General features: G+C 69.3%; 56 protein-coding genes, 1 pseudogene and 1 riboswitch (1 of these 58 running past the window's edge). Of the genes and pseudogenes, 29 read left to right on the forward strand and 28 right to left on the reverse strand.

Features of this window, described 5'->3' with window-relative positions:
* The 3 genes in view from EPN98_RS18935 to EPN98_RS18945 are tightly spaced (at most 49 nt apart) and all read right to left on the reverse strand, a layout consistent with a single transcriptional unit that may run on beyond the window.
* Positions 1-800 carry the 5' portion of an NADP-dependent oxidoreductase gene (locus EPN98_RS18935; protein ID WP_293364484.1) on the reverse strand. Its footprint begins 184 nt before the window's first position, so only the first 800 of its 984 coding nucleotides appear in the window; it begins with the start codon at positions 798-800; the stop codon falls past the left edge of the window.
* A gap of 24 nt (positions 801-824) precedes the next feature.
* Positions 825-1,610, reverse strand: a complete 786-nt coding sequence (locus EPN98_RS18940) for a glutathione S-transferase (protein ID WP_293364485.1) — start codon at positions 1,608-1,610, stop codon at positions 825-827.
* A gap of 49 nt (positions 1,611-1,659) precedes the next feature.
* Positions 1,660-2,250, reverse strand: a complete 591-nt coding sequence (locus tag EPN98_RS18945) for a TetR/AcrR family transcriptional regulator (RefSeq protein ID WP_293364486.1) — start codon at positions 2,248-2,250, stop codon at positions 1,660-1,662.
* Between the two features lie 73 nt (positions 2,251-2,323).
* Between EPN98_RS18945 and EPN98_RS18950 the strand changes: the two genes are divergently transcribed.
* A complete protein-coding gene (locus EPN98_RS18950; RefSeq protein WP_293364487.1) occupies positions 2,324-2,791 on the forward strand; it encodes a GFA family protein in 468 nt (155 codons plus the stop codon).
* Here the strand turns inward: EPN98_RS18950 and EPN98_RS18955 are convergent.
* Positions 2,788-3,363: a GNAT family N-acetyltransferase gene (locus EPN98_RS18955; protein WP_293364488.1), complete on the reverse strand. Its 576-nt coding sequence runs from the start codon at positions 3,361-3,363 to the stop codon at positions 2,788-2,790. The genes EPN98_RS18950 and EPN98_RS18955 overlap by 4 nt on opposite strands.
* A 149-nt stretch (positions 3,364-3,512) precedes the next feature.
* On the opposite strand from EPN98_RS18955, the gene EPN98_RS18960 reads away from it, so the two are divergent.
* On the forward strand, positions 3,513-4,076 hold the full coding sequence (locus tag EPN98_RS18960) for a VOC family protein (RefSeq protein ID WP_293364489.1): 564 nt from the start codon (positions 3,513-3,515) through the stop codon (positions 4,074-4,076).
* Here the strand turns inward: EPN98_RS18960 and EPN98_RS18965 are convergent, their stop codons facing one another.
* Positions 4,077-5,291 carry a DUF6596 domain-containing protein gene (locus EPN98_RS18965; RefSeq protein WP_293364490.1) on the reverse strand — a complete coding sequence of 405 codons (1,215 nt, stop codon included), beginning with the start codon at positions 5,289-5,291 and terminating at the stop codon, positions 4,077-4,079. It lies immediately after the preceding gene.
* Positions 5,291-5,641, reverse strand: a complete 351-nt coding sequence (locus EPN98_RS18970; RefSeq protein WP_293364491.1) for a YciI family protein — start codon at positions 5,639-5,641, stop codon at positions 5,291-5,293. The genes EPN98_RS18965 and EPN98_RS18970 overlap by 1 nt, the downstream gene beginning before the upstream one ends.
* Before the next feature lie 98 nt (positions 5,642-5,739).
* Between EPN98_RS18970 and EPN98_RS18975 the strand changes: the two genes are divergently transcribed.
* Positions 5,740-7,095: a serine hydrolase gene (locus EPN98_RS18975; protein ID WP_293364492.1), complete on the forward strand. Its 1,356-nt coding sequence runs from the start codon at positions 5,740-5,742 to the stop codon at positions 7,093-7,095.
* On the opposite strand, the gene EPN98_RS18980 is transcribed toward EPN98_RS18975, so the two are convergent.
* Together EPN98_RS18980 and EPN98_RS18985 are read right to left on the reverse strand one after the other, a co-directional pair.
* Positions 7,092-8,426, reverse strand: a complete 1,335-nt coding sequence (locus tag EPN98_RS18980; protein WP_293364493.1) for a dihydroorotase — start codon at positions 8,424-8,426, stop codon at positions 7,092-7,094. The two genes, EPN98_RS18975 and EPN98_RS18980, sit on opposite strands and share 4 nt — an antisense overlap.
* Positions 8,419-9,390, reverse strand: a complete 972-nt coding sequence (locus tag EPN98_RS18985) for a glycosyltransferase family 9 protein (RefSeq protein WP_293364494.1) — start codon at positions 9,388-9,390, stop codon at positions 8,419-8,421. The genes EPN98_RS18980 and EPN98_RS18985 overlap by 8 nt, the downstream gene beginning before the upstream one ends.
* 62 nt (positions 9,391-9,452) lie before the next feature.
* Between EPN98_RS18985 and EPN98_RS18990 the strand changes: the two genes are divergently transcribed.
* Positions 9,453-10,298, forward strand: coding sequence for a folate-binding protein (locus tag EPN98_RS18990; protein ID WP_293364495.1), 846 nt, complete (start codon positions 9,453-9,455; stop codon positions 10,296-10,298).
* Here the strand turns inward: EPN98_RS18990 and EPN98_RS18995 are convergent.
* Entirely contained in the window at positions 10,269-11,162 is an 894-nt protein-coding gene (locus EPN98_RS18995; protein WP_293364496.1) for an alpha/beta hydrolase, read from the reverse strand. The genes EPN98_RS18990 and EPN98_RS18995 overlap by 30 nt on opposite strands.
* A gap of 50 nt (positions 11,163-11,212) precedes the next feature.
* Between EPN98_RS18995 and EPN98_RS19000 the strand changes: the two genes are divergently transcribed.
* From EPN98_RS19000 to EPN98_RS19020, 5 genes and pseudogenes are all read left to right on the forward strand, one after another.
* On the forward strand, positions 11,213-11,809 hold the full coding sequence (locus EPN98_RS19000) for a DNA-3-methyladenine glycosylase I (protein WP_293364497.1): 597 nt from the start codon (positions 11,213-11,215) through the stop codon (positions 11,807-11,809).
* A 116-nt stretch (positions 11,810-11,925) separates the two neighbouring features.
* Complete coding sequence (locus tag EPN98_RS19005; protein ID WP_293364498.1) at positions 11,926-12,585, forward strand: ribonuclease HII; 660 nt, start codon at positions 11,926-11,928, stop codon at positions 12,583-12,585.
* A 138-nt stretch (positions 12,586-12,723) separates the two neighbouring features.
* A pseudogene (locus EPN98_RS19010) lies at positions 12,724-13,697 on the forward strand (DUF2332 family protein).
* Between the two features lie 114 nt (positions 13,698-13,811).
* Positions 13,812-14,891 carry a site-specific DNA-methyltransferase gene (locus tag EPN98_RS19015; protein ID WP_293364499.1) on the forward strand — a complete coding sequence of 360 codons (1,080 nt, stop codon included), beginning with the start codon at positions 13,812-13,814 and terminating at the stop codon, positions 14,889-14,891.
* 115 nt (positions 14,892-15,006) lie between these two features.
* Entirely contained in the window at positions 15,007-16,161 is a 1,155-nt protein-coding gene (locus EPN98_RS19020) for an MFS transporter (RefSeq protein WP_293364500.1), read from the forward strand.
* A gap of 6 nt (positions 16,162-16,167) precedes the next feature.
* Here the strand turns inward: EPN98_RS19020 and mutY are convergent, their stop codons facing one another.
* A complete protein-coding gene (gene mutY, locus EPN98_RS19025; protein ID WP_293364616.1) occupies positions 16,168-17,217 on the reverse strand; it encodes an A/G-specific adenine glycosylase in 1,050 nt (349 codons plus the stop codon).
* Positions 17,218-17,308: 91 nt separating this feature from the next.
* On the opposite strand from mutY, the gene EPN98_RS19030 reads away from it, so the two are divergent.
* From EPN98_RS19030 to EPN98_RS19075, 10 genes are all read left to right on the forward strand, one after another.
* A complete protein-coding gene (locus tag EPN98_RS19030; RefSeq protein ID WP_293364501.1) occupies positions 17,309-18,439 on the forward strand; it encodes an aromatic ring-hydroxylating dioxygenase subunit alpha in 1,131 nt (376 codons plus the stop codon).
* Positions 18,440-18,443: 4 nt separating this feature from the next.
* Positions 18,444-18,992, forward strand: a complete 549-nt coding sequence (locus EPN98_RS19035; protein ID WP_293364502.1) for a DciA family protein — start codon at positions 18,444-18,446, stop codon at positions 18,990-18,992.
* A gap of 116 nt (positions 18,993-19,108) precedes the next feature.
* On the forward strand, positions 19,109-19,735 hold the full coding sequence (locus EPN98_RS19040; RefSeq protein WP_293364503.1) for a DsbA family protein: 627 nt from the start codon (positions 19,109-19,111) through the stop codon (positions 19,733-19,735).
* 5 nt (positions 19,736-19,740) lie between these two features.
* Entirely contained in the window at positions 19,741-20,379 is a 639-nt protein-coding gene (locus EPN98_RS19045) for a thioredoxin domain-containing protein (protein ID WP_293364504.1), read from the forward strand.
* Between the two features lie 6 nt (positions 20,380-20,385).
* Positions 20,386-23,829: an AAA family ATPase gene (locus EPN98_RS19050; RefSeq protein ID WP_293364505.1), complete on the forward strand. Its 3,444-nt coding sequence runs from the start codon at positions 20,386-20,388 to the stop codon at positions 23,827-23,829.
* Between the two features lie 169 nt (positions 23,830-23,998).
* The gene (locus EPN98_RS19055; RefSeq protein ID WP_293364506.1) at positions 23,999-24,343 is read left to right on the forward strand and encodes an AtpZ/AtpI family protein; all 345 of its coding nucleotides are present in this window, start codon (positions 23,999-24,001) and stop codon (positions 24,341-24,343) included.
* Between the two features lie 9 nt (positions 24,344-24,352).
* Positions 24,353-25,180, forward strand: a complete 828-nt coding sequence (locus EPN98_RS19060; protein ID WP_293364507.1) for a F0F1 ATP synthase subunit A — start codon at positions 24,353-24,355, stop codon at positions 25,178-25,180.
* Positions 25,181-25,214: 34 nt separating this feature from the next.
* Entirely contained in the window at positions 25,215-25,439 is a 225-nt protein-coding gene (locus tag EPN98_RS19065; protein WP_293364508.1) for a F0F1 ATP synthase subunit C, read from the forward strand.
* A 27-nt stretch (positions 25,440-25,466) separates the two neighbouring features.
* Positions 25,467-26,069 (forward strand): hypothetical protein, encoded by a 603-nt coding sequence (locus EPN98_RS19070; protein ID WP_293364509.1) that lies wholly within the window; start codon positions 25,467-25,469, stop codon positions 26,067-26,069.
* 3 nt (positions 26,070-26,072) lie between these two features.
* A complete protein-coding gene (locus tag EPN98_RS19075; RefSeq protein WP_293364510.1) occupies positions 26,073-26,564 on the forward strand; it encodes an ATP F0F1 synthase subunit B in 492 nt (163 codons plus the stop codon).
* Between the two features lie 333 nt (positions 26,565-26,897).
* Here the strand turns inward: EPN98_RS19075 and EPN98_RS19080 are convergent, their stop codons facing one another.
* From EPN98_RS19080 to EPN98_RS19110, 7 genes are all read right to left on the reverse strand, one after another.
* Positions 26,898-27,281 carry a PGPGW domain-containing protein gene (locus EPN98_RS19080; RefSeq protein ID WP_293364511.1) on the reverse strand — a complete coding sequence of 128 codons (384 nt, stop codon included), beginning with the start codon at positions 27,279-27,281 and terminating at the stop codon, positions 26,898-26,900.
* Positions 27,282-27,534: 253 nt separating this feature from the next.
* Positions 27,535-29,094, reverse strand: coding sequence for an aminomethyl-transferring glycine dehydrogenase subunit GcvPB (gcvPB, locus tag EPN98_RS19085; RefSeq protein WP_293364512.1), 1,560 nt, complete (start codon positions 29,092-29,094; stop codon positions 27,535-27,537).
* Between the two features lie 2 nt (positions 29,095-29,096).
* The gene (gene gcvPA, locus EPN98_RS19090; RefSeq protein WP_293364513.1) at positions 29,097-30,431 is read right to left on the reverse strand and encodes an aminomethyl-transferring glycine dehydrogenase subunit GcvPA; all 1,335 of its coding nucleotides are present in this window, start codon (positions 30,429-30,431) and stop codon (positions 29,097-29,099) included.
* Positions 30,432-30,587: 156 nt separating this feature from the next.
* Positions 30,588-30,953, reverse strand: a complete 366-nt coding sequence (gene gcvH / locus EPN98_RS19095; protein ID WP_293364514.1) for a glycine cleavage system protein GcvH — start codon at positions 30,951-30,953, stop codon at positions 30,588-30,590.
* Positions 30,954-31,128: 175 nt separating this feature from the next.
* Positions 31,129-32,265, reverse strand: a complete 1,137-nt coding sequence (gcvT, locus tag EPN98_RS19100; protein ID WP_293364515.1) for a glycine cleavage system aminomethyltransferase GcvT — start codon at positions 32,263-32,265, stop codon at positions 31,129-31,131.
* Between the two features lie 175 nt (positions 32,266-32,440).
* Positions 32,441-32,546: riboswitch (glycine riboswitch) on the reverse strand.
* Positions 32,547-33,329: 783 nt separating this feature from the next.
* Positions 33,330-34,502: a hypothetical protein gene (locus tag EPN98_RS19105; RefSeq protein ID WP_293364516.1), complete on the reverse strand. Its 1,173-nt coding sequence runs from the start codon at positions 34,500-34,502 to the stop codon at positions 33,330-33,332.
* Positions 34,502-35,035: a hypothetical protein gene (locus EPN98_RS19110; RefSeq protein ID WP_293364517.1), complete on the reverse strand. Its 534-nt coding sequence runs from the start codon at positions 35,033-35,035 to the stop codon at positions 34,502-34,504. The genes EPN98_RS19105 and EPN98_RS19110 overlap by 1 nt, the downstream gene beginning before the upstream one ends.
* A gap of 388 nt (positions 35,036-35,423) precedes the next feature.
* Between EPN98_RS19110 and EPN98_RS19115 the strand changes: the two genes are divergently transcribed.
* On the forward strand, positions 35,424-35,984 hold the full coding sequence (locus EPN98_RS19115; RefSeq protein WP_293364518.1) for a hypothetical protein: 561 nt from the start codon (positions 35,424-35,426) through the stop codon (positions 35,982-35,984).
* A 125-nt stretch (positions 35,985-36,109) separates the two neighbouring features.
* On the forward strand, positions 36,110-36,439 hold the full coding sequence (locus EPN98_RS19120) for a hypothetical protein (protein ID WP_293364519.1): 330 nt from the start codon (positions 36,110-36,112) through the stop codon (positions 36,437-36,439).
* Between the two features lie 84 nt (positions 36,440-36,523).
* Here the strand turns inward: EPN98_RS19120 and EPN98_RS19125 are convergent, their stop codons facing one another.
* Entirely contained in the window at positions 36,524-36,928 is a 405-nt protein-coding gene (locus EPN98_RS19125) for a host attachment protein (RefSeq protein ID WP_293364520.1), read from the reverse strand.
* 349 nt (positions 36,929-37,277) lie between these two features.
* On the opposite strand from EPN98_RS19125, the gene EPN98_RS19130 reads away from it, so the two are divergent.
* Both EPN98_RS19130 and EPN98_RS19135 read left to right on the forward strand, forming a co-directional pair.
* Complete coding sequence (locus EPN98_RS19130; protein WP_293364521.1) at positions 37,278-37,565, forward strand: hypothetical protein; 288 nt, start codon at positions 37,278-37,280, stop codon at positions 37,563-37,565.
* Between the two features lie 620 nt (positions 37,566-38,185).
* Positions 38,186-38,989, forward strand: coding sequence for a hypothetical protein (locus EPN98_RS19135; protein ID WP_293364522.1), 804 nt, complete (start codon positions 38,186-38,188; stop codon positions 38,987-38,989).
* A 101-nt stretch (positions 38,990-39,090) separates the two neighbouring features.
* Here the strand turns inward: EPN98_RS19135 and EPN98_RS19140 are convergent, their stop codons facing one another.
* Entirely contained in the window at positions 39,091-40,179 is a 1,089-nt protein-coding gene (locus EPN98_RS19140; RefSeq protein WP_293364523.1) for a surface-adhesin E family protein, read from the reverse strand.
* A 109-nt stretch (positions 40,180-40,288) separates the two neighbouring features.
* Here EPN98_RS19140 and EPN98_RS19145 point away from each other — a divergent pair, with 109 nt between their 5' ends.
* Complete coding sequence (locus EPN98_RS19145) at positions 40,289-41,236, forward strand: TraB/GumN family protein (RefSeq protein ID WP_293364524.1); 948 nt, start codon at positions 40,289-40,291, stop codon at positions 41,234-41,236.
* Positions 41,237-41,257: 21 nt separating this feature from the next.
* Here the strand turns inward: EPN98_RS19145 and EPN98_RS19150 are convergent, their stop codons facing one another.
* Together EPN98_RS19150 and EPN98_RS19155 are read right to left on the reverse strand one after the other, a co-directional pair.
* Entirely contained in the window at positions 41,258-41,704 is a 447-nt protein-coding gene (locus EPN98_RS19150; RefSeq protein ID WP_293364525.1) for a response regulator, read from the reverse strand.
* Positions 41,705-41,787: 83 nt separating this feature from the next.
* Positions 41,788-42,327: a hypothetical protein gene (locus tag EPN98_RS19155; RefSeq protein ID WP_293364526.1), complete on the reverse strand. Its 540-nt coding sequence runs from the start codon at positions 42,325-42,327 to the stop codon at positions 41,788-41,790.
* Positions 42,328-42,458: 131 nt separating this feature from the next.
* Between EPN98_RS19155 and EPN98_RS19160 the strand changes: the two genes are divergently transcribed.
* The gene (locus EPN98_RS19160) at positions 42,459-43,871 is read left to right on the forward strand and encodes a Gfo/Idh/MocA family oxidoreductase (RefSeq protein ID WP_293364527.1); all 1,413 of its coding nucleotides are present in this window, start codon (positions 42,459-42,461) and stop codon (positions 43,869-43,871) included.
* A 513-nt stretch (positions 43,872-44,384) separates the two neighbouring features.
* Here EPN98_RS19160 and EPN98_RS19165 read toward each other — a convergent pair.
* On the reverse strand, positions 44,385-45,164 hold the full coding sequence (locus EPN98_RS19165; protein ID WP_293364528.1) for an EAL domain-containing protein: 780 nt from the start codon (positions 45,162-45,164) through the stop codon (positions 44,385-44,387).
* A 252-nt stretch (positions 45,165-45,416) separates the two neighbouring features.
* On the opposite strand from EPN98_RS19165, the gene EPN98_RS19170 reads away from it, so the two are divergent.
* The 3 genes from EPN98_RS19170 to EPN98_RS19180 all read left to right on the forward strand — a co-directional run bounded on the left by EPN98_RS19170 (position 45,417) and on the right by EPN98_RS19180 (position 47,497).
* Entirely contained in the window at positions 45,417-45,584 is a 168-nt protein-coding gene (locus EPN98_RS19170; RefSeq protein ID WP_366558500.1) for a DUF2256 domain-containing protein, read from the forward strand.
* A 64-nt stretch (positions 45,585-45,648) separates the two neighbouring features.
* The gene (locus EPN98_RS19175; RefSeq protein ID WP_293364529.1) at positions 45,649-46,401 is read left to right on the forward strand and encodes a hypothetical protein; all 753 of its coding nucleotides are present in this window, start codon (positions 45,649-45,651) and stop codon (positions 46,399-46,401) included.
* 115 nt (positions 46,402-46,516) lie between these two features.
* The gene (locus EPN98_RS19180) at positions 46,517-47,497 is read left to right on the forward strand and encodes an alpha/beta hydrolase (RefSeq protein ID WP_293364530.1); all 981 of its coding nucleotides are present in this window, start codon (positions 46,517-46,519) and stop codon (positions 47,495-47,497) included.
* A 154-nt stretch (positions 47,498-47,651) separates the two neighbouring features.
* On the opposite strand, the gene EPN98_RS19185 is transcribed toward EPN98_RS19180, so the two are convergent.
* The 4 genes from EPN98_RS19185 to EPN98_RS19200 all read right to left on the reverse strand — a co-directional run bounded on the left by EPN98_RS19185 (position 47,652) and on the right by EPN98_RS19200 (position 51,711).
* Positions 47,652-48,419, reverse strand: coding sequence for a sulfite exporter TauE/SafE family protein (locus EPN98_RS19185; protein ID WP_293364531.1), 768 nt, complete (start codon positions 48,417-48,419; stop codon positions 47,652-47,654).
* A gap of 23 nt (positions 48,420-48,442) precedes the next feature.
* Positions 48,443-49,123: a nitroreductase gene (locus EPN98_RS19190; RefSeq protein WP_293364532.1), complete on the reverse strand. Its 681-nt coding sequence runs from the start codon at positions 49,121-49,123 to the stop codon at positions 48,443-48,445.
* A gap of 78 nt (positions 49,124-49,201) precedes the next feature.
* Entirely contained in the window at positions 49,202-51,031 is a 1,830-nt protein-coding gene (argS, locus tag EPN98_RS19195; RefSeq protein WP_293364533.1) for an arginine--tRNA ligase, read from the reverse strand.
* Entirely contained in the window at positions 51,028-51,711 is a 684-nt protein-coding gene (locus EPN98_RS19200; RefSeq protein ID WP_293364534.1) for a Tat pathway signal sequence domain protein, read from the reverse strand. Before EPN98_RS19200 ends, argS begins: the two co-directional genes overlap by 4 nt.
* Positions 51,712-51,854: 143 nt before the next feature.
* Here EPN98_RS19200 and ispH point away from each other — a divergent pair, with 143 nt between their 5' ends.
* Positions 51,855-52,796 (forward strand): 4-hydroxy-3-methylbut-2-enyl diphosphate reductase, encoded by a 942-nt coding sequence (ispH, locus tag EPN98_RS19205; RefSeq protein ID WP_293364535.1) that lies wholly within the window; start codon positions 51,855-51,857, stop codon positions 52,794-52,796.
* 3 nt (positions 52,797-52,799) lie between these two features.
* Here ispH and EPN98_RS19210 read toward each other — a convergent pair whose 3' ends face one another.
* Both EPN98_RS19210 and EPN98_RS19215 read right to left on the reverse strand, forming a co-directional pair.
* Positions 52,800-53,201, reverse strand: a complete 402-nt coding sequence (locus EPN98_RS19210) for a type II toxin-antitoxin system death-on-curing family toxin (protein WP_293364536.1) — start codon at positions 53,199-53,201, stop codon at positions 52,800-52,802.
* A gap of 5 nt (positions 53,202-53,206) precedes the next feature.
* Positions 53,207-53,434 carry a hypothetical protein gene (locus EPN98_RS19215; protein ID WP_293364537.1) on the reverse strand — a complete coding sequence of 76 codons (228 nt, stop codon included), beginning with the start codon at positions 53,432-53,434 and terminating at the stop codon, positions 53,207-53,209.
* Positions 53,435-53,464: the final 30 nt, after the last annotated feature.

A 53,464-nucleotide genomic window follows, 5' to 3' on the forward strand; every position in this document is an offset into this window, starting at 1 on the left:
AAGCCCTCCATCCGCACCCGGCTGTAGATGATGCTGGAGAGGTTCTTCACCCCGACCCGATCGCCGTTGTAGGTCGAGATCATCCCGCAGACCGGAATGCGGCCCCGGACATTCATCCGCGGCAGAATCGCGTCGAGTTGTTCGCCGCCGACGTTCTCGAAATAGACGTCGATCCCCTTGGGCATGGCCTCGCGCACCGCCTGCGCGAAAGGTTGTTCGCGATAGTTGATGACGGCGTCCAGGCCGGCCACGTCGCGCAGCCAGGCCGCCTTGTCCGCCGCGCCTGTGGAGCCGGCCACGTAGCAGCCCTTGATCTTGGCGATCTGGGCCACGACTGAGCCGACGGCGCCGCCGGCCGTGGAGACGAACACCTGCTCGCCGTCCTTCAGCGCGCCGGTCTCGAGCAGGCCGCCGTAGGCGGTGATGCCGGTGCCGCCCAGGGCGTGCATGTAGACGCTGAGCGGCAGCTCAGGGTCGGCGTCCAGCTTCTGCAGGCCGCGGCCGTCCGAGACGAACAGCTCCTGCATGCCGTTGAAATGACGCACCAGGTCGCCTTCCTGGAACGCGGGGTTCCGGGACTGGACGACGCGGGCGATGCCGCTGCCCAGCATAGGCGCGCCCAGCGGCTGGTCCACGTCCAGGCGGGGCCGCATGTAGGGGTCGACCGAGACCAGCAGCGCCTGCAACTGCACCTGCCCGTCGGCGGCGTCGGGGGTCTCCACCGGGACGACGGCGAAGTCTTCGGCGACCACCATCCCCTGCGGGCGGCGGACGAGGTGGATCTGGCGGGACTGGGTCATGGTTCTGGTCTCGGTCGGGAGGGATTAGCGGGGTTGGCGGGGGCCGGACGGCGCGTGCTTGGGCAGCACCGGCAGATTGCCGATCATGCCATCGGGACGGGCCTTGGCCAGCATGCGCTTGTAGGCCGGGCGGGCCTCGATGCGGGTCTTCCACTCGGCCACCTTCGGGAACTGGGCCGCGTCGACGATGTTGAGCGTGGTCGCCACGTTCAGCGGGAACAGCATCATGATGTCGGCGCCCGAGAACTCGGCCCCTCCGAACCACGGGTGGCGGGTCAGGTGATCCTCGGCGAACTGTACGCACGCTTCCGAGTCGACCAGCGGCGAGCGCGTGGTCGGCGGCTTGGCCATCCAGGCGCGGTAGTCCGAGAACAGGCGGGCGGCCAGCGAGCCCTCGGCGTAATGCATGAAGATCAGGTGGTTGGGCAGGTCGCGGCTGTCGTCGGCCGGACGCAGCCGGCCGGGCGAGTGACGGGTCAGGATCAGGTCGATGATGGCGCCCGACTCCACCAGGATCTGGTCGCCGTACTGCACGGTGGGCGCCATCGGGACGATCGGATTGATGGCGCGGATGGGGGCCATCGAGCCCATGAGGTCGCCGCGCTTGAACTTGAGTTCGTAGGGTAGGCCCAGCTCTTCCATGAGCCAGACGATCCGTTCCGACCGGCGCCCCTCAAGATGGTAGATGGTGATCGGGGGGAGCGGCGCGCCCTTGCCCTTCTTCGTCGCGGCCTGAGCCACAGCCGGCGCGCCCAGCGCCATGGCGCCCAGGAGTCCGATCGAAGCCCGTCGTCCAACGCCCTGCCGCATCATCTTCCTCCCTGGTCGCCCCTTCCATGAGGCTTAAGTAACGGTACCGTTACTTGAGTGATCGCGCAACCTCGCGCGCCTTCAACGCCTCGGCGGCGGCCATCACCGACAGGGTGATGGTTTCGATGACCTCATCGTCGTCCTGGCCGTTGCGGACCGCCAGCGCGCCAGAGGTTCCGGCCACCAGGAACGAGGCCAGATGCTCGGCCGGCCGCTGGGAGATGCCGAAGACCCGCTGCAGCGCCCGGGCCCAGTTCGCCACGTCCTCGCGCCGCCGCGCCGCGGCCCTCGCCGCCAGCGGACCGTTGTCGCTGGTCAGGCGCATGAACAGCTCGCCGCTCTCGTCCATGCGCCGGAACCAGTGGCGCAGGCCGTAACGGATCCAGTCCTCGAAGCTCGCATCCCGGGCGATCTCGTGCTCGACCCGGCTCTCATGCCGGGCCACCTCACGGTCAAAGAGCGCGGCCAGCACCTCGTCGCGACCGGAGAAGTACCGGTAGCCCAGCGCCCGGTTGACCCCGCTGCGGGCCGCCACGCCGTCCATCGTCACAGCGGCCACCCCACAGGCGATGACGATCTCGGCCGCGGCGTCCAGGAACCGCTCCCTGCGCTCGGCGCCCTTGAGCCGGGTCTGCTTCATGGCGACGTCATAACACGGCGTTGGCGCGCCACACCGCTTGCGCTGTAGTGGCGGGCGAAGGGAACCTAGACCGATGGACGAGGTCGCGCTGCCGTTGCACGGGGGATGCTTCTGCGGGGGCGTGCGATATCGCGTGGCCGGCGCGCCGCTCATGGCGCACGTCTGCCACTGCCATCTCTGCCAGAAGCGCTCGGGCTCGGCTTTCAGCGTGATGGTGCTCGTGCGGACCGAAGACCTGACGGTCGAGGGGGCCTTGCGGACCAGCCGGCGCACGACGGGCCGCGGGCGCGAGGTCGATGACAGCGCGTGCCCGGACTGCGGCGCTTACCTGTTGGCCTGTGCGCCATCGGCCGCCGAGTACACGACGCTGCGCGCCGGTACGTTGGACGACGCCAGCTGGGTCAACCCGATCGCGCAGGTGTGGGTGGAAAGCGCGATTCCATGGGCTGTAATCCCGGGCGTTCAGCACGCTGACCCGGAAAAGTTCGATTACTACGCCCTGGGCGAAGCCTGGCGGGCGGGCGCGCCGGCTTTTCGTTAGCGACGGGCGGGACGTAGCATCGGCGTCAGCGGCGGGATGTCCCGCACCTCGATGACGCCCAGGGGCTCGAACCCGTGACGCTCGTAGAACGGCACGTTCTTGGGATCGGAGGCCTCGAGGTAGGCCGTGGCGCCCTCGGCGTCGATCTGCGCCAGCCTGTGCTTCAGCAACGCCGAGCCCACGCCGCGGCCCTGGCGTCGCGGGTCGACGCCCAGGGTCCACAGGTACCAGTGCGGCGCGGTGGGGTGATACCGCTCCATCTCGGCGCGGAACGCGGCCGAGACTTCGGCCGACTCCTCTGTGCCCGGCAGGTCCAGGGCCGCGATACGGGCCGGGTCAGGCTCGACGCCCGGCGGCATCCACAAGGCGACGCCTTCGAAGTCGGCGGCGAGGTCGCAGGCGCCGGCGTCAAGGCCGCGCTCGCCCATCGCCAGCACGAACCTGGGCCACCATTCGAGGTGCTCGCTGGCGGTGGTCCACCAGTAGCGGACGATAGGGTCGGCGGCGAAGGCCAGGGTGATGGTGTCGAGCAGGCGGGCCTCGTCGGCCCGTGTCGCGGTGCGGATGTCCATGCGCCTCCCCTGTCCAGGCTCGCCGGCTGGTTCGGCGTTGCTCACGACATGGCGGCTCCGCCTGGACGACGCAAGCGCGCGGCGTGCTGGCGGATAGGCGACGGAACGTGTTTCATGAGGCTTCACGTCGCCGTCCGGGGGGAACGCAGATGGTCAAGCCAGTAAAGTTCGCGCACGTGGTCTATCAGACCCGCCGCTACGACGAGATGATCGCCTGGTACGAGGACGTATTCGAGGCGCGCGTCGTGCACCAGGACCCGGCGCTGGCCTTCATGACCTATGACGACGAGCATCACCGCTTCGCCTTTGCGAACCTCGACGTCCTGCAGCCGGGCGGCGGGGACCGGCGCGGCGAGGTCGGCGTCAATCACGTGGCCTACACCTACGCCAGCGTCGGCGATCTGATGGACACCTACCAGCGGCTCAAGGCCAAGGGCATCCTGCCCTACTGGCCGGTGCACCACGGCATTACGCTCTCGCTCTACTACCGCGACCCCGACGGCAACCGGATGGAGTTCCAGGTCGACGCCTGCACGGCGGCCGAGGGCGAGGCGTTCATGAACTCCCCCGCCTTCGCGGCCAATCCCGTGGGGGTGGAGTACGATCCGGAAGACCTCCTGGCGCGGTTGCTCGCCGGGGCCGATCAGAAGAGCCTGCTGACCCGCCCCGAAGGCGCGCCGTCGCCGATCCCCGAGGCGCACGGCCTGACCTGATCAGCCGAGCTCCCGGCGCCGTGCCTCCAGGTACAGGCGCTCGGCGGGCGCGGGGCTTAGCGCCAGCGCCGCGGCGTATGCCGCCGCCGCTTGTGGCTTGCGCCCGGCCCTCGCGCTGAGGGCCGCCAGCGCCGTCTGGTAGGGAAGCCAGGTTTCCATACCCTCGACGTTCGCCAGCTCGGCCAGGCCGGCCTCGGGCCCGCGCGCCTCGCCGATGGCGACAGCTCGGTTCACCGCGGTGGCGGCGTGGGGGCGCAGGTAGGCCAGCACATCGTAGAGCGCAGCTATCGCGGCCCAGTCGGTGGCGCCGGTCTCGGCCCGCGTGCAATGGGCGCCGTGGATGGCGGCCAGAATCTGGCGGGGTCCGGAGCGTGCGAACCCGGCTGCCCGTTCCAGCAAACGGGCGCCCTCGGCGATCAGGTCCCGCCGCCAGAGGCCCACGTCCTGTTGCTCGGGGGGAACCATGGCGCCCAGGTCGTCGAGACGGGCGGGGCGGCGGGCTTCGGCGAAGCGGACCAGGGCGGCCAAGCCCAGCACCTCCGGCTCGTCGGGTGTCAGTTCGGCCAACAGGCCCGACAGGCGTAGAACCTCGGCGGCGAACCCGGCGCTCTCGCCTGCGAGGGCGGCGTCCTCATAGGCCTGGGCGTAGGCGATCTCGAGCGTCGTGAGGACCGCCTCCAGCCGCTCGGGCCAAGCCTGGCGGCCTGGGACTTCGAACGGCACACCGGCGCCGGCGATCTTTTTCTTCGCGCGGGTGATGCGCTGGAGCATGGCCGGCTCGGCCACGAAGAAGGCCCGGGCGAGACGCTTGGTAGAGAGGCCGCAGACCACTTTCAGCGTCAGGGCGGCGCGGCTATCAGGCGCCAGCGCCGGGTGGCAGCACACGAAGATCAGCTTCAGCCGCTCGTCGGGGATGGGTTCGTCGGCCGCCATCAGGGCCTCCTCTGGCGTCGGCGGCGGGGCGGGTTCGTCCAGGACGGCGCGCTCGCGCACTGCGGAGCGTCGCTTGGCGTCCAGCGCCTTCCGCAGGCCCGCCCGCCACAGCCAGGCGGCCGGGTCGCGCGGCGCCTGATTGGGCCAGGCGACCAGCGCGGCGGCCGAGGCGTCGGCGAAGGCGTCCTCGGCCAGGTCCAGATCGCGCAGGCGTCCGGCCAGCGCCGCCACCACCCGCGGACGGGCGGCGGAGATCTGCTGGCCGAACCATTGCGGGCTCATCAGTATACGGCGAGAGGGCGCACTTCGACCTTGCCCCCGTCGATCACCGGAACCCGCCGGGCGACCGATAGTGCGGCGTCCAGGTCGGCGACCTCGATCAGGTAGTAACCGCCCAGGTGCTCGCGGGTCTCGGCGAAGGGGCCGTCGTGCAGTGTCTGTTGGCCGCCCTTCGTGATGATAGTGGTGGCGGTGGAGCTGTCCTGCAGGCCCGAGCCGTCCTTCATCCAGCCCTTGGCGCGCAGGTCGGCGGCCAGAGCCATGTGCTTGGCGACGATGTCCTGCAGGGCGGCCTGGCCGGCCTCGCCAGCGTAGGCGTCCTCGGGCTCGTAGATCAGGATCATGTATTGCATTCGCGGTCCCCTCCAGGTTCGAGATTGCGCGACGCAGAAGCCTGCGTCACCGGGGAGACGGGCGGGGTCCGCCGGATTCGACAGGGGTCTTGGAAAAAATGCGAGCGATATGGGTGGCGGCGGTCCTGGCCGTGGCGGCGAACGGGGCGCGGGCGGCGGACGATCCGCATACCCGGGCGCTCGCGGCGGGCTACAAGGCGGCGTTCCTGTGCAGCGGGGTCTTCAACGCCGGCCGGTCCGAAGCGGAGATCGCGGCGGATGACCTGGAGGGTATCTATCCCGAGTATCAGGCGCTGGTGCGGACCCTGCCGGCCACGGTGGACCGCAACGCCAAGACCGTGAGCGTCGCGTTCGACCCGACCCTGCCGCCGCGGATTGCGGCGTGGCGGCCGCACCTGGGCTGCGCCCAACTGCCCATCGGCGCTGGGCCTGACGGCGTTACCAAGCTGCCGACGCTAGGCATCGCGCGCGAGCCGGCGTCGAAGGCCGCATGGCCGGCGGGCGACGAGCAGGCGACGGGCAAGACGCCCAAGGCGCTGGCCCCGCTGCTGGCCAAGGCGTTCAGCGACTACGGCGGCAAGACCACGGCGGTGCTGGTCGTCAAGGACGGCAAGATCGTGGGCGAGCAGTACCGGCCAGGCTACGACCTCTACACGCCGCAACGCACCTGGTCGGCCGCCAAGAGCCTGACGGCGAGTGTGGTCGGCCGCGCTGTCCAACTGGGCAAGGTCAAGGTTGACGCGCCCGCGAACATTCCGGAGTGGAAGGCGCCGGGGGATCCGCGGGCGTCGATCACGCTGACGCAGCTGATGCACATGGGCTCGGGGCTCTGGACCGACGGGCCCGGCAACCGCACCGACGAGGTCTACCTGGCCGGCGGACCGGTCACCGAGTGGGCCACGCGCATGCCCCTGGAGGTCGCGCCTGACAGTCGCTTCCGGTACGCCAACAACGACACCCTGCTGGCGGCGCGGTCGGTCCGCGCGGCGCTGGGCGACGGGGCCGACGCCCTGGCCTTCCCGTTCACCGAGCTGCTCTGGCGGATCGGGATGAACCGCACGACGCTCGAGACCGACTGGCAGGGGAACTACATCCTCTCCAGCCAGGTCTGGACCACGTCGCGCGACCTGGCGCGGCTGGGCCTGCTCTACCTGAACGATGGGGTCTGGAACGGCGAGCGGCTGCTGCCCGAAGGCTGGGCGAAGTTCGTCGCCACGCCGGCGCCGGCCCAGCCGCCGACCGGCCCGGGCTATGGCGCCTTCTTCTGGCTGCATGGCGCCGCTCAGGGCCTGCCCGAGGGGACCTACGCCATGAACGGCAACCGCGGGCAATACGTCTTCATCGTGCCGTCGAAGAAGGTGGTCATCGTGCGCCGAGGCTTCGACAGCGCGCAGGCGCGCTTCGACGACGTGCGGTTCGCCCGCGACGTCCTGGCGGCCCTGGAGGCGAACTAGGTCGCCAGGGTTTCCAGGAACCGCACCGCCTCGCCCTGAGACCGCAGAACGATCTCGTCGTCGCGCATGACGACCTTGCCGCGGATGATGGTGGCCTTGGGCCAGCCCTTGGCCTCCATGCCGTCGAAGGGGGTCCAGCCCGAGCGGGTGGCCATCTGCTCGTGGGTGATGGTGCGGCGCGCCTTCAGGTCGACGATGGTCAGGTCGCCGTCGTAGCCCACGGCCATGCGGCCTTTGTCGGCAATGTTGAAGATGCGTTGCGCGCCGTGGCTGGTCAGGTCGACCAGACGCTCCAGAGACAGACGCCCCTCGGCCACGTGGGTCAACATCAGCGGCAGCAGCGTCTGCACGCCCGGCATGCCCGACGGCGAGGCGGGGTAGGGGCGGGCCTTCTCCTCGCGGGTGTGCGGGGCGTGGTCCGAGCCCAGCACGTCGGCGACACCGTTGGCCACGCCGGCCCAGATGCCCATCCGGTGATAGTGATCGCGGATCGGCGGGTTCATCTGGGCGAAGCCCTTCAGCCGCTCGTACGCCTCGGGCCCTTCGAGTGTGAGGTGCTGGGGCGTCACTTCCACAGAGGCGACGTCCTTGTGGGCGGCCAGGTACTCGATCTCTTCCTTGGTGGTCACGTGCAGGACGTGGATGCGCTTGCCCAGCTTCTGGGCCAGGCCGACCAGGCGGTGGGTGGACTGCAGCGCCGACTGGGCGTCGCGCACCTCGGGGTGGCTGGTCCAGTCACCGGTGCGGGCCAGCGGGCGGCGCTCGGCCAGGCGGTACTCGTCCTCGGAGTGGAAGGCGGCGCGGCGGTTGATGTGGCGCAGCACCTGCTCCACGCCCTCGTCGTCTTCGATAAGCAGGGCGCCGGTGGAGGCGCCCATGAACACCTTGACCCCGCAGCAACCGGGCAGCCGCTCCAGTTCGCCCAGGTAGGCGGCGTTCGCATGCGTGCCGCCGACATAGAAGGCATGGTCGCAGTGCATGCGGTGCTTCGCGCGCCTCAGCTTGTCGGCCAGGCTGTCGGGGTCGGTGGTGGTGGGTTCGGTGTTCGGCATCTCGAACACGGCCACCACGCCGCCCAGGACGGCGCATTGCGAGCCGGTCTCCAGGTCTTCCTTCCACTCCAGCCCCGGTTCGCGGAAGTGGACCTGCGTGTCGATGACGCCCGGCATAACCGTCAGGCCGGTGGCGTCGAACACCTCGCCGGCGCTGGCCTGGCCCAGGTCACCGATGGCGGCGAACTTGCCATCCTTGATCCCGACGTCCGCCATACCGCGGCCCGCATGGTTCACCACCTCGCCCCCGCGGACGATCAGGTCGTAGGTCTCAGGCATTCCCGCTTTCCGTGGCTTTGAGGAGGTCGCTGGCGGCGGTGACGACGGTTTTCACCGGCAGGTCCATCATGTGGCAAAGCGCCTGGCCAAAGCCAGGGTCAACCGCGCGAATCTGTTCGAATGAGCGGGGCCCACGAACGATCCGCGTGTGCTCGCCCCAGGGTGCGTAGAGACGTTCGTCCGATGGGCCGAACAGGCCGATGGTGGGCGTGCCCGCGGCGGCCGACAGGTGCATCGCCCCCGAGTCGTTGCCGATGAAGAGTCGGGCCCGCTTCAGGCAGGCATAGGCGGTCAGCACATCGACCTTGCCCGCGAGGTTGATGAACCGGCGGCCGGCGGAATCCTTGAGCGAACGGCCCAGCGCGTCGTCGCCCGGCCCACCCAGCACCATCAGACGTCCGCCAGCCAGCGGGCCGTATCCGTGCAGCAGGTTCATGGCCACCTGGCTGAAGCGCTCCACCGGCCAGGTCTTGCCGATCCAGTTGGCGGCCGGCGCCATGGCCAGGATCGGCCCTTCGCCCTTGGTCAGTTCGTCGGCATAGGTCTCGAGGTCGGGGTTCGTGAAGATGTGCGGCGGCGCGGGGTCGTCCTCGATGCGTAGGGTGCGGGCCGCCTCCAGAACCTTGTGCGTGGGTTCGGTGCTCTTCCGGTGGATGGCGCGGCGCCTGGTGGTGAGGAACCGTGAGATGCCCGAACCGCGCAGGTCGACGACCAATCCCCACTTCGTCGTGCGCACCTGGCGCCACAGCTCAAACCAGTGGCTGCCGCTCTTGGACTTTTCGAAGGCGATGACCCGGTCCAGGCCCGGCACGTGGGCGAACAGCGGGGCGGCGTCGGGGCCGGCCACGATGGTGAAACGGGCGTCGGGGATCTCGTCGATCAGTCGCTTGATCAGACCGGAGGACAGCACCGCGTCGCCGATCCGGGTGGCCGTGATGAACAGAATGGGGAAGCCGCGGGACATTTGGCGCTCTCTATAGCGTCCTATGGCTGGCGCTACATGGTCCGCGGCCCCAGATTGTCGGGATGTCGCCGACTGTCACCTTCGCGCACTTGCAGAGCCGCTCGCTGATCGCCGTGGGTGGGCCGGACTGGCGCAGCTTCCTGCAGGGCCTGATCACCCAGGACGTTGAGACGCCCGCGCCGGGCGTGGCGCGGTTCGGCGCCCTCCTGACCCCGCAGGGCCGGCTGCTCTACGACCTGTTCGTGGTGGAGCGTGAGGAGGGCGCCTGGCTGGACGTGGAAGCCGAGCACCGCGATGCGCTGATGCAGCGGCTGATGATCTACCGTCTGCGGGCGAAGGTAGAGATCGCGGCCGACGACACGAGAGTGAGCGTCCTGTTCGCGGGGGACGGCGCGCCGGCGCAGCCCGACGGTCCGGGCTGGGCGCGCGACGGGCGATTGGCCGAGCTCGGCTGGCGCGGCTACGGCGTGGACATGCCGGCCGGTACCGTTGCGGCGAGCGAGGCCGAACGCGAGGCGCAGAAGCTGCAGCTGGGCGTTCCCGGCCCGAAGGACTGGGGCGTCGACAAGACCTATCCGATCGAAGCCAATTTCGACCTCCTGAACGGGATCGACTTCCACAAGGGCTGCTTCGTCGGACAGGAGACGACGTCGCGGATGAAGCGTCGCGGCGTCATCAAGAACCGCATGCTGCCGATTGCGTATGAGGGCCCAGCGCCGGTGTTCGGGACCGAGGTGCTGGTCGGCGACCTGCGCGCCGGCGAGATGCTGTCGGGGGTTGCCGGCCGCGGCATCGCCCTGGTGCGGCTGGACCGGGCGCTGGGCGCGGCGCTCACCGTCGAGGGGCGGCCCGCCCGCGTCGAGGTCCCGGCGTGGATGTCAGCGGCTGTCGGCGAAGAAGCCGCTTAGCAGCGACAGCGTCTCCTCCGGCTTCTCCTCGGGTATGAAGTGGCCGCAGTCGATGGCCTGGCCCTGCACGTCGTCGGCCCACTCACGCCAGATCGCGAGCGTATCGTACCAGGCGACCAGCGCCGCCTTGGCGCCCCAGAGCACCTGGACCGGGCAGGCGATCTTCTTGCCCGCCTTCTTGTCGGCCTCGTCGAGCGCCCGGTCGTAGCCGGCGCCCGCGCGATAGTCCTCGCACATGCCGTGGATCACCGAGGGGCTGCGGGCGGCGGCGAGATAGTCGGCGTAGGCCTCGGGGTCGAAGCCGGATATGGCGCCGCCGAACTGGGCGCGGAACAGGGCGTACTCGGGATCGGCGCCGATCAGGGTCTCCGGCATCGGGTGCGGCTGGGCCAGGAACGACCAGTGCCAGTAGGCCAGGGCGAAGCGCCGATCCGCGCGCGCCCAGACCTCGCCGGTCGGGATGATGTCGAGGATGGAAACTTTGGCGACGGCGGCCGGATGGTCCAGCGCCAGGCGGTAGGCGACGCGCCCGCCGCGGTCATGGCCCGCGACCGCGAAGCGGTCGAAGCCCAAATGCACCATCAGGTTCACCGCATCCCGGGCCATGGCGCGCTTGGACGAGGTCTCGTTGTCGTGGGACGACCGCGGCTTGGTTGAACCGCCATAGCCGCGCAGGTCGGGGCAGACGACGGTGAATCTGTCGGCGAGGCCCTGCGCCACCTTGGCCCACATCATGTGGGTCTCGGGGTAGCCGTGCAGCAGCAGGAGCGGCGGGCCTGAGCCGCCGTGGCGGACCCGCAGGCTCACCTCGCCCGCGGGATCCGGAACCGCAATCTGCGACAACTCGAAGCCTTCGAACGCCATCGAAGCACAACCCCTTGTTTCCTCTGGCCGGGTCGGTTGAGAATCCGCCGATGAGCGAGACCCCGTCCCTGACTCGTTGCGAATGGCCCGGCATGGCGGGCAATCCGATGTACGAGGCGTATCACGACACCGAGTGGGGCGTGCCCGAGTATGACTCGCGCGCGCTGTGGGAAAAGCTGGTGCTGGACGGGTTTCAGGCCGGGCTGGCGTGGATCACGATCCTCAGGAAGCGCGATGCCTTCCGCGCCGCGTTCGACAATTTCGATCCCGAGAAAGTGGCGCGCTATGGCGAGGGCGACCGGGCGCGACTGATGGCCGACGCGGGCATTGTCCGTTCGAACGCCAAGATCGACGCGGCCATTGAGAGCGCGAAAATCTACCTGCAGATGAAGGCGCGCGGCGAGGACTTCTCGGAGTTCTGCTGGGGCTTCGTGGGCGGCGAGCCCGTGCAGAACGGCTGGACGTCCAAGTCCCAGGTTCCGGCCCAGACCGACCTCGCCGTCGAGGTCTCCAAGGCGCTGAAGGCCAAGGGCTTCAAGTTCGTGGGCCCGGTGATCGTCTACGCCTGGATGCAGGCCACAGGCCTGGTCAACGACCACCTGACCTGCTGCGAGCGGCACGACGCGGTGAAGAGGCTGGCGCGATGAGGGTCGCGGTGCTGATCGCGCTCGCCCTGGCCCTGGCCGGCTGCGAGCACCTGTACGGCGGCATGGACGCCGGCCGCTTCGCGCCGCTGGGCGCCCCCACAGCGAGCCGCTGACCGATGGCGCGCGGACCCACCCTATCCCTGGAACGCGCCTTCATCGGCGGGCCCGTCTGCGGCGTCGACGAGGCGGGGCGGGGCCCGTGGGCCGGGCCCGTGAGCGCGGGGGCGGTGATCCTGCACGAGAACCCACGGAAGACTCCGAAGGGCCTGGACGACTCCAAGAAGCTGACCGCGAAGGCGCGCGAGGAGCTGGAGCTCGAGATCAAGGACCGCGCCGTGGCCTGGGGCGTGGGCTTCGCCACCGTGGAGGAAATCCACGAGCTCAACATCCTGCACGCGACGGGGCTGGCCATGTGCCGGGCGATCGAGGCGCTGTCGGTCCAGCCGGCGTTCGCCCTGGTGGACGGCAACTACCCCTTCAAGCTGCCGTGCGAGGTGAAGACGGTGGTGGGCGGCGACGGCAAGTCGAAGTCGATCGCCGCGGCCTCGATCCTGGCCAAGGTGGCCCGCGACCGCCTGATGGTGGAGATGGACGAGCGCTATCCCGGCTACGGCTTCGCCCGTCACAAGGGCTACAACGCCCCCAGCCACCTCGAAGCCCTGGTCGCCATGGGCCCCTGCGAGATCCACCGCCGCGCCTGGCGGCCGGTGAAGCTGGTGCTGGCGGGGCTCGACCCGCGGCGGGTCGAGCCCGAGCAGGGCGAACTGGCGCTCTGATTGACCGACTGAATCAAGATTGACCCTGGCGAGCGTCCGCCGCGGCATGGGCGGATGAACGCTGATCACGATCTGGTCCATGCGCTGCGCCTACAGGCCGAGGTCTGCCGCGAATTTGGCTCGCCCTTCAACGGCGCGATGCTGGCGCATATGGCTGACGACCTCGAGGCGGGCGGACCCGTGGCCGAGCTGCTGGCGCCCTGGCGGGGAGCCTCTCGCCAGAAGATACTCCACGACGCGGCGCCCATCCGTCTGGTGAACGCCTTCACCTATCTGGCCATGGGCGACGAGACTCCCGAACTCTCGCGGGCCTACCCGCGCGACGGCGCGCCCTGCGATGCGGCGACCGCGTGGCGCCTGGCGCGCGCGCTGGTTTCCGAGCATCGCGCCGCCCTGACGGCTTTCATGACGCACGAGCCGCAGACGAACGAGGTGCGACGCTCGGGCGTGCTGCTCGGCGGCTTCCTGACGGTGGCGCAGGCGACGGGCCTGCCGTTGCGCACCTTCGAGATCGGGGCGAGCGCAGGGCTGAACGTGCTTTGGGATCGATTCCGCTACCGGCTGGGCGAAGCCTCCTGGGGCGATCCCGCCGCCGCCGTGGTCATCCCGGTCGATTGGAGCGGACCTTTGCCGCCCCTGGACGTCCAGCCCCGGGTGATCGCACGCGCGGCCTGCGACCGCCGGCCGACGGACCTGGCCGACCTCGCCAGCGCCGTCGCCTGCTGGCCTGCGTTTGGCCCGACCAGTTCGACAGACTGGCCCGTAGCCGCGCGGCGATCGATCTTGCGCTGGCCGAAGGCGTTGTGGTCGAGGCGGCGGACGCCATGGATTGGGTGCGGACGCGCGTGCGTCTCCAGGACGGCGCGGCGACGGTGCTCTATCACTCGATCTTCTGGCAGTACCCGCCCCAACCGACGCGTGATGGACTGGAGCTGGCCATCGCGGAACTCGCGGCCCAGGCGACCGTCCGCTCGCCCTTCGCCTGGCTGCGCATGGAGCCGCCGGCCGACAACCTTGCGATGGTCCGCCTGGATCTGACCATCTGGCCTGGCGGTGAAAGTCGGCGGCTGGCCGAGGTCCACCCGCATGGCGCCTGGGTTCGCTGGTTCTGACACGGGAGGCCGATCGAGGCCTTAAGACCTCATTCACCATGGCCGGTAACGGCCCCTTCACCATGTTGGGCCCAGGATTCTAAGGTGTTTTGTGGATTTCAGGGGTAAGCCGCCATGGCGCTGCCGGTCGACGCCATTCTCAACGGTGACAGCATCGAGGAGCTGAAGAAGCTTCCCGACCGCTCGGTCGACCTGGTCTTCGCCGACCCCCCCTACAACCTCCAGCTGGGCGGCGACCTGCTGCGGCCCGACAACTCCAAGGTCGACGCCGTCGACGACCACTGGGACCAGTTCGAGAGCTTCGCCGCCTACGACGCCTTCACCAAGGCCTGGATGGCCGAGTGTCAGCGGGTGCTGAAGGACGACGGCGCGCTTTGGGTGATCGGCAGCTACCACAACATCTTCCGCGTCGGCTCTGTGCTGCAGGATCTGGGCTTCTGGATCCTGAACGACATCGTCTGGCGCAAGTCGAACCCGATGCCGAACTTCAAGGGCACGCGCTTCACCAACGCGCACGAGACCCTGATCTGGGCGGCCAAGAGCCGGGGCGGGCGGCGCTACACCTTCAACTACGACGCCATGAAGATGGCGAACGACGAGCTGCAGATGCGTTCGGACTGGACGCTGCCGCTGTGCACCGGCGAGGAGCGCCTGAAGGACGGCAATGGCGACAAGGCCCATCCGACCCAGAAGCCCGAGGCGCTGCTGCACCGGGTGATCATGGCCTCGACAAAGCCGGGCGACGTGATCCTCGACCCCTTCTTCGGCACCGGCACGACCGGAGCTGTGGCCCGCCGGCTGGGCCGCAAGTTCATCGGCATCGAGCGCGAGGAGAGCTACGCGAAGATCGCGGAGGCGCGCATCGCCAAGGTCGTGCCGGCCACCGTCGAAGAGATGGCGGTGACCGCGTCGAAGAAGTCCGAGCCGCGCGTGCCGTTCGGCCAACTGGTGGAGGCCGGCCTCGTGCGGCCGGGCGATATCCTCTACTGCTCGCGCGGCCAGAACGCGGCCCGCGTGCGCGCCGACGGCAGCCTGGTGGTGGGGGAAGTCTCGGGCTCGATCCACAAGGTGGGCGCGATGGTCCAGTCGGCCCCGGCCTGCAACGGCTGGACCTACTGGCACTACAAGACCGACAAAGGCCTGGCGCCTATCGACGTGCTCCGGGCCCAGGTGAGGGCGGGGATGCCGGCGTAGGGCCGCGCCCGTTCTCCACGCCCCGTCCGATTGGGGCTCGACGGCATACCGTGTCTTCGGCCACCTTGAGCGTCAAACAAGCGTTCGGGGGTGATGGCATGAACAGGCGGCGGCGATGAATCCGCGCGTGTTCGTGCTGACCATGTGCACGTTCGCCTTCGGCTCTGCGGCGTTCATTTTCGCCGGAATGCTGGAGCCGATGGCCGCCGACCTCGGCGTATCGACGGCCGTCGCCGGACAGCTGCAGACCGCCTACGTCCTGACCTCGGCGGTGCTTGGGCCGGTGGTGGCCTGGCTGATGGGGCGGATGGATCGCCGGATCGTAGTGATCCTGGGGCTCGTGATCGGCCTGGTGCTGCACCTCGCGTGCGCGATCGCCCCCAACTTCGAGACCCTGCTGGTCGTGCGCGCCCTGGCCGGCGTGGCGGGCGCGATGTCGGGTCCGGCGGCCAGTGTGGCGGCGGCCTCGCTGGTGCCGCCCGAGCGGCGCGGCTCGGCGCTGGCCCTGGTGTCGGGCGGCATGACGCTGGCCTTCGTGGTCGGGATTCCGATCGGCAGCGTGGCGGGCGCGATGTTCGGGTGGCGGGCCACGTTCGTGGTGGCGGCCATCCTGGCGGCGGTGGCGCTGACGGCGGTGGCCCTGTTCCTGCCCAGCGTGCCGGCGCCGCCCAAGCGCGAGGGCGGCAAACTGGAGCTGTCGGGCATCTGGCCACTGTACCTGACCAGCTTCCTGACCTTCGCCGCCAACATGACCCTCAACCTCTACATCGCCCCCATCGTGCGGGTGGGCACGGGGATCACCGGCGCGGGCGTCGCGGTGTTCCAGTCGATGATCGGGTTCGGCGCGGCCCTGGGGCTTTGGCTGGGCGGTCGCGCCGCCGACCGGGGGGCCGGCAAGGCCTGGGTGCTGCAGTGCATCGCCCTGCAGGCGGTGGCCATGACGCTGCATCTGTCGGCGACGCACCACATCCTGCCCCAGGGCCTGGCGGTGGACGGGCTGGTGCTGGCGGCGGTGTTCCTGGCGGCCACAGCGCTGTTCTCGATCTCACCGGTGACCCAGTCACGGCTGATCCAGATGACCGGCGGCGCGCCGGTGGCGCTGGCGCTGAACGGCTCGGTGTTCGCCATGGGCCAGGCGCTGGGCTCGACCATGGGCGGCGCGGCGCTGGCGGCGTTCGGCGTGCCCGCGATCCCGGCGACCGCGCTCGCGGCCTCGCTGGTCGCGCTCGTGACGCTCAGCTTCGCCTTCCCGCGCACGAAGACGGCCTAGCCACCGCTAGATCAGGTTCGTCAGTCCCGCGCGCGCCGCCTTCAGGAACACGCTGGGCAGGGCGTCGAGGTCGCGCCTTGCACTCCAGAGCACACCGTCAGCGTCGCCCTCGGCCCGAAGCAGGCGCAGCGTCAGGGTGAAGTGCGTGAAGCCGTGCTCCACCTCGCCGACGCCCTTCCAGTCGGCCTGCGTCGGGGCGTGCCGCATCGCCTCGTCATCGGCCCATCGCGCGGCGCGCCAGTCCGTGGTGGGCAGGGCCAACATACCACCGAGCAGGCCCTTGGGCGGACGGCGAACAACGGCGACCTGATCGCCGCGGGTCAGCACAAAGGCCACGCCGTGGCGATGCGGGCGAACTGCCTTGGGGGTCTTGCGCGGGTAGGCCTCGGGCGCACCGGTCGCGAGGCCCGCGCAGTGCGTCGAGATGGGGCAACGGTCGCACAGCGGCGACTTGGGCCGGCAAACCGTCGCGCCCAGGTCCATCAGGGCCTGCGCCCAGTCGCCGGGGCGGTGGTCGCGAACCAGGCTCGCCGCCAGCCGCTTCAGCTCGGGCTTGGCGTCGGGCAGCGGGACCTCCACCGCGAACAGCCGCGACATCACCCGCTCGACATTGCCGTCGACGACGTTGGTAGTCCGGTCGAAGGCGATCGCGCCAACGGCCGCCGCCGTATAGGGCCCCAGCCCGGGCAGGGCGCGCAGGCCCTCTTCCGTGTCCGGGAAGACGCCCCCGTGGCGGCCCGCCACCGCCCGGGCGCAGGCCAGCAGGTTGCGGGCGCGGGCGTAGTAGCCGAGGCCCGCCCAGGCGGCCATCACGTCGCTGTCGGGCGCCGCGGCGAGGTCCGAGACCGTGGGCCAGAGGGACAGGAACTTCAGGAAGTAGGGCGCGGCATGCGGCACGGTCGTCTGCTGCAGCATCACTTCGGACAGCCAGACCCGATAGGGATCGGCGCGGACACCCACGGCATGATCCGAAGGTCCCACGCGCCAGGGCAGGTCGCGGGCGTTGGCGTCATACCAGGCGAGGAGCTGGGCGCGGAGATCGTCAGGGGCCACGATGCCGGGGTAGCATCGCAGCGGCGCCGCGCGAAGCCTTGCCCGACGTCATGGCTAAGGCGCAGCTTGTGGGCCCAGACCATGGGGAGGGGCCATGACGATCGCTATTCCCGGAATCACGGCCGAAGAGATCGAGCGCGCCGCCCGGCCCGCGGCCCAGGCCTGGACCCTGCCGCCCGCAGCCTACCTGCGCGACGACGTCTACGCCCTGGAGGTGGACCGGATCTTCCGGCGAAGCTGGCTGCCGGTGGCCCGCGTCGACCAGGTCCCTGGGCCCGGCGACTACCTGGCCGCCGATCTGTCCGGGCAACCGGTTGTCGTCGTGCGGGGCCTGGACGGCGCGATCCGCGTGATGTCGAACGTCTGCCTGCACAGGGCTGCACCGATCGTCGAAGGCCACGGGCGGAGCAAGCTGTTCACCTGCCCCTACCATTCGTGGGCCTACGACACGGAGGGCCGCCTCGTCGCCGCGCCGCTGATGGAGGGGGCCGAGGACTTCCGCCCAGCCGACTGCCGCCTGCCGCAGGCGCGGACCGAGATCTGGGAAGGCTTCATCATGGCGACCCTGGACCCCGACGCGGCTCCGTTCACGCCTCAGGTGGAGAGCCTGTCGCGCTATTTCGCGAACTACCGGCTGGCCGAGATGGTGGTCGCCCGCACCCTCACCTACGAGAGCGACTGGAACTGGAAGGTCCTCGTCGAGAACTTCATGGAGGCCTACCACCACATCGGGGTCCATCCGCAGACTTTCGAGCCGGTCTTCCACGCGCGAGACTCCAAGGTCGTCGATGGGGACGGGCCGTGGTCGATCCTGCACATGCCGGCCGCCGATCCGGACGCGCCGCACCCGGGCCTTGTTCCGGGCCTGGAGCCCTGGCAGGCCGGCGCCCTGTTCGCGGCGGCGATCTTCCCGCACTTCCTGATCGCGCCGCACGCAAATGGCATGGCCTGGTACCAGATCCTGCCGCGCGGCGCGGCGCGGATGACGCTGAACATCCACGTCTGCGTACCGGGCGAGGCGCGCGACCTGAAGGACTTTGACGCCATCGTCGACGCCTCGGTCGCGTTCACCGACCAGGTCCACCGCGAGGACATCGCCGCCAACGACTTGGTGTGGCGCGGGCTGAATGCGCCGATGACGCGCCAGGGCCGCCTGTCGCCCCTCGAACGAGCTGTCTGGAAGCTGAATCGCTGGTGGCTCCAAAGGCTGGGCGCGCTAGGCTAGCAGCGTGTCCCGCCGTCGACCCCTGCCGACCCTCGAAGAAGCCCGCCTGATCCTCGCGACCAAGCGGACCCGGCCGCAGCATCGCCCGCCGCCGCCGGCCGGCCGCGGGCTGGGCCGCTTCGTGAAAGAGCTGGACGCGAAGTACGGCCAGGGCTCGGGCGCGCTGACCGCCCGCTGGCGCGAAGTGGTGGGCGAGGAGATCGCGCGCCGGACCGAGCCGGTGAAGCTAGTGCGGGGCCGCAACGGGGCGCCCTCGTCGCTGGAGATCCGGGTGGCGGGTCCGGCCGCGGCGATCATCCAGCACAAGGCCCATGAGATCCTGGCGCGGGTGAATCTGTTCCTGGGCGCCGAAGCGGTTCAGAAGCTGCGGATCGTGCAGGGGCCGCTGCAGCGGGTCGAGCCGCCGGCCCCGACGCGCCGCCGGTCCACGCCGCTGGACGCGGCCCTGGAGGCGCAGCTCAAGGACGGTCTCGCCGAAGCCCCCGACGGCAAGCTCAAAGACGCCCTGCTGGCGCTCGGTCGCGGCGTTCTGAAACGCCACGGCCAAGGTTGACACACAACCGCCGCGGTCGCATCGGCATGTGCCCGCCGCCTCTCTCGGAGAGGGAGTCTCGCAGGGCGCGGGAATCGCGCTTTAATCCTTTGTTCAGAACCTCCGGAAGGTCTTCGATGTCGAACTTCAGCCGTCGCCTCCTGATGGTCGCCGCCGTTGCCGGCGCGGCCCTGACGCTGGCCAGCTGCAACCAGGGCGGCGGCGCCGGCGGCGCCTCGCCCGACGCCATGACCATGGGCAGGGCCGATGCGCCCGTGCACATGGAGGAGTACGCCTCCACCACCTGCAGCCATTGCGGCCGCTTCGCCGTCGATGTCTTCCCGGCGTTCAAGGCCAAGTACATCGACACCGGTAAGGTGAAGTACACCTTCCACGAGTTCCTCACTCCGCCCGAGGCGATCGCCGCCGCCGGCTTCCTGACCGCCCGCTGCGCCGGCAAGGACAAGTACTTCAGCGTCATCGACGCCCTCTTCCACAGCCAGGAAGAGATGTTCCGCACGGGCGATGCGCGCGGCACGCTGCTGAAGGTGGCGCAGTCTGCTGGCATGACCGAGGCCCAGTTCAACGCCTGCGTCTCCGACGAGAAGGCCGCCACCGCCCTGAACGCCCGCGTCGAGAAGGCGATCAAGTCGGCCAACATCAGTTCCACCCCCACCTTCATCTTCAATGGCAAGAAGGTGAAAGAGGGCGAGATGACCATGGAAGAGCTCGACGCCGCCGTGGCCGCTGCGTCCAAGAAATGACCCGGTTGACCCGACGCGACGCGATCGCAGGCGCCGCCGCCGGCGCAGCGCTCGTCGTCGCGCCTGCGGCGGGGGCGGCCATCAAGGCCGCGCCCGGCGACATGAACCTGGGCAAGCCCACCGCGCCGGTGCACGTGGTCGAGTACCTCTCGCTCACCTGCCCGCACTGCGCGCACTTCCATGAAGAGGTCTTCCCGGCGTTCAAGGCCAAGTACATCGACACAGGCCAGGTCTACTTCACGATCCGCGAACTGCTGACGGCCCCGGCCAACGTGGCGGCCGCCGGTTTCCTGATGGCGCGCTGCAATGGCGGGACGCGCTACTTCCAGGTGGTCGACCAGGTGTTCAAGAGCCAGTCGCGCTGGAAGCCGGGTGCGCCGATCAAGCCGATCTTCCTTGAGATCGCCAAGGCCAACGGGATCACCGAGCCTCAGTTCGAAGCCTGCCTGGTGGACGAGAAGGGCTCGGCCGCGCTGCAGGCCCGGCTCGAGTACGCCACTCAGACTGACAAGGTCACGGGCACGCCCGCGTTCTTTATCAACGGGGCGCCGATGTCCAACCAGGAAGTGCCGACTCTGGCCGACCTGGACGCAGCGATTGGCAAGGCGCTGAAGGCTGCGAACAAGACCGGCGGGAGGCGCTAGCCGGCCGTGCACTTCCAGCGCCTCAGGCTCGCGGGCTTCAAGTCCTTCGTCGATCCGACCGAGTTCCGGATCGAACCTGGACTCACGGGCATCGTCGGGCCGAACGGCTGCGGGAAGTCGAACCTGCTGGAGGCGCTCCGCTGGGTGATGGGCGCCAATTCCGCCAAGGCGATGCGCGCCGGCGGCATGGACGACGTGATCTTCGCCGGCTCGGGGAATCGGCCGGGCCGCAACCACGCCGAGGTCTCGCTCACCATAGACAACGCCGACCACCGCGCGCCGGCGGCCTTCAACGATCACCCGGTGATCGAGGTTGTGCGGCGCATCGATCGCGGGGCGGGCTCGACGTACAAGATCAACGGCCGCGAGGTCCGCGCCCGCGACGTGCAGCTGCTGTTCGCCGACGCGTCGACCGGGTCGAACTCTCCGGCGCTGGTCCGCCAGGGGCAGATCTCCGAGCTCATCGCGGCCAAGCCTCAGAACCGCCGGCTGATCCTGGAAGAGGCGGCGGGCGTTTCGGGCCTGCATTCGCGCCGGCATGAGGCCGAGCTGCGGCTGCGCGCCGCCGAGACCAACCTCACGCGCCTGGACGATGTGGCCCAGGAGCTGGAGACCAACCTTGGCCGGCTGAAGCGCGAGGCGCGGCAGGCCGAGCGATACAAGAAGCTGTCGGCCGAGATCCGGGCGCTGCAGGGCGCGGTGCTGGTGGCCAAATGGAACGAGGCGAGGGCCGCCGCGGAGAACCTGCGCGTGGAGGCCAACGCGGCGATCCGGGCGGTCGAGGAGACGGCGCGCGCCGCCGCTGCGGCCACCACGCGCGCCGCCGAAGCCGAGGCGGCGCTGAAGCCCCTGCGCGAAGCCGAGACGGTGGCGGCCGCCATCCTGCACAAGCTGGCCATCGACAAGGACCGGCTCGACCGCGAGGAAGAGGCCCACGCCGCCGAACTCGCCCGCCTGACCGGCGACGTCGAACGGATCGACGCCGACCGGGCCCGCGAGGCCCATATCACCGAGGACGCCGAGGTCGCGCTGAAACGCCTGGCCGACGACCTGGAGGCGCTGCAGGGTCAGATCGCCGCCGCGCCTGAACGGGGACCGGAACTTGAAGCCGCAGCTCGCGCCGCCGAGGCCGCCCGCGCTGCAGCCGACGCCGAGGTGGAGCGTCTGGCCGGCGAGCTGGCGGCGCAGGAAGCCCAGCGCCGCGCCGCGCAGGCCCGGGTCGAGGAGGCTCAGACCCGTGTGGCTCGCACGCGGCGCGCCCTGGATCAGGCGAAACATGAGCGCGCGGCTCTTGGTCCGGCGCTGAACCCGCAGGCGCAGGCCGCAAAGACCGCTCTGGACGAAGCCGAGGCCGCGCTCGCCGCCGCCCGCGCCGCGCTTGACGCCGCCGAGGACGAGCGTGCGAAGGCGACCGAGGCCGAGGTCGCCGCGCGCGAGATCGCCCGCAAACAGGAAGAACAATTGGGTCGCCTGACAGCCGAGGCCCGCGCCCTGGCGGGGCTGGTGGCCCAGGCCAAGCGGGGCGGCTTCGCGCCGGCGCTGGATTCGGTCGCGCCCGACCGGGGCTACGAGGCGGCCCTGGCCGCCGCGTTTGGCGACGATCTGGATGCTTCGCTCGACCCTGCAGCGCCCGCCCACTGGGGTGGTCGCGAGGCGCCCGCGCCCAGGTGGCCCGAGGGCGTGACCCCGCTGGGGCCCCTGGTGAAGGTTCCGGGCCCCCTGGCTGCTCGTCTGTCCTATGTGGGGCTGGTGGACCGCGCCGACGGCGACCGTCTGCAAGAGCAGCTGACCCCTGGGGCTCGCCTGGTCTCCAAGCAAGGCGACCTTTGGCGCTGGGACGGCTTCACCGCGCGCGCCGAAGCGCCGAAGCCGGCCGCGATCCGTCTGGAACAGAAGACACGCCTCGCGGAAGTCGAAGCCGAGATCGAGGGGCTGGAACCCAAGGCGAAGGCCGCCCGCGAGGTCGCCACCGCCGCGATGGCCCGCGTCCGCGCCGCGGACGAGACCCTGCGCGCCGCGCGCCGCGAGCCGCCCGCTCTCGAGCAGCGCGCGGCCCAGGCCCGCGCCGCGCTGGAGCGGTTCGACCGCGAGGCCGCTCTGAAAGAGGCGCGTGCGGCTTCGCTGGACGACCTCATCGGCCGCTTCGAGGCCGAGCTCGCAGAGCACGAAGGCCAGCTGGCCGTTGTGATGGCGGAGGCTGGCGGCGAGACCCAGGGCAGCGACCTGACCGAGCGCCTCTCTGCAGCGCGCGCCGCGGCGGGGCCCGCCCGTGAGGCCGCCGCGCAGGCGCGATCGGCCTACGAAATGGAGATCCGTGAGCGCGACGGTCGCGCCCGCCGTCTCGAGACCCTGACCCGCGAACACGAGGACTGGACCCGTCGCGCCGGCGCCGCGCTGAAGCGTGTTGGCCAGCTGGACGACGCCCGCGCCAAGGCTCATGCCGCGCTGGCTGCGGCCCAGGATGCGCCGTCCACCCTTGAGACCCGCAAGATTGCGCTGCTCGACGAACTCGCCGCCGCCGAGGCGCGTCGCACCAGGACATCGGACGCCCTGGCCGCCGCCGAGCGGGAGCGCGCCGACGCCGACCGTGGTCTGCGCGCCACCGAGGCCGCGGCCTCCGAAGCCCGCGAGCTGCGGGCCAGCTTCGCGGCCCATTCCGAGGCCGCCGCCCAGCGACTCCAGGAGGTCTCTGCCAATATCCGAGAGGCCGCCCGGGTCGAGCCCGAAACATTGGCGAAGCAGCTTGCCGACGAGGCCGTGGCGATCCCTGCGGACGCCGACGGGATGGAGGCCCACCTCTTCAACCTCGAACGCCAGCGCGAGGGAATCGGTCCGGTGAACCTGCGGGCCGAGGAAGAGGCCGGCGAGCTGGCCGGGCGTCTCGAGACCATGAACGTCGAGCGCACTGACCTGTCCGGCGCCATCGCGCGCCTGCGTCAGGGGATCGACGAACTGAACCACGAGGGCCGCGAGCGGCTGACGGCGGCCTTCGGCGTCATCAACGAGCACTTCAAGACGCTGTTCGAGACCTTGTTCCAGGGCGGTCAGGCCGAACTGCGGCTCGTCGAGTCGGACGATCCTCTTGAAGCCGGCCTCGAAATCTATGCCTGCCCGCCGGGCAAGCGCATGGCCACCATGAGCCTGATGAGCGGCGGCGAGCAGGCGCTGACCGCCTCGGCGCTGATCTTCGCCGTGTTCCTGGCTCAGCCGGCGCCCATCTGCGTACTGGACGAGGTTGACGCCCCTCTCGACGACGCCAACGTCGACCGCTTCTGCAACATGGTCGACGAGATGTGCCGCCGCACCGAGACGCGCTTCATCGTCATCACCCACAACCCGGTGACCATGGCGCGGACCGATCGGCTGTTCGGCGTGACCATGGCCGAGCGCGGCGTCTCGCAACTGGTCTCGGTTGACCTTAGGCAAGCCGAGGCGATGGCGGCCCAGTAGCCGCGGAAGGCTCTGGACGCACCGTCGCGCCTCTCAAAATCATTCGAAATTTCAAAAGGTTATGAGGGTTGCAACGAGCCTTGACGCACTGCACACGGCTCTATAGGTTCCGCGCGACCTGAAGCCCCCGCCGTGGCGGCGACGTGGCGGTCGTAAGGCCTTCCCACGAATGCGCCGGAAGAACGAGCCGACCGCCGAGGCCAAAAGCCTCGACCAACGGCTCGCTGCGGCAGAGGCGGCGCAGGCCCGACATCAGAGCGGCGACGCTCACCGGGCCATGGCGCAGGGTTACCGCTTCCTCGGGGAAGTGGTGGGTGGGGTTTTCATGGGAGCGGCCCTGGGCTGGCTCGCGGATCGCTTCATCACCCCGGAGCCGCTGGGTCTGGTTATCGGACTGCTGGCGGGCTCGGGACTTTCCATCTTCGTCGCGGTGCGAACCGCGGCGCGGACGACAAATTCAGCGGCGGAGAAGGCGGGGCCCAAGCCCGGCGTTCCGGCCGACGACGAGGACTAGAGGACGTACATGGCGGACGCGCCGAAGATCGATCCGATGCACCAGTTCCTGATCCAGAAGATCTGGGACGGTCCGGTCTTCCAGATCGGTGGACTGACGTTCGACATGTCGATCACCAATTCGGTGGTGGCCATGTTCGTGGGCGCCGCGGCCATGGTTCTGTTCTTCGCGCTGAGCGCCAAGGGCCAGGTGGTTCCGAACCGCGCCCAGGCCGCCGCCGAAGGCCTCTATAACATCGTCGACCGCGTACTGGTGACGCCGATCATCGGCCACCATGGCCGCCCCTACATCCCGTATCTCTTCACGCTGTTCTGCACGATCTTCGTGCTCAACCTGATGGGCGTCGTGCTCTCGGTGGGCAGCCTCGCCGGCCAGACCTGGACCTTCACGGTCACCTCGCAGCTGGCGATCACCGCGACGCTCGCGGTCCTCACGTTCGGCAGCGTCGTGCTGCTGGGCTTCATCAAGCACGGCCCCAAGTTCCTGACGCTGTTCTGGGTGCCCGGCATGGGCGTCGCGGGCGGCGCCGCGATGGTCGTGATCGAGCTGATCTCCTACATGGTGCGCCCCGTCACCCTGGCCATGCGTCTGTTCGGCAACATGCTGGGCGGCCACGTGGTACTGAGCCTGTTCGGCTCGTTCGTCGTGGCGCTGGGCCTGACGGCTATGTCGGGCGGCCTCTCCACGCTGCTCTTCATTCCGAGCGCGCTCTCCTTCGCGATGATCGTGGGCCTGACCGGCCTCGAGCTGATTGTTGCGCTGCTGCAGGCTTTCGTCTTCACGGCGCTGGCCACCGTCTACCTCAACGAGGTCGTGAACTTCGGTCACGGCCACTAACCCAACCCAACTATCCCTCAAGAGGACTACTGATATGGAAGCTGAAGCCGCGAAGCTGATCGGCGCTGGCCTTGCCACCTCGGGCATGATCGGGGCCGGTGTCGGCCTGGGCAGCCTGTTCGGCAACTACCTGCAGGCCGCGATCCGCAACCCGTCGGCCGCCGCCTCGCAGCAGACGATGCTGTTCCTGGGCATGGCGCTGACCGAAACGATGGGCCTGTTCAGCTTCGTCGTCTCGCTGATCATCCTGTTCGGCTAAATCGACTAGAGGACGCAGGCGCGCCCCATGGCGATGCAGACTGAAGACCACGCGGCGCCTGCGGACCACGCAGCGCCCGCCGCGCCGGGCCACGAGGCCGGAGCCGCCGGCGCCCATGAGGGCACGGCGGCAGCGGGCGAGCATGCCGAAGGCGGGCTTCCGCAGTTCGACTTCGCCCAGTGGCCCGGCCAGATCCTCTGGTTCCTGATCATCTTCTTCGGGCTGATGCTCTTCGTCCGTTTCTTTGCGGCTCCGAAGGTCGGCGGCACGATCGAGGCGCGTGAAGGCAAGATCGCGGGCGACATCGCCGAGGCTCGCCGGCTGAAGGACGAGGCCGACGCGCAAGCGCAGGCCGCGGCCGCCGAGGCCGCTCAGGCGCGCGCGGCGGCCCAGAAGGTCGGCGCCGAAGCCCGGGCCAAGGCCCAGGCCGAACTCGCCGCCCGCTTGGCTGAGGAAGAGGCCAAGCTCGCCGCTACTGGCGCCGAAGCCGAAGCCCGCATCGCCAAAGCGCGTGAGGCGGCCATGACCAACGTCTCCGGGATCGCCTCCGACACCGCCAAGGCGATCGTCGAGAAGCTGACCGGCAAGGCCGCGACCGCCGCCGAGCTTTCGGCCGCGGCGAAGGGATAAAGAATGGCGCTTCTCCTCGACTCCCACTTCTGGGTGGCGATCGCGTTCCTGGTGTTCTTGGGCGTGCTCGTCTTCGCCGGCGTCCACAAGCTGGTCTGGAAGGCGCTCGGCGACGCCGGCGCCAAGGTCCAGGCCCAGCTCGACGAGGCCGACGCCCTGCGCAACGAGGCCCAGGCCCTGCTCGCGCAGGTGAAGGCCCAGAAGGAAGCCTCCGACAAGCTGGCGGCCGAGATTCTCGCCAACGCCAAGGAAGAGGCCCAGCGCCTCCAGGCCGACGCGCAGGTCAAGCTCGCCGAACAGCTCCAGCGCCGCGCTCAGATGGCTGAGCGCAAGATCGCCCAGGCCGAGGCGCAAGCCGAAGCTGAGGTGCGCGCCGCGGCGGCTGACCTGGCCGCGACGATGGCCGAGCAAGTGTTGATTGGGCGCCTCGCCGCGACCAAGACCGATCCGCTGATCGACAAGGCGATCGGCCAGCTGGCGGGCAAGCTCCAGTAGCTTAGAGATCGGGTCGTCGCGTACTCCTGCACCCGGAGATGGCGACCCAAAGGTCGGACGCGCGGCGTTGGGGAACGTCCGCGCGTCAGTGACCTGTCCACGGACCCCACAACCGCCTGATCAGCCGCGGCGCTCGACCTGGGGAAGATGCGCCACTCCGGACTGTTCCCGGCCGTTGTGGGGTTCGTGGACGCTTCCCCGGCCCACAGCACGAGGCACCGTTGCGCCGCGGCCTTGGCAGGCATCGTCCTGGCATGGATGCGCCGCGCGCAGGGCGCCGCGTCGCGAGATCCAGACGAAGCCCGCGAGCCTGAGCAGCGTTGTGAGCTGGCGCTACCGCTTCCGGAACGAGCGGCGGACGTTCTTCACGAACCGAATGCGGCGCGGCAGCAGGATCCGTTCCACGCGCAGGGTCTGGTGGTAGAAAATCGGCATGAACTCGGGGTCGCGGCGCAGCAGGCGCCGGATCGGCGACAGCATCCGGGGATGCGCCCGATGCAGCTTCACGAACTGGCGGCGCGCCTTGAACGAGTTGCGCAGGACGATCATCAGGCCGACCACGATCACGGGGATTCCACCGGGACCCGGCAGGGGCGCGATCAGGACACCGGCAGCGATGATGGCGAAGCCAAGCAGCACCATGCCCGTCCGCTTGATGCGGATGGCAACTTCGCGCGCGAAGTCGTCCGTGGCGCGGTAGACGCGCAAAGAGGGCATGGCGAAAGACACTTGGATAGTCCTGGGGGGCGTGCGGCAGAGCGGGGAGGTCCCGCCGTCACAAGCCCCATATGCGTACGTAGCCGGGAATCGTAAAGACGCCGTGCCGTTAAATTTTGCTCACGCGCTGGTATTCGCCTGCTGATGGCAAAGGCGCCACACCTGCGCGGCCCGTGCGCCACGCCATCGTCACACGGCCGTCGTCAAAGCACCGTGCTATTGAAGCTTGGCCTTATGCGGCGGCGGCGGCTTCCTATTGATTCGCCGGGAATTCGGGGCGCCACGTCAGCTTCGGCTTCCGCGCCGCCAGAGTCTCGTCCAGCCGGCGCAGCGGGGCCAGATGCGGGGCGTTCTTGAAGCGCTCCACGTCGCCGAGCTTGGCCGTTGCGGCCAAAGACCGCAGGGCATGGCAGAAGCGGTCCAACTCGCGCTTGGACTCGGTCTCCGTCGGCTCGATCAACATCGCCCCATGAACAACCAGCGGGAAGTACATGGTCATCGGGTGGAAGCCCTCGTCGATCATGGCCTTCGCGAAGTCCAGGGTGGTGACGCCCGTGCCGTCCAGCCAGCTGTCGTCGAACAGGGCTTCGTGCATGCACGGGCCGTCGGGGAACGCCGGGGTCATGACGTCGGAAAGGCTGGCCTTGATGTAGTTGGCGTTCAGGACGGCGTCCTCGGCCACCTGGCGCAGGCCGTCGGCGCCGTGGCTGCGCATGTAGGCGTAGGCGCGGACGAACATGCCCATCTGGCCGTGGAAGGCGCTCATGCGGCCGAAGGCGCTGGCGGCCTCGTCCACGGCCTCCTCGACCAGGTGCAGGCCATCGGGCCCGGAGACCACCCAGGGGGCCGGCGCGAAGGCCGCCAGGGCCTGGGACAGCACCACCGGGCCCGCACCCGGCCCGCCGCCGCCGTGGGGCGTGGAGAAGGTCTTGTGCAGGTTGATGTGCATGGCGTCGACGCCGAGGTCGCCGGGCCGCACGCGGCCGACGATGGCGTTGAAGTTGGCTCCGTCGCAGTAAAAATAGGCTCCGGCGGCGTGGGTCAGGCGGCTGATGTCGAGGATGTCCCGCTCGAACAGGCCGCAGGTGTTGGGGTTCGTGACCATGATCGCGGCGACGTGGTCGCCGAGCTTGGCCTCGAGGTCGGCGAGGTCGACGCGGCCGTCGGGGGTCTGGGCGATTTCTGTTACGTTATAACCTACGAAGGCGGCGGTGGCGGGGTTGGTGCCGTGGGCCGAGGTGGGGACCAGGACCGTGCGGCGGTGGCCCTGGCCGGCGGCCTCGTGGGCGGCCTTGATGCAGAGCAGGCCGCAGAGCTCGCCGTGGGCGCCGGCCTTGGGCGACAGCGCGACGGCGGGCATGCCGGTCAGCGTCTTCAGCCAGTGCGACAGGCGGTCCATCAGTTCCAGCGCGCCCTGCGTCGCGCCGACGGGCGCCAGCGGGTGCAGGTCCGCGAAGCCGGCCATGCGGGCGGCTTTCTCGTTGAGGCGCGGGTTGTGCTTCATCGTGCATGAGCCCAGCGGATAGAGCGCCAGGTCGATGGCGTGGTTCTTCTGGGAGAGGCGCACGTAGTGGCGCATCGTCTCGGGCTCGGAGAGGCCGGGGAGCTCGAGGCCCGCGCGGGTCAGGCCGGCCAGGTCCGAGGCGTCGGCCTCAGGCTCGGGCAGGTCGACGCCGGTCTTCGTCCAGCCGTCGAGTTCGAAGATCAGCGGCTCGTCCTGGAGCAGGCCACGGCCGCCGGTCAGCGACTGGAAGCCGGCGGTCTCGGTCGAACCTTCGGGGCGGGTGGGGCGGCCAACGTTCTGCATGGTCATGATCAGGCGGCCTTCAGCGCGGCCGCGAGCGCGGCGATGTCTTCGGAGGTGGTGGTTTCGGTCGCGGCCAGCAGCAGGACGTCGTCCAGCCCGGCGTGCGGATCGAGGCGCGAGTAGGGGACCCCGGCGACGATGCCCTGGCCCAGCAGGTCGTCGACCAGCCTAGCGGCCGAGCCCTTCACCCGCACGGCGATCTCGTTGAAGAACCGGGGCGTCAGCACCTCGATCCCCGCGCCCTCGACGGCGGCCTTCAGCTCCCGCGCCTTGGCGTGGTTGATCCGCGCCAGCTGCTGCAGCCCCACGCCGCCCATCAGCGTCATGTGGATGGTGAAGGCCAGCGCGCAGAGGCCCGAGTTGGTGCAGATGTTGGACGTCGCCTTCTCGCGGCGGATGTGCTGCTCGCGGGTCGACAGCGTCAGCACGTAGCCGCGGCGGCCGTCGGCGTCGACGGTCTCGCCGCAGAGGCGGCCCGGCATCTGGCGGACCAGCTTTTCCTTGCACGCGAAGAGGCCGACGTAGGGGCCGCCGTAGTTCAGGGCGTTGCCGATCGACTGGCCCTCGGCCACGGCGATGTCGGCGCCCATCTCGCCCGGCGAGCGCAGCAGGCCGAACGACACGGCCTCGGTGGTGACCACGATCAGCAGGGCGCCCTTGGCGTGGGCCGCCTCGGCGATCTTCGAGACGTCGGTGACGACGCCGAAGATGTTGGGGGTCTGGACGACGACGCAGGCGGTCTGGTCGTCGATGGCGTCGATGACGGCGGCCTCGGCGTCGATGGCGGCCGGCAGGCGCACGATCTCCATGCCCTCGGCGTGGGCGATGGTCTGGGTGGTGGCGGCGTAGTGCGGGTGCAGGCCGCCCGACAGCACCGCCTTGCCGCGGCGGTTGACGCGCTTGGCCATCAGCACGGCTTCCGAACAGGCGGTCGAGCCGTCGTACATCGAGGCGTTGGCCACATCCATGCCGGTGAGCGCGGCCACCTGGGTCTGGAACTCGAACAGCACCTGCAGCGTGCCCTGGGCGATCTCGGGCTGGTAGGGCGTGTAGCTGGTGAGGAACTCCGACCGCTGGATGATGTGGTCGACGGTCGCCGGCACGTGGTGCTTGTAGGCGCCCGCCCCGCAGAAGAACGGCCCGGCGCCGGCCGGCCGGTTCATCGCCGCCAGCGCCGCCAGCTCGCGCTCCACCTCCAGCTCGCCCGCATGCGGCTGCAGGTCGACCGGGCCCGCCAGCCGCGCGGCCTGGGGCACATCGACGAACAGGCCGTCGATGTCGGGCGCGCCGATGACGGCCAGCATCTCGGCGCGATCGGATGGGGTGAGGGGCAGGTATCTCATGAGCTCAATCCGCTAGGTCCTGCGCGCCGCAGGCGCTGTATTGATTGACCACGAACCACACGAACGAGCTGTGCGGGCGGCAAGGCTGAGCCTGGCTGGAACGTGTTCGTGTGGTTCGTGTGGTTCGTGGTCAAATTTGATTGCGCTGCGCGCCGCTTACTGGGTGGCCAGGAAGGCGTCGTAGGCGGCGCGGTCCATGAGGGCTTCGTATTCGGACGGGTCCGAGAGCTTCACCTTGGCGAACCAGCCGCCGTTTTCCGGCGAGGCGTTGACGGTCTCGGGGGCCGAGCCCAGCTCGCCATTGGCCTCGATGACTTCGCCCGAGATCGGGGCGTAGACGTCGGAGGCGGCCTTGACGCTCTCGACCACGGCGAAGGCGTCGCCGGCCTTCACGGTCTTGCCCACCTCGGGCGTCTCGACGAACACCACGTCGCCCAGCTGCTCGGCGGCGTGGGCGGTGATGCCAACGGTGGCCACGTCGCCCTGCAGGACGACCCACTCGTGATCTTTCGTGAAGCGCATTTGGGTAACTCCCTCAGAGACGGTGCGCGCCGCAGGCGCTGTTTTGATGGTCCACGAACCACACGAACGGGCCCTGCCTGCCGCAAGGCTTCGACCCCTGAACCGAGAGTTCGTGTGGTTCGTGTGGTTCGTGGACAAAATTGATCGGCGCTGACGCGCCAGGAGTGCTCATCGCCTAGACCTTGCGCACGTAGCGGTGGGGGACGAAGGGGCTGGCGACGACTTCGGCGGACTGGGGTTTGCCGCGGACGATGACTTTCAGCTTGGTGCCGACCGCCTTGAAGGCCGGGGGCACGAAGGCGAGCGCGATGCCGGCCTTGAGGCAGGGGGAGTGGCCGCCCGAGGTGACCACGCCGACCACGTTTCCGGCCTCGTCGGCGACTTCGGCGCCCTCGCGGGCCGGGGCGCCTTCCAGCACGCGCAGGCAGACCTTGGCGCGGGTGGTCCCCTCGGCCAGTTCCTTGACGATGCGCGCCGCGCCCGGGAAGTCGCGCTGTTCGCGGCGGTTCTTGTTGATGGCGAAGGTGAGCCCTGCCTCGACCGGGCTGACGGTCTCGTCCAGGTCGTGGCCGTAGAGCGGCAGGCCCGCCTCCAGGCGCAGGCTGTCGCGGGCGCCCAGGCCGATCGGCTTCACGCGCTCATCGCTGAGCAGCAGGTTCCAGACGCGGACCGCCTCGGACGCCGGGACCGAGATCTCGTAGCCGTCCTCGCCGGTATAGCCCGAGCGCGAGATGATGAGGTCGGTCCCGAAGCCTGGCATGGCGCGGATGTCCATGAACACCATGTCGGCGGTCGCGGGCACATGGGCCTGGACGACGGCGGCCGCCTCGGGGCCCTGGATCGCCATCAGGGCGCGGTCTTCCAGGCGCTCGATCTCGACCTGGCCGGCCAGCTCGTCGTCGATGACCTTGAAGTCGTTGTCCTTGCAGGCGCCGTTGACGACGACGAACAGGCCGTCGGTGACGGCGCCGTCGGGGCCGGTCGGGCGGCCGGCCATCAGGTCGTCGATGATGCCGCCCTTCTTGTTCAGGAGGACGGAATACTTCTGCTTGCCGGGCTTCAGGCCGATGTAGTCGCCGGGGACCACCTCCTCGAAGGCCGACAGCGGCGAGACGCCCTTCAGGCGCGCCTGGCCCATGTGGCTGACGTCGAACAGGCCGGCGTGCTCGCGCGTCCACAGATGCTCGGCCATCACGCCCATCGGGTACTGGACGGGCATGGTGTAGCCGGCGAACGGCACCATGCGGGCGCCCAGCGCGATGTGCGCGTCGGTGAGGGGCGTGGTCTTCAGGGCGGTATCGGAAGTGGACAAGCGGGCGACCTCGGCTGACGATCCGGCGAGCGGCAGGACGGATGTCCTGACGTCGCGCGCCCCCGCTGTCCTTTGGGCCTGAGAGATTTCGGACGCGCCGTTGGTTGGCGGCGTCCCCTGCTCCTTCGGCGCCCCGCTAGGCCGTGCGGCGTCGCGAGAACTTTCCAGCGTTCATCAGCCCGTCGCGGTCCTTTTGCCTGAGCGTTTCCGGGGCGGTTGCGCCTTCGGCTCCCTGCGAAGTTCCGTCAGGAACGAAGCAGGGTCTCTCCCGCGAGAGTTGGGGGGGTTGTGCGGGAGGGGGGGTGGGGAGTCAACGGGGGAGGTGGAGGGTGGGGACTGAGCGAGTTCGAAACATGGCGCTGTTCCCGTCCTCTTGCTGGGTCAACGCCTAGCCTGCGCCGTCGCCTCATCGCTGCTCTGTTGAATCGTCGGACCTCGCGCAGCGAAGCCCTTGGTGACTGTAGAAGTGCCTATCCAGAAGAAGGCCACACTGCCTATGAGGCAGAAAGCGGCGGCGAGAGCTTCGACCCGGCCTTTCCGGGAAGGTGGCTCTCCGCGTTCGGCGCTCGCTAGGCCATAGGTCCCCGAAGTATTGAATCCGAACCAGAGAGCTATCGATGCCAGGATGGCGCAGAGTAGGCCAATGCAATAAAATCTGAGGCCAGATATAAGAAGAGGCAGCGAGAGGGATACTAGGCTCCCCTCCTTCAACGCTCCAACAAGAGTCAGTAGGGCCACAACGGCTCCCCCGTTAATGAGAACGAGAGATTTCAGCGCATCGAGCGCATGGCCTTGCGCGAACAAGTGCTTCTGATGCGCGAGCGCGCGCGCTTGTTCTATCCCTTCGCTTGTTCGCGTTTTGTCTTCACTGGACATTGACGGTCCTCTTTGAGCACGCAGGGCAAGGTTGTTGGGCACGATACACAACGTGCATTCTGTCTGCAGCGCGGTGGAAGCGGCCTTCCGCGAGCGGGTATTCCTCGCGATCTGTGCGCGAAGATTCAGGGGTACTAGGGCTCCTACACCCCGCGCCGTCGGCGCGGGGCGCACCCTGGGCGGCAAGGCTATTGGTCTTTGGAGTCGCTATGCAAATCCGCAAGCTTTTCAAGGTCCGAGAGCGCCGCAAGCATTTCGGTCCGCGTGGCCACGGACAGCGGCCGGTCTGCCAAACGATCCTTCAGCCGCTTTAGCTCCCCGATAACATCGTGCTCCACGGTGGCAGAGTCGTCAGAAAGCAAACTGCGCATGGCGTAGCGTGATCGGCTTATCGCAAGCTCGTCATCTATCCCCGCCGCCGATGTAGCTTTGCGGTCCACGATTAGCGCGATCGCGTTTGCGATATCCGCTACGCGAAGCGAACGGCTGATATCAGGCCACAGAGTCAATATCTTGCGGAACAGTCCGAAGAGCGTAGCCGACCCGGGGATAACCGTATTTACTACACCTTCGACTAGCCGTTCGGCCGCCCCAGCGCTAGATTTGACGCAAACCTCCAGGAGATGGTCACGACTTACCGTCGTCGTGTAATTCAAGACGCGTAAAGCGCTCAGATGGAGCTCGACGCTAGCTGACGCGTGGACAGCTTCCTCCCTCGCACATGAAGCAACTAAAAGAGCGTCGCTACGATCCCAGAGTTCAGCGGCGCTACGCCACAACGTGAAGTCTGCACTGAACTCGCTGCGGCGCGCTCCGGCGTGCACCACTAAGGTATTCAAATCGCTATCTGACAGCTTTGTATTTTTGAGAAGCAGGCGGGCCTTTGAGTCCGGATGTATCGCACTGGACCAGACGAGCATCACTCGATCTTGTTCCGACATATGCGGAACGCGATCCAGATAGGTCCTTACATTCTTGAAAGATGCGGTTGTCCATCGAGCGTAAATGGGTTCTAAACTATGACAGAATTGCATAAGTTCATTTACATGCTCGAATTCTTTATTCGAAGCGATTTGGCCAAGTACCGTTGGGCCTACTACTTTGTCTGCCCCAAATTCACAGATTAACAACTCGCCCAGCGCGGTAAGTCCGAAATTCCCTGCGTGATCGACAAATATGAGGTTCGACTGAAATAGAGATCTAACCGCTTTCTTAACGCTAAATCGCTCCGCCTTAGTGGTCTCGATCAACTTTGATTCTGAAACGACGTCATCCAAATATATGTGATGCATTATTTCGAATGAAAGCGGATCTCCGGCAAGTTTCATTCTGTATCGATTGAGCGCGCCAACCGTATCCATCACCTTCTCCCGGATACATAGAGAAGTTCTTGCAATCTCGCGACTTGATCGAGCGCATAATCAATAATGCAGTTCGGAAGATCGGATCTGTTATAAGTCTGTATCTTGCAAGATGCATTAGTTTGCGCGGCAACTAGAGATTGGGTAGAGTATCCGTCATCGAAGGCGTCGTCTACAAACCCAATCAACTTATGGGATATTCCTGGAATTCTCGCGAAATCATGAATTTCGGCGATAGCTCCGTAAGAACCTGGAATTGAGAATATCACATCGAAGGCCTCAGCTTGTGCAATCTGCTGCGCGAACAAGCTCCGATCCGAAGTGGCATCGTAAAGGTCCTCGCTAAACTCCGCATAGTGGCCGCGACCGCGCAACGCATCCCGCAACCCGAGCCTTGTTTGCGCAATTGGGTCTGTACCGCTTGGATTTGGTCCCCAGACCAGTGCCGCGATAGGTACCTCACTAATTCGTGCGAGCGCGTCTAAACGCTGCTTCTCTATCTGGGCTCGAAAGCTTGCGAGATCGATCGGCATCAGCGGGCTGCGGTGCAGGCGCAGGCGCTGCCGTCTTGAGTGCGGCACATGAAGCTAAATGTCACGGAGCCCCCGGAAAGCGGCATGGTAGAAGGCTAGATTTGCCTCTTGAGCGCGTAGCTGGCAAGGCCGCAACCTCAGAACGACGCTATGAGGAAGACGGTGACAGGAGCACCCATCCCCGATCCCAGCGGCCTCTTCGAGCCTTAAGTCCATCGCGGCCAGTTTGCCTTGGGGCTGAGCCGTCTCAAGGACGGCCCGCAGGGCCGCCGCGGGGCGGGCGCGCGGCGCGCGCTCCTTGACACGGCTCAGCCCCAAGGCTCGCATTCGACCATGGATTTAAGGGCGGGTGGCATCCCTGGGGGATGCCGGCGCCTGTGGGGTCGGAATGCATCGGCGGTTCATCGGCAGGGGGCTCATTTCGGCCATCGCGGTGGCCGCCTCGGCTTGTTCGGTCGAGCAGCCGGCCAGCAGCCAACAGATTGCGGCGATCGAGGTCTCGCTTCGCACACCGGCCGATCGCGCCGACCTCCTCGCCATGCTGCATCGTCACGCGCGGGCGGGCGGTCTCCACGTGGATGACGTGAGCGAGCGGTGGCGCAGGTTAGACACCAGCGACCACCCTCCGGCGGCGAGGGATGTGCTCACGAAGACCATCTATGTCGGCCTCTGGCGCGGCGTCGAAGACGACGACATGGAAGTGATGGTGGATGACGGCGGCCATCAGGGCCGACCCTGGCTGACGTTCCGGAGAGGCAAGCATCCTGAACTCGCGTCCAGAGTCCGGGTGGGCCTCCTGGCCGACATCAAACGTCGATGGCCGGATGCGCGGGATGTGCCGGTCATGCCGAACGGGGCCTTGCCCCTGGCAAACGACCTCGTCTGGACGGGCGGGGGCTACGCTGTGAAGGCTGAGCGCGTCGCGGGCTACGCGCGACGCGGGGACTGACCCCAAGGCTCGCATTCGACCATGGATTTAAGGGCGGGTGGCGTCCCTGGGGGATGCCGGCGCGTGGCGCCTGATGGGTGGCGGGCGGGCTCCGTCGCCGAAGCGCTGGTGGAGGGTAGGGCGTCGTGGAACTTCGGACAGACAGCGGCCAGCTGAAGGCGGGCGGGGCGTTCAAGCTGATCGCCACGGGCTACCTCCTGGGCGCTGGGGTGATCTTCATTCCAGCGTTTGTTGTCATGGGCCTTGTCGCCACGTTGGCCGGCGCGCCGATCGTCGTGAACGGCCAGGTTGTGGAGGGCGGCTTCGCCACGGTCGCCGGCCTGGCGCCGCTCTTTCTGCTGCCGGTCATCCTGGCGGGGCAGGCCATGGTCCTCAGCGGCATCATCGTGCTGGGCCTGTGGCTCTATACGCGCTGGCGGCCCATTCGAGTCACGGCGGGTGACGCGTCCGCGTAGGGACGAAGGGGGCGGCCGCCCGCCGTGGATGAGGCCAGAGATAGGGTGACAGGAGCACCATTCCCCCGCCAGCGCCGACCGGTCTCAGATCCCCTTCAGGGCCCGCAGCACCGCCTGGTCGCCACGTCCGGCGAGGTCGAGCGGCAGCTCGCCGATCAGCGCCGAGCTCAGCGCCTTGTTATAGTGGAGCCGCATCTCGCCCAACGTCCGCGGGGCGGCGATCACCACCAGCCGCGCGATCCGGCCCCCCAGCACCTCATGATTGAGCCAGCCGGTCACGGCGGCGGCGTGGGCGTCCTCGTCCAGCAGGTGGCCCGTCGGATTGCCCGAACTGGTGTAGTGCCGCGCGCCGGCGGACTTGTCGTCCTCGCGCAGGTGGGGCGTCGGCAGCGCCGCCAGCGCGGGCTCGGTCCCGCTACCCTGGTTGCGGTAGAGCTCGAACTTCGCGCCATCGACCACCGCGATGACGTCACCATGCGACAGGATCATTCCCACTCCTTGCGCGCCACCTCGCGGCGCGTCTCCGGAGGGTTGTGGCGCAAGGACGCGCCGGGCGGCTTGATCTGGCTCAAGGGGTCGGCTCACCCAAGCCGCGACTGAAGGAGGCGCGGGCGCACGATACCTATCTCCTGGGTTCGTAGCGCACCGGCCGCTCCCCCACCGGAGGTGAGGCGCGGCGGATGTGGATTGATCCGGGTCAAGGCCGGCGCGGCGAGCCTGTCGGACGCTCGCGTCTCGAACCCTGGACGCGAGCACGCCGCTGACCCCCACATCTCGCACCATCGCACGGATCGTTGGGCCGTCGGCGGTGGTGCTGGCGGCGACGGAGGCGTTCAACATGCCGATCTTCGCCGCGCAGACGGCGCCCGTGGTCTATCTGAACGGGACGCTGCTGTTCGTGGCGGGCGTGGCCATCGTGCAGGCGCACAACCGGTGGCGCTGGGGCTGGCCGTTGCTGGTGACGCTGAGCGGGTGGGGGATCCTGGCGGTGGGGCTGGTGCGGATGATCGCGCCTAGCGCGCCGCAGGCGAGCGCGGGGCCGGTCACGGACGTGGTGTTTGTCGCGCTGGTGGCGCTGGGGGTGGGGCTTTCGGTGCTGGGGTATCGGCGGGGCGGGGGCGCGTGAGGGGGCTCGTCCTGCCGGCGCGGCGCTCCGGGCGTGACTTCCCCACCCTGGCGGCTCACGCCGCCTGTCCCTCCCCACAAGGGGGAGGGAAGGGGGTGCAACCTCTGCCGTCGGGTGGCGTTTTGCGGCTGGAGGCTCGACACATGACCGCAATCACGAACGTCGCCCGGGCCGCGCGGCTCCTGTCGCTGGTGCTCTTCGACATCGTGCGGCCGAGCCGGCCGGAGTATCGGCTGCCGGCGCGTTGGTTGGGGTGAAGGGCTTGCCTCACCTCCCCCGCGAAGCGGCGGGAGGGGGACCGGCCGCCGAGCCCGGCCTTGGGCCGGGCGTAGAGCGGTTGGTGGAGGGGGCGGGCTTCAGGCTCTGCGGGATGATCTAGCTGATTTTGGCGCTGTGGGTGGGGCTCGCCCCCTCCACCACCCGCTCTTCGGCGGGTGGTCCCCCTCCCGCCGCCTTGCGGGGGAGGTAAGACGCGTCACCGTTGTGTTCGTCTTTCGTTCTTGCATTTTGCGCGCGAATTCGGTAGGGTTCTGTCAGGGTTGATCCGTGCGCCAGGGGTTTCTGGCCCGCGCGGGGTCCGCCTTTTCCCCTCCCCACTCCTGACATTGCGAGAGAGACCGATGGCTGATGATGGCATCGAGGGCGGCGTCGCGCGTGGGCGGCGGCGGTCGCGGACGCCTGTGCGGTATTCGAAGGCGCTGGAGGCGCGGCTGCTGGCGCGGCTGGCCGCGGGCGAGCTGTTGTACCGGATCGCGCAGGAGGCCGACATGCCGACGCCCGAGGCGGTGGCGAAGTGGGCGAGGGCGCGGCCGGGGTTCCGCGAGGCGCTGCTGAAGGCGCGGCGGGACGGGGGGCGGCCGGCGGGGACGAAGGGCCAGCCGTGCGGGCTGTGCGAGCCCGTGGCGGACGAGATCTTCGAGCGGCTGTGCGAGGGCGAGAGCCTGACGTCGATCGGGCGCGACCCGACGATGCCCAGCCTGTCGACCATCTTCCGGTGGCGGCGGGACTTCCCCGACTTCGACGCCGAGATGCGGGTGGGGATGCGGATCCGGGCCGAGGTGCTGGCCGACGGCGGCGATGACCTGGCGGCGGAGGCGACGCCGGAGACGGCGTTCCTGACCCAGGTGCGGCTGACCCACCTGCGCTGGCGGGTGGGGACGCTGGCGCCGTGGGAGTACCGCACGCGGCTGGTGGAGCCGCCGGCGGCGGCGCAGGGCAAGCCGGCCAAGCGGCTGCTGCTGCGGAAGTTCGAGGTGGAGGTGGATCCGGCGACGGGCCGGAAGGTGGTGGTGGCCTATTGCCCGAACCCCGACACGGGCGAGGTGGAGCGCGAGGACACGCCGGGCTGGCGCCAGGCGCCGAACAGCGCGGCGCTGCCCGGGGGGCGGCCGGGGTGGGACGAGTGGCCGGGGTCGGGGCGCTGAGGGGGCTTAGGGGCTCGTTCTGTGGGCGCTGGGCCTGGTCGTGACTTCCCCACCCTGACCGCTGCGCGGTCTGTCCCTCCCCATAAAGGGGAGGGAAAGGCTCAGTCTGCGTTGTCGTCGGCGGGGCGGGCGAAGCAGGACTGGCCGGCGCGGGTGAGGGCGGCGCAGGCGCGGGCGGCCTCGCCGGCGGTCTGGAAGCCGCCGAGGAGGGCGATGTAGACGGGCTGGTCGCCGACCTGGGTGGTCTGGGTGACGGCGGTGAGGCGGCGGCCGGCGGGCTCCAGCGCCTTGCGGGCGGCCTTGAGCGCGCGCTGGGCGCCGTCTTCCGAGGGGCCCTGGGCCAGCTGGACGACGAAGCCTGACGGGGCGGCGGCGAGGGGCGGCGCGGGCGGCTCGGCCCCCGGTTGCCACGGGAAGCAGTCCTGGCCGGCCTTGCGCAGGGTGTTGCAGGCGCTCTGGGCGGCGGCGAGGTCGGGGAAGCCGGCGAGGCGCGTCGTGTAGCGCGGGCCGGCGGGCATGGCGGTGATTTCGGTGGTGTCGGCCAGGTCCCGGGCCAGGGGACCCAGGGTCTTGCGCGCGGCCCTGAGCGCCCGCAGCGCGCCCTCCTGCGACGAGCCGCGGGCCAGCTGGAGGGCATAGCCCTTGGCGGCCGGCGGGGCGGCCGGCGGAGGCGCCTGTGGCGGGGGCGCGGCGGCCAGGGCGACGGGGGGCGGCGTGCGCGGCTGGCGCAGGGCCCAGACGAAGGCGGGATCGCAGGCGGCGGCCAGCAGGCGGGCGGCGGGCTGGTCGGCGGCGGGCGTGGTCCAGTCGGCGGCGGCCGGCTCGGACCGGGGCGAGCCCTTGCGGTTGCCGCGCGGGTAGGTGGCGGCGCGGATCTGGCGCAGGCGGCCGGCGGCGCAGTCGAACAGGATGTGGGCGTCCCACGACTGGAAGCCGCGGCTCGCGCCCCAGTCGGCGGCCAGCGGCTCGGCGCGGACCAGGGCGATCACCTCGCCGGCGGGGGTGCGGGCGCCCAGGGGCTCGAGGCTGTAGACGTGCTCGGGGCCGGGGATGACCACCTGGGCGGCGGGGATGTCGGTGTTGGCGGCGAGCCAGGCGGGGAGGTCGGCGGGCGCGGTGGCCAGGGCGGGGGTGGCGGCCAGGGCGAACGCGAGGGCCACGGCTCCGGTGCGGGGGGCTGGCTTGACCATGGCGCCAGGGTAGCGGCGTCGTGCTTAATCCGGCCCTAACCCTGGCGCGCGACGGCCCAGCTTTCGCCGCACGGCTCGCCGATCACGGGGCGGCCAGGGGAGATATGCCATGCGGAACTTGTGGGGGATCGTCGCGGCGGCGGCGCTCGTGTGGGCGGCGGGCCCGGCCAGCGCGCAGCGGCTGGAGGACCCGGAAGCCAACATCGTGGCCGAGCTGGTGGTGCAGGCCAGGGAGCCGGGGCCGGCCTGGTGGAAGGTCTCGGACGAGGACTCCACGGTCTACATCCTGGGCGTGGGCGAGGACCGGTTGCCGCCGGGCGTGACCTGGGACCGGCGGTTCGTGGACCGGCGGCTGAAGGGCGCCAACAGCCTGATCCTGGGCACGCGGGTGGGCCTGCGCGGCGGGTTCGGGGACATCCCGGCGCTGCTGCGGCTGCGCAAGCAGATGCGCTCGAAGACGCCGCTGGAAGCGAGCCTGCCCGAGCCGCTGCGGGCGCGGTTCGTGGCCCAGCGCACGCGGATCGGCCAGCCGGCCAGCAAGTACGCCAACTGGAAGCCGTTCCTGGCCGGGCTGCAGCTGCTGGGCGACGCGCAGGAGGGCCAGAAGGGCGCGACGGTCGTGGACACGGTGATCAAGACCGCCAAGCGCGAGAAGGCCAAGGTGGTGCAGCCGGCCAGCTACAAGGCGGTGCCGGTGCTGCAGCAGGCGATGGCGACGCTGACGCCGCAGGTGCACGAGCAGTGCCTGGACCTGGCGCTGCGCGACGCCGAGGCGCCGGCAAGCCGGTCGCGGGCGGCGGCTCAGGCCTGGGCGCGGGGCGACGTGGCCGTCGCGCTGACCGAGCCGCGCAGCTTCGAGAAGTGCCTGCTGCTGCTGGGCGGCGGCGCCGACCTGTGGCGCCGCGTGGTGAAGGACAATGCGACCGCCATCGCGACGGCGCTGCAGAAGCCCGGCCACTCCGTGGCCATCGTCAGCCTGCGCCCGCTGCTGGCCGAGGGCGGAGTGATCCAGCAGCTGGAGGCGCGAGGGCTCGAGGTCGAGGGCGGCGGCCGGTGAGCGCCGACGACCGCCGCGGCGCTAGATCAGCATGGCGTCCGGGGAGGACTCGGGCGGCGACCCGGGCGGTGGCCCGGTCTCGAGCGGCGCGCGGAAGCGTCCGCGCAGCAGGCGCGTGATGCGTCGGGAGAGCTGCTGCTCAGTGTAGGGCTTGGTGAGATAGTCCCAGGCGCCCAGGACGACGGCGCGGCGCACGTCGCGCTCTGCGTGGCGGGCGGAGAGCACCAGGATCGGAATGCCGGCGACCGCGGGTATCCCCTGGATCTGCTTCAGCACCTCGAAGCCGTCCATCCCCGGGAGACTGAGGTCGAGGACGAGGGCGTGGATCAGGAAGTTGGAGAGGCGGACGATGGCTTCGGGCCCATCGCGGGCGGTGATCACGCCGTGGCCGGCGGCCTTCAGCTGATCGGCGACCAGCTCGCGCATGCTGGGGTCGTCCTCGACGATGAGGATGGTCTTGCCGGACATGCCCCTGCAGATCGCTGATTCGCGGGCGATGGTCGCGGCGGCGCCTACCTGATTTGAGCGCCCCGCCGGCGGGCGCCCCCGACCTAGCGACCCACCAGGGCGACCGCCCGCCTGGCGGCGGCGTCGTAGTAGAACAGCGCCTGCTCGGCGAACTGCTTGTCCTCGCCGGCCTTCGTGACCCGCAGGTAGGTGGCGTAGTGGCCGTAGGCGTTGCGGCAGTGGCTGTCGCGGTCGTTGATCGCGGGGCTGTAGCGGAAGGTCGTGTAGTTCTCGAGCGTGTAGCCGGCGCAGGCGGCCTTTGGGGTGAGCCAGTCGAGGCGGCCGTGCTCGCGCATCAGCCGCTCGGCGACGTTCTTGTCGGGGTCTGTCGAGACGGGGGCGGGCGCGTCGAGCTTGCCGTAGACGCCGTCGCGGACCTGTTTCTCCAGGTCGTCGGCCGACTTCACCATGCTGGCGTAGGCGTCGGGCGGGAGGCTGGACTTCAGCTTCTCGGCGTTGGCGCGCATCGCGCGGGCCGAATCCAGCATCTGCTGGGCGGCGCTCTGCGCCAGCGCGGCGGTGGGGGCAGCGGCAAGGGCGGCGATGGTCAAAGCGAGAATGGGGGCGAGGTGCAGGGCGCGCATCGTGGGGTCGGCTCCGGGCAGGGGTCGTGAACCGACATGTACGGCGGATGCGGGGATTCGGACGAGGGCGGTTGCGCCTGTCGCGCGCCGGGGGCCAGATGCCGGGCAAGAAGACGACCCGGGAGGCACGGATGGGCGGGTTCACACGGCGCGGGATGATCGCGGCGGGCGGTGCGGCGCTGGCGGCGGGGCCCGCCATTCCGGGCGTAGCCTGGGCGCAGAAGCGGAAGCTGTCGGCCAACGACCGCGTGAACATCGCGGTGATCGGCGCGGGCGGACAGGGCGCGTCCAACATGGCGCAGCTCACGGGCGAGAACATCGTGGCGGCCTGTGACGTCGACTTCGACCGGGTGAACCGGCAGATGCTGGACAAGCATTTCCGGCCCAACCCCTTGAGGGTTCCGCTGCAGGCCGCCTACGACAAGGCGACCCGGTATTCCGACTACCGCCGGATGTTCGACGCCCAGAAGGACATCGACGCGGTGGTGATCGCCACGCCCGACCACCACCACGCGGTGGCGGCGCGGATGGCGATGGAGCGCGGCCTGCACGTCTATGTGCAGAAGCCCCTGACCTACACGGTCGAGGAGGGGCGCAAGCTGCTCGCCCTGGCCAAGGCGAACCCGGGGCTGGTCACCCAGATGGGAAACCAGGGGCACTCGGGCGACGACGGCCGGCGCGTGGTGGAGCTGATCCGCGGCGGGGTGATCGGCAAGGTCTCGGAGGTCCACGTCTGGACCAACCGGCCGGTGTGGCCGCAGGGCGTGCCGCGGCCGGCGGCCGTGTCGACGCCGGACGGGATGGATTGGGGCAGCTGGCTGGGGCCGGCCAATGTGGACTGGGGCTATCACCCGGACTACGCCCACTTCAACTGGCGCGGCTGGATCCCGTTCGGCTGCGGGGCGCTGGGCGACATGGGCGCGCACCTGATCGACTTCCCGTTCTGGGCGCTGGAGCCGGGCCTGCCGACGCGGGTGGAGACGCGCAATTCCAAGTGGGCGGGCAACGCCAGCCTGTGGGACGTGAAGCGGCCGGCCGAACTCACCAGCTTCCCGCTGGCCTGCATCACCCACTACGAGTTCGGCAAGGCGAAAGGCGGCCCGCTCCGGATGACCTGGTACGACGGCGGCCTGTTGCCCCCGACCCCGAAGGGCTTCCCCGCCAACGTGCCGATCAGCGGCGACGGCGGCGTGCTGTTCATCGGGACCAAGGGCATGCTGCTGCACGAGACCTACGGCGAGAAGCCGGTGCTGATCGGCGAGGGCCTGGAGGAGAGGGCCAGGAAGATCGGCCAGTCGCTGCCGCGCATCAAAGGCGGCCTGCGCGGCCACGAGCAGAACTGGGTGCGCGCGATTCGCGGCGAGGAGGCCATCTCGTGCCCCTTCGACTACGCCGTGCCGCTGAACGAGACGATGATCCTGGGCATCGTGGCCCTGAAGGCCGGCACGCCCATCGAATACGACGGCGCGACGGGGCGGGTGACCAACAACGCGGACGCCAACCAGTACCTGGGGCGGACGTATCGGAAGGGGTGGGAGCTGTAAGGGGAGGGCTCGCCCGGCAGGAGAGATGGTGACCGCGTTCGACCCTTAGCGGACCCTCACCTCCCCCGCGAAGCGGCGGGAGGGGGACCGGTCGCCGAGCGCAGCGTAGAGCGATTGGTGGAGGGGGCGGGCCTCAGGCTCAGCGGAACGATTGGCTGTGTTCGGCTCAGCGGGTGTGGCCCGCCCCCTCCACCACGCGCTCTACGGCCGGCTGCGCCGACCTCGGCCCGTGGTCCCCCTCCCGCCGCTTCGCGGGGGAGGTGAGGGCCGCCAACCACCCCTAGCTGACGTTCGCCCGGTCCGCTTGTGGCGCCCGCCGCTGGAGTTTGCGGCGGCAAGGCAGTGGCGCGCCAGGACGTAGACCGCGATGTCTCCAACCTTGGCGCCAGGCCAGGCCAGAGCAGCGCTCGCGTCACAGATCGTTGCGCAGCTTGGCGATCGTGGCGGCCCGGGTCCCGGGTCTCCGCACTCTTACGAGCGCTGCGCCCGGGATGACGGAGGGAGCCGTGAGGGTCAGGCCTCGCGGGCCAGGGCCGCGACCGGGATGTCAACGACAGGCAGGCGTTCGAACTCAGGCCTGGCAAACAGGTAGCCCTGGATGTAGCGCACGCCGAGGGCGCGCAGAGCTTCCAGTTCGCCTTCGGTCTCGATCCCTTCGGCGATCACTGTGACGCCCAGCGCGGCGCACATCTTGACCACGGCGTCGATAATGATCTGGCGCGGCAGACTGCGGTCCAGGTTCCGCACGAGTTCCATGTCCAGCTTGATGATGTCGGGCTGAAACTGCGCCAACAGACCGAGCCCGGCGTGGCCAGCTCCGAAATCGTCCAGCGCGGTGCCGAACCCCATTCGCCGATAGCTGTCGACGATCTTCGCGACATGAGCCGGATTGGCCATTTCCTCGTTCTCGGTGAATTCGAAGATCAGCCGATCCGTCGGGAAGTCGATCGCCGCCGCGGTCTTCAGGGTCAGCTGGATACAGGCCCTCGGTTCATAGACCGCGTTGGGCAGGAAGTTGATCGACAGCTTCGCCGGGGTCTGCAGCAGACCCGCGGCGGCGGCGGTCCGGATGGCTTTGACCCGGCATTGCTGATCGAACGCATACCGGTTGGCCGATGTCACCTGCCCGAGCACGCTGGCGGCCGACTGGCCCTGGGGTCCGCGCACCAGCGCTTCATAGGCGAAGGGCTGCGACGTGGTGAGGTCCATGATCGGCTGGAACGCCATCGAGAACGTGAAGTCCAGGTCTCTGCCGTCCCGACACCCTTCGCAGGCAGAACGAGCGTCGGTCATCTTAAGCCTCGAGGTTCAACTGGTGGTCCGCGACGTTAGTCTGCAGCCATGAAAGACCCATTAGCGATGCTGCTGAGCGGCCCCGGCTTGGCCGCGGGGCCCTGCGACACTGGCGCGCGGGGGGCGCTGTGTTTGAAGTGAGGGGCGCGTACCTATCCCCCTTGCATAGCGCCTGAACCGCTTCCGCTGCGCGGCTGAGGCATAGGTATCATGGGCCCTTTTCTACCGTCGCCGATCACCTGGGGATGCCTGATGGCCAAGATGCGATCAAAGTCAGACCTCCCGACCAAGCTCTGCGTCGTCTGCGGTCGGCCGTTCACCTGGCGCAAGAAATGGGCGCGGGACTGGGTGAACGTGAAGTACTGTTCGGATCGCTGTCGCACCGTCGGGGCGCCGCCTCCAACGCCGCGCCCGGGATGACGGAGAAGGTGAAGTTCTGCAGGGCGTGGCAAGATGGACGCTTGCTGGCGCGCGCGGGGGGGCCGTGACGGACGAGACCAGACGAGACTCCCTGATCACGGCGGCCGCGATCGGACTGATCGCCTACGTCCTCGCCGACGTGGCGCATCACCTGTTTGGGCACGCGGCGGCCTGCCTGGCGCTGGGCGGCCAGCTTCAGTCGGTCACCTCGATCCATGTCGCCTGTTCGGTCACCGGGGCGCCGGTCGATCTGGCGGGCCCTGCGGCGAACCTGGCTATCGGCGTGGGCGCTTGGCTTTGGGCCATCCCGACGCGCCGCCCGCGCCTGAGGCTGTTCCTACTGCTTTGCGCGGCCTTCAATCTCCTGTGGCTCGAGGGCCAACTGGTCTTCAGCGCGGCCGCGCGCCAGGACGATTGGGACCAGTTGATCCTGGCGCTGACGCCGCGGGAGACATGGCGCTGGGTGCTCATCGCCATCGGCGCCGCGGCCTATGTTGGGACGGTTCACGCGCTGGCGATGTCGCTGCGCGGCTTCGCGGCGCCAGACCCGGCCCGCTTGAAGCGCCTGATGCTCGTGGCCTACGCGGCGGGCGGCGTCGCGGCGCTGGCCACGGGTCTTCGCGATCCCGGCGGCCTGCAAGCCGTCCTTCGTCAGGCAGGCCCGCAAGCCTTGCTCCTGCCTCTGGGCCTCCTGTTCATACGGTCTCGGGCGACGGGGCCGGCGGCGGACGCCATTCGCTTCAGCGCGGGATGGCTGTCAGCCGCCGTTCTGATCGTGGTGGCCTCGGTGGTCTGGCTGGGTCCGGGCCTGAGCTGAGATCATCGGATCCCGAGGCCCCTTCACGGCTCGCAATCGGGCCATCGCAGATGTTCTGACCCTCCCCGCGCACCCCGGACTCCACGGCCCGGCGCAAACCGGCTAGGCAGGGGTCATGCTTCGCGTGTTCCTGTTCTCCGTCCTGGCCGCCGTGGTGGTGGTGATTGTGGCCTATGGCACGGTGGCGGTGGCCGCCGAGGTCATCAGCCGGACGTACAAGCCGCGGGGCGAGTTCGTGGACATCGGCGGGCGGAAGCTGCGGCTGGTCTGCGAGGGGCCCGAGGCGGCCCAGTCGGAAGGGGGGCGGCCGGTGATCTGGCTGGAGTCGGGAGCGTTCAGCGGGGCGGCGGACTTTGCCGCGATCCAGCAGAAGCTGACGGCCAAGGGGCATCGCAGCTGCGCCTATGACCGGGCGGGCATGGGCTATTCCGACAAGGGGCCGAAACCGCGGGACGGCGATGCGATCGTGGGCGACCTGAAGGCGCTGATGGCGGCGTCGGGCGAGCCCGGGCCCTATGTGCTGGTGGGCCACTCGATGGCGGGGCTCTACCTGCGCCAGTTCGCGGCCCAGAACCCGGACCAGGTGGTGGGGCTGGTGCTGCTGGACGCGGTGACGCCCGAGATGATCCAGCAGCGGCAGGCCGGCCAGTTCGCCAAGCGCATGCGCGACATCTCGCATCTGGGCGCGATCGCCGGGACCATCGGCCTGACCAAGCCCTTCTACTGGTGGGGCGACCGCATTGGTCTGCCGCCGCAGGGCAAGGCCGAGAAGCGGCGGGGCGTGATCTCGGGCCGCCAGAGCCGGGCGGCCTATGTGGAGGTGCAGTCGTGGAGTGCTGCGGCCCAGCAGGCCGCGGCGGCCGGGCCGCTGAAGCCCGAGTGGCCGGTGGCGGTGATCACCGCGGGGCCAGACCGGCCCAGCCCGTGGACCGTGGTGCGGCAGGCGCCGGCGAAGGGCTCTCGGTACGGGATGATCGAGGCCATCCCGGGCGCCGACCACCGCACCATGCTGGGCCTGAAGTACGGCGATCGGGCGGTGGCGGGCGTGGAGCACGTGCTGTCGTCGGCGGCGAAGGCTGTTCCCCCTACACTTTGAACGTCATGGCCGGCCTTGTGCCGGCCACCCAGAAGCACCGCCGGTCTGAAGGTTCGCAGCGGCGCTGCCGGGGGCAGCCTTGAGGCGTCTGCGTATCTGGGTGGCCGGGACAAGCCCGGCCATGACGTTCAGGTGGAGGTGATGGAAGGAGGGTTCAGGCCTTGGACCAGGCTTCCCAGATGAGCTGGCCGCCGACCAGGATCATCAGCACGTAGATCAGGGTGTAGAAGCGGCCGGGATCGATCCGGCGCACCAGCCAGACGCCGGCGAAGGTCGAGGCGATGGCCACCGGCAGGAGGGCGGCGGCGGTCGTCAGGTTCTGCGCCGTGAACTGGCCCAGCGCCCAGTAGGCCGGGACCTTGATCCAGTTGATCGTCGCGAAATAGATCGCCGTGGTGCCGACCAGGCTGGCGGGCGGCAGGGACTTGGGCAGCACCCACATCTGGAACGGGGGCTGGCCCGCGTGGGCGATCTGGCTGGTGAAGCCCGAGGCGGCGCCGAGGCCGAAGCCCAGCGCCGTGTCGGCGGCGGGCGGCAGGTTGCGCGGAGTCGGCGTCGCGGACGCCCGTGAGAGCCAGAGCCGGTAGGCCGCGAACAGGATCGAGATCGCGCCCAGCACCGCGAGGATCGTCACCGACGACACCTGGGCGGCCAGCAGGTAGCCGGCGAGGATGCCCAGCGCCGCGCCCGGCAGCATGACCAGGAGCGTGCGGCGGTCCCACGTCTTGCGGAACGCCCAGACGCCGACGACGTCCTGCACGATCAGGATCGGCAGCAGGATGGCGGCGGCCTGCACCGGCGAGATCGCGAGCGCCAGCAGCGGCATCGCCACGGCGCCGACGCCGGAAAACCCGCCCTTCGCCAGGCCCATCAGGACCACGGCGGGGACCGCGAGCGCGTAGAAGACCGGGTCGAGGATCATGGCGAGGGCGACGGCGGGGCGCCCTAGTCGTCGAAGCCCACGAAGACGGTGGCTTCCTGGACCGACTTGCGTTCGGAGACCACGGCGTTGGCCGGGAAGGTCTCGTCGGGCCAGCCCAGCGCGATGCTCTTCATGATCACCTGGTCGTCGGCGACGCCGGCGTGCTCGCGCACCACGGGCGACTGCATGATGCCCTGGCTGTTGATCACCGCGCCCAGGCCGCGCGACCAGGCGGCGTTGACCAGGGCGGTGGCCACGGCGCCGCAGTCGAAGGGCGCGTCGTCCATGCCCTCGAGCTCCTTGTCGAAGGTGACAATGATGCAGACCGGGGCGTCGAACTGGCGGAAGCCGCGCAGCACCCAGTCCTGGCGCGCGTCCTTGTCGTCGCGGGCGATGCCCATGGCGCCGAACAGTTGCTTGGCGACGCCGATCTGGCGTTCGCGGTGCTTGCCCTCGAAGCCCTTCGTGCCGATGCGGAACTCGCGCGACTGGGGCACGCCGGCGAGGTTGCGCTCGGTGTTGCCGGCGCGGATGCGGTCCAGCGGTTCGCCGGTGATGACGTAGAAGTTCCAGGGCTGGACGTTCATCGAAGACGGCGCGCGCATGGCGAGGCCGATGATCTCTTCGATCAGTTCGCGGGGCACGGGATCGGGCTTGTAGCCGCGGATGCTGCGCCGGCCGCGGATGACGTCGTCGAATTCCATGGATCCCCCGGTGGTGTTCTTGCTGTGTCGCACGCGCTCTAGCCGCATTGCCGGGCGCGGTCGACCGTGCCGCAGCGTCTACATCCGCTCGGGCGTCTCGATCCCCAGGAGGTCCAGGGCAAGTTCCAGCTGGCGCAGGGTGGCGGTGGCCAGGGTCAGGCGGCTGGCGCGCGTCGCGGGTTCCGACTGCATGATCGGGCAGGCGGCGTAGAACTTCGAGAAGGCCTGGCTCAGGCGATAGGCGTGCTCGGCCAGGGTGTTGGGGGCCTTCTTGTCGTAGGCCTCGCCGAGCGCCGTCTCGAAGGCGTCGAGCGTCAGGACCAGGTCGCGCTCGGCGGGCTCGGAGACGGTGACCGGACCGGCCGTGTGGCCTTCGTCGGCGGCGCGGCGCAGCAGGCTTTTCACCCGGACGGCCTGGTAGAGCAGGTAGGGGCCGGTCTTGCCCTCGAAGCTGGAGAAGCGGTCGAGGTCGAAGACGTAGTCGGTGCCGCGGAAGTTCTGCAGGTCGGCGAACTTGAGCGCGGCGACGGCGACCTTGCCGGCGATGGCCTCGAACTCGTCGGCCGAGAGGCTCTCGCCCAGGCCCGCCTCGTGCAGGCGCTCGCGCGCCTTGGCGCGGGTCATCTCGATCAGGTCCTTCAGCTTCAGGACGCCGCCTTCGCGGGTCTTGAAGGGCGTGCGGTCGGGCCCGTTCATGGTGCCGAAGCCCACGTGCTCGAGCTGGCCCTGCTGGGCGTAGCCGGCCAGGTAGGCGGCGCGGAACACAGTCTCGAAGTGGTCGGCCTGGCGGCGGTCGACGCAGTAGATCACGTAGTGCGGATCGAACTCACGCTTCCGGTCCAGGATCGTGGCGAGGTCGGTGGTGCCGTACATCGCCGAGCCTTCGGACGAGACGACCAGCAGCGGATCGGGGCTGGGCACGACGACGACGCTGCCGTCGGGCAGCTTCTTCTTCTTGGTTTCGCCCGGGCCGGCCACGCGGACGATCTGGGCGCCCTGGTCCAGCTCGAGCAGGCCCTTGGCGCGGAGCTCCTCGACCATCGGGGCGACGAGATCCTCGACGTCGCTCTCGCCCTTCCACCAGTCGAAGTCGACGCCCAGGGCGTGGAAGTCGCGTTCCAGCGCCTCGCGGGTCACATCGCGGAAGCGTTCCCAGAGGGCATAGTAGCCGGCCTTCTTCGACTGCAGCTCGGCGGTGAGGCGGCGCGCGCGGTTGCGGAAATCGACGTCGGTCTTCGCGCGGGCGGCGGCGGCCGGGTAGAGGTCGCCCAGGTCGTCCAGGCCCAAGGTCGCCAGCACGGCCAGCCGCTCGCGGTCGGCCTCGGTGACCTGGCCCTTGGCGTTCAGGTCTTCGACGAGGGCGGCGATGTCGGGGTGGGAATCGCTGACCGCGGCGATCAGGAGGCCCATCTGGAAGCCCCAGTCGCCGAAGTGGGCGTCGCCGATCACCGTATCGCCGCGGAAGCGGTAGAGGCGCTTCAGGCTCTCGCCGATGATCGAGGCGCGCAGGTGCCCGACGTGCATCTCCTTGGCCACGTTGGGGCCGCCGTAGTCGACGATCACGCGGCGCGGGTCGGCCACCGTCTCGGCGCCGGCGCGCGGATCGGCGGCGATGGCATTGGCGCGGGCGGAGAGGGCGGCGTCGGCCACCTTCAGGTTCAGAAAGCCGGGGCCGGCGATCTCGACCGACGACAGGCGCGCATCGCCCTTCAGCCGCTCGGCGACGGCGGTGGCGATCTCGCGCGGGTTCTTGCCCAGGCGCTTGGCCGCGGCCAGGGCGCCGTTCGACTGGAAGTCGGCCAGGTCGGGCCGGTCGGAGGCCGTCACGCGGGCCAGTTCGGCGGGCACGCCTTCGGCGGCGAAGGCGGCTTCCACCGCCTCGCCAAGCACCGTCTTGAGATCACTCATGGGTTGGTCGTGGCGCCTGCCTGGCCGACGTTGAGGCGGAAGCGCTTACCTTCGCGGTTGAAGGCGGCCATCTGCGGCGTCACGTCGAAGCCGACCAGGACCTCGAAGTTCGAGCCCGAGGTGGTGATCGAGGCGCGCGGGATGGTGATCGAGCCGATGTTCTCGGTGGCGTAGACGCGGTCGACGCCCTCGGGGAAGGTGACCGGGATCTCGAACCATTCCTTGGCCAGCACCGTGCGGTTCCGGTCGGTGACGGCCACCCAGTATTTGAAGGTCTTCTGGCGGCCGGTCGACTGCGGGCCCTTGCCCAGCTCGAACAGGATTTCCATCGTCACGTCGATGGGCTGGGCGTCCTTGTACGAGCAGCCGGCCGAGATGCCCTGGATCTCGCCCGACCAGGCGACGTTGGCCGAGGCCTCGCGGCCTTCCTTGAACTCGACATAGCGGGCCGCGTCGTAGAGCGACTTCACGAACGGGCAGGGGCCGGCGTTGCGCAGGGCCGGCAGCGGCGCCTGGACGTCGCCCCACTCTTCCTTCTGCCGGCGCTTCTTGGCGGCCTCTTCCTGCTGCTTGCGCTGCTCGGCCTCGGGGTCGCGACGACCGCTCTGGGCGTAGCTGGCCGAAGGGACGGCGGTGAGGGCCGCCATCACGGCGGCGGCGAGGAGCATCTGGCGGCGCATGGAAGGCGTCCAATAGGTAGGGCCGCGCAGGGGGCGCGGTGTCACCGGTTCAGTACAGCGGGATGATTGCGGCGGCAACGCGACGGTTGGTGGCGGGGCGGTAGGGGTAGCGGTGATCGCCCCTCCGCACTAGGTTCCGCGCCATGTCGAGCCGTCCGCCTCTCACCGTCCTGCTGGCCAGCCCGCGCGGCTTTTGCGCGGGGGTGGACCGGGCGATCCAGATCGTGGAGCGGGCGATCGTGAAGTACGGGGCGCCGGTCTATGTGCGCCACGAGATCGTGCACAACCGCCACGTGGTCGACCGGCTGAAGGCGCTGGGCGCGGTGTTCGTCGAGGAACTGGACGAGTGCCCGACGGACCGGCCCGTGGTGTTCTCGGCGCACGGGGTGCCCAAGGCGGTGCCGGCCGAGGCGAAGGCGCGGCAGATGCTGTACCTGGACGCCACCTGCCCGCTGGTCTCGAAGGTGCACGTGGAGGCGCAACGCCACTTCGACGCCGGACGCGAGATCGTGCTCATCGGCCACGGCGGCCATCCCGAGGTGGTGGGCACCATGGGCCAGCTACCGGACGGGGCTGTGCGACTGATCGAGACGGTGGACGACGTGGCCACGTTCGAGCCGAAGGATTCCGCCAACGTGGCGTTCGTGACCCAGACCACGCTGTCGGTGGACGACACGGCCGAGATCGTGGCGGCGCTGCATGCCCGGTTCCCGGGGATCGCCGCGCCGCACAAGGAAGACATCTGCTACGCCACCACCAACCGCCAGGAGGCGGTGAAGACGGTGGCCGAGCGGGCCGAGGTGTTGCTGGTGATCGGCAGCGCCAACTCGTCGAACTCGGTGCGGCTGGCCGAGGTGGGCCGCCGCGCGGGCGCGCGGAGCTATCTGATCGAGGACGCCAGCGTGCTGGAGCTGCGCTGGCTGGACGGCGTGACGACCGTGGGCGTCACGGCCGGGGCCTCGGCGCCCGAGGTGCTGGTGCAGGGCGTGATCGACAAGATCGCCAGGGCCTTCGAGGTGACGGTCGAGGACGTGGACACGGCCCGCGAGACGGTGACGTTCAAGCTGCCGCGGGCGGTGGCTTAGGGGCTATCGGAGCTGTGGTGGCCGCAGCGTTCTTGTCTCCAGCCAAGCTGACAGATCGTCGATGCTGACCTCGCCTTTTGCGACGCCCAGGATGATGGCCGTGGCGTCGTCTGGCGTTGCGGTCAAGACGATACCGTTGTCCGCCAGGAACTGACCGAGAGCGATAAACGCCATGCGCTTGTTGCCATCCAAAAATGGATGATTGGAGGCGATGCCTACGGCGTATGTCGCTGCCAGTTCCAGGACGCTGGATACCTGCTCATAGAGGTAGCGATTGGTCGGTCGGGCGAGGGCAGACTCAAGCAGCCCTTCGTCACGAAGGCCCGCAGCGCCTCCGGACGCGGCCACAACGTCTTCGTAGAGCGCGAGCATCAGCGCTTTATCCAACCAGACCGGCGCGGGCATGGATCCTACTTCGCGAGATCCTGGAAGGTCTTGTCGTAGCGGTCGAGGAACGCGCGACCGCGCGCGCGACGAGCCTCGAAGGACATGTCGAGTTGGCCAATCGTCAACTGACCGTCGCCGCTTACCTCGAAGCCAACTTGTTTCCCGGCGGTCGCACCGAGCAACTCCTGAGCCTCGGGACTCAAGAGGATGGCGAGGCCCTTCTCAGTTTCCTCGATCTTCAGGACGATCATCTTCGGCCTCCGCTCGCGAAAGCTAGCACG

Origin of the sequence: Phenylobacterium sp. (assembly GCF_004299445.1) — a bacterium.
GTDB lineage: Bacteria > Pseudomonadota > Alphaproteobacteria > Caulobacterales > Caulobacteraceae > Phenylobacterium.

Excerpts from the sequence above, each read along its gene's own strand:
- EPN98_RS18940 (WP_293364485.1), bottom strand. The coding sequence starts at position 1,610 with ATGCGGCAGGGCGTTGGACGACGGGCTTCGATCGGACTCCTGGGCGCC.
- EPN98_RS18945 (WP_293364486.1), bottom strand. The coding sequence starts at position 2,250 with ATGAAGCAGACCCGGCTCAAGGGCGCCGAGCGCAGGGAGCGGTTCCTG.
- EPN98_RS18950 (WP_293364487.1), top strand. The coding sequence starts at position 2,324 with ATGGACGAGGTCGCGCTGCCGTTGCACGGGGGATGCTTCTGCGGGGGC.
- EPN98_RS18955 (WP_293364488.1), bottom strand. The coding sequence starts at position 3,363 with ATGGACATCCGCACCGCGACACGGGCCGACGAGGCCCGCCTGCTCGAC.
- EPN98_RS18960 (WP_293364489.1), top strand. The coding sequence starts at position 3,513 with ATGGTCAAGCCAGTAAAGTTCGCGCACGTGGTCTATCAGACCCGCCGC.
- EPN98_RS18965 (WP_293364490.1), bottom strand. The coding sequence starts at position 5,291 with ATGAGCCCGCAATGGTTCGGCCAGCAGATCTCCGCCGCCCGTCCGCGG.
- EPN98_RS18970 (WP_293364491.1), bottom strand. The coding sequence starts at position 5,641 with ATGCAATACATGATCCTGATCTACGAGCCCGAGGACGCCTACGCTGGC.
- EPN98_RS18975 (WP_293364492.1), top strand. The coding sequence starts at position 5,740 with ATGCGAGCGATATGGGTGGCGGCGGTCCTGGCCGTGGCGGCGAACGGG.
- EPN98_RS18980 (WP_293364493.1), bottom strand. The coding sequence starts at position 8,426 with ATGCCTGAGACCTACGACCTGATCGTCCGCGGGGGCGAGGTGGTGAAC.
- EPN98_RS18985 (WP_293364494.1), bottom strand. The coding sequence starts at position 9,390 with ATGTCCCGCGGCTTCCCCATTCTGTTCATCACGGCCACCCGGATCGGC.
- EPN98_RS18990 (WP_293364495.1), top strand. The coding sequence starts at position 9,453 with ATGTCGCCGACTGTCACCTTCGCGCACTTGCAGAGCCGCTCGCTGATC.
- EPN98_RS18995 (WP_293364496.1), bottom strand. The coding sequence starts at position 11,162 with ATGGCGTTCGAAGGCTTCGAGTTGTCGCAGATTGCGGTTCCGGATCCC.
- EPN98_RS19000 (WP_293364497.1), top strand. The coding sequence starts at position 11,213 with ATGAGCGAGACCCCGTCCCTGACTCGTTGCGAATGGCCCGGCATGGCG.
- EPN98_RS19005 (WP_293364498.1), top strand. The coding sequence starts at position 11,926 with ATGGCGCGCGGACCCACCCTATCCCTGGAACGCGCCTTCATCGGCGGG.
- EPN98_RS19015 (WP_293364499.1), top strand. The coding sequence starts at position 13,812 with ATGGCGCTGCCGGTCGACGCCATTCTCAACGGTGACAGCATCGAGGAG.
- EPN98_RS19020 (WP_293364500.1), top strand. The coding sequence starts at position 15,007 with ATGAATCCGCGCGTGTTCGTGCTGACCATGTGCACGTTCGCCTTCGGC.
- EPN98_RS19030 (WP_293364501.1), top strand. The coding sequence starts at position 17,309 with ATGACGATCGCTATTCCCGGAATCACGGCCGAAGAGATCGAGCGCGCC.
- EPN98_RS19040 (WP_293364503.1), top strand. The coding sequence starts at position 19,109 with ATGTCGAACTTCAGCCGTCGCCTCCTGATGGTCGCCGCCGTTGCCGGC.
- EPN98_RS19055 (WP_293364506.1), top strand. The coding sequence starts at position 23,999 with ATGCGCCGGAAGAACGAGCCGACCGCCGAGGCCAAAAGCCTCGACCAA.
- EPN98_RS19060 (WP_293364507.1), top strand. The coding sequence starts at position 24,353 with ATGGCGGACGCGCCGAAGATCGATCCGATGCACCAGTTCCTGATCCAG.
- EPN98_RS19065 (WP_293364508.1), top strand. The coding sequence starts at position 25,215 with ATGGAAGCTGAAGCCGCGAAGCTGATCGGCGCTGGCCTTGCCACCTCG.
- EPN98_RS19070 (WP_293364509.1), top strand. The coding sequence starts at position 25,467 with ATGGCGATGCAGACTGAAGACCACGCGGCGCCTGCGGACCACGCAGCG.
- EPN98_RS19075 (WP_293364510.1), top strand. The coding sequence starts at position 26,073 with ATGGCGCTTCTCCTCGACTCCCACTTCTGGGTGGCGATCGCGTTCCTG.
- EPN98_RS19080 (WP_293364511.1), bottom strand. The coding sequence starts at position 27,281 with ATGCCCTCTTTGCGCGTCTACCGCGCCACGGACGACTTCGCGCGCGAA.
- gcvPB (WP_293364512.1), bottom strand. The coding sequence starts at position 29,094 with ATGACCATGCAGAACGTTGGCCGCCCCACCCGCCCCGAAGGTTCGACC.
- gcvPA (WP_293364513.1), bottom strand. The coding sequence starts at position 30,431 with ATGAGATACCTGCCCCTCACCCCATCCGATCGCGCCGAGATGCTGGCC.
- gcvH (WP_293364514.1), bottom strand. The coding sequence starts at position 30,953 with ATGCGCTTCACGAAAGATCACGAGTGGGTCGTCCTGCAGGGCGACGTG.
- EPN98_RS19105 (WP_293364516.1), bottom strand. The coding sequence starts at position 34,502 with ATGGATACGGTTGGCGCGCTCAATCGATACAGAATGAAACTTGCCGGA.
- EPN98_RS19110 (WP_293364517.1), bottom strand. The coding sequence starts at position 35,035 with ATGCCGATCGATCTCGCAAGCTTTCGAGCCCAGATAGAGAAGCAGCGT.
- EPN98_RS19115 (WP_293364518.1), top strand. The coding sequence starts at position 35,424 with ATGCATCGGCGGTTCATCGGCAGGGGGCTCATTTCGGCCATCGCGGTG.
- EPN98_RS19125 (WP_293364520.1), bottom strand. The coding sequence starts at position 36,928 with ATGATCCTGTCGCATGGTGACGTCATCGCGGTGGTCGATGGCGCGAAG.
- EPN98_RS19130 (WP_293364521.1), top strand. The coding sequence starts at position 37,278 with ATGCCGATCTTCGCCGCGCAGACGGCGCCCGTGGTCTATCTGAACGGG.
- EPN98_RS19135 (WP_293364522.1), top strand. The coding sequence starts at position 38,186 with ATGGCTGATGATGGCATCGAGGGCGGCGTCGCGCGTGGGCGGCGGCGG.
- EPN98_RS19140 (WP_293364523.1), bottom strand. The coding sequence starts at position 40,179 with ATGGTCAAGCCAGCCCCCCGCACCGGAGCCGTGGCCCTCGCGTTCGCC.
- EPN98_RS19145 (WP_293364524.1), top strand. The coding sequence starts at position 40,289 with ATGCGGAACTTGTGGGGGATCGTCGCGGCGGCGGCGCTCGTGTGGGCG.
- EPN98_RS19150 (WP_293364525.1), bottom strand. The coding sequence starts at position 41,704 with ATGTCCGGCAAGACCATCCTCATCGTCGAGGACGACCCCAGCATGCGC.
- EPN98_RS19155 (WP_293364526.1), bottom strand. The coding sequence starts at position 42,327 with ATGCGCGCCCTGCACCTCGCCCCCATTCTCGCTTTGACCATCGCCGCC.
- EPN98_RS19160 (WP_293364527.1), top strand. The coding sequence starts at position 42,459 with ATGGGCGGGTTCACACGGCGCGGGATGATCGCGGCGGGCGGTGCGGCG.
- EPN98_RS19165 (WP_293364528.1), bottom strand. The coding sequence starts at position 45,164 with ATGACCGACGCTCGTTCTGCCTGCGAAGGGTGTCGGGACGGCAGAGAC.
- EPN98_RS19170 (WP_366558500.1), top strand. The coding sequence starts at position 45,417 with ATGGCCAAGATGCGATCAAAGTCAGACCTCCCGACCAAGCTCTGCGTC.
- EPN98_RS19180 (WP_293364530.1), top strand. The coding sequence starts at position 46,517 with ATGCTTCGCGTGTTCCTGTTCTCCGTCCTGGCCGCCGTGGTGGTGGTG.
- EPN98_RS19185 (WP_293364531.1), bottom strand. The coding sequence starts at position 48,419 with ATGATCCTCGACCCGGTCTTCTACGCGCTCGCGGTCCCCGCCGTGGTC.
- EPN98_RS19190 (WP_293364532.1), bottom strand. The coding sequence starts at position 49,123 with ATGGAATTCGACGACGTCATCCGCGGCCGGCGCAGCATCCGCGGCTAC.
- argS (WP_293364533.1), bottom strand. The coding sequence starts at position 51,031 with ATGAGTGATCTCAAGACGGTGCTTGGCGAGGCGGTGGAAGCCGCCTTC.
- EPN98_RS19200 (WP_293364534.1), bottom strand. The coding sequence starts at position 51,711 with ATGCGCCGCCAGATGCTCCTCGCCGCCGCCGTGATGGCGGCCCTCACC.
- ispH (WP_293364535.1), top strand. The coding sequence starts at position 51,855 with ATGTCGAGCCGTCCGCCTCTCACCGTCCTGCTGGCCAGCCCGCGCGGC.
- EPN98_RS19210 (WP_293364536.1), bottom strand. The coding sequence starts at position 53,201 with ATGCCCGCGCCGGTCTGGTTGGATAAAGCGCTGATGCTCGCGCTCTAC.
- EPN98_RS19215 (WP_293364537.1), bottom strand. The coding sequence starts at position 53,434 with ATGATCGTCCTGAAGATCGAGGAAACTGAGAAGGGCCTCGCCATCCTC.